Annotated in this window: 51 protein-coding genes, 1 other RNA gene and 1 riboswitch (1 of these 53 running past the window's edge); of the genes, 29 read left to right on the plus strand and 23 right to left on the minus strand. The window is 45.3% G+C overall.

All coding sequences use genetic code 11. The features are described 5' to 3' along the window. The 22 genes from AC06L3_RS05615 to AC06L3_RS05720 all read left to right on the plus strand — a co-directional run. Positions 1 to 282 (plus strand): YebC/PmpR family DNA-binding transcriptional regulator (locus AC06L3_RS05615; RefSeq protein ID WP_475669643.1); only part of this gene is annotated, 282 nt, incomplete at its 5' end. A gap of 35 nt (positions 283 to 317) precedes the next feature. Further along, positions 318 to 731 carry a methylmalonyl-CoA epimerase gene (gene mce, locus AC06L3_RS05620; protein WP_475669644.1) on the plus strand — a complete coding sequence of 138 codons (414 nt, stop codon included), beginning with the start codon at positions 318 to 320 and terminating at the stop codon, positions 729 to 731. Between the two features lie 31 nt (positions 732 to 762). Next, on the plus strand, positions 763 to 2,316 hold the full coding sequence (locus AC06L3_RS05625) for an acyl-CoA carboxylase subunit beta (protein WP_475669645.1): 1,554 nt from the start codon (positions 763 to 765) through the stop codon (positions 2,314 to 2,316). Between the two features lie 10 nt (positions 2,317 to 2,326). Further along, complete coding sequence (locus tag AC06L3_RS05630; RefSeq protein WP_475669646.1) at positions 2,327 to 3,289, plus strand: OadG family transporter subunit; 963 nt, start codon at positions 2,327 to 2,329, stop codon at positions 3,287 to 3,289. 58 nt (positions 3,290 to 3,347) lie between these two features. Beyond that, positions 3,348 to 3,725: a biotin/lipoyl-containing protein gene (locus AC06L3_RS05635; protein ID WP_475669647.1), complete on the plus strand. Its 378-nt coding sequence runs from the start codon at positions 3,348 to 3,350 to the stop codon at positions 3,723 to 3,725. 4 nt (positions 3,726 to 3,729) lie between these two features. Further along, positions 3,730 to 4,896: a sodium ion-translocating decarboxylase subunit beta gene (locus tag AC06L3_RS05640; protein WP_475669648.1), complete on the plus strand. Its 1,167-nt coding sequence runs from the start codon at positions 3,730 to 3,732 to the stop codon at positions 4,894 to 4,896. Positions 4,897 to 5,079: 183 nt separating this feature from the next. Then, on the plus strand, positions 5,080 to 5,694 hold the full coding sequence (locus AC06L3_RS05645; RefSeq protein WP_475669649.1) for a hypothetical protein: 615 nt from the start codon (positions 5,080 to 5,082) through the stop codon (positions 5,692 to 5,694). Between the two features lie 19 nt (positions 5,695 to 5,713). Beyond that, the gene (locus AC06L3_RS05650; RefSeq protein WP_475669650.1) at positions 5,714 to 6,331 is read left to right on the plus strand and encodes a DUF2764 family protein; all 618 of its coding nucleotides are present in this window, start codon (positions 5,714 to 5,716) and stop codon (positions 6,329 to 6,331) included. A 43-nt stretch (positions 6,332 to 6,374) separates the two neighbouring features. Then, the gene (locus AC06L3_RS05655; RefSeq protein ID WP_475669651.1) at positions 6,375 to 8,123 is read left to right on the plus strand and encodes a V-type ATP synthase subunit A; all 1,749 of its coding nucleotides are present in this window, start codon (positions 6,375 to 6,377) and stop codon (positions 8,121 to 8,123) included. A gap of 11 nt (positions 8,124 to 8,134) precedes the next feature. Continuing rightward, positions 8,135 to 9,457, plus strand: coding sequence for a V-type ATP synthase subunit B (locus AC06L3_RS05660; RefSeq protein ID WP_475669652.1), 1,323 nt, complete (start codon positions 8,135 to 8,137; stop codon positions 9,455 to 9,457). Between the two features lie 19 nt (positions 9,458 to 9,476). Beyond that, positions 9,477 to 10,082, plus strand: a complete 606-nt coding sequence (locus tag AC06L3_RS05665; protein WP_475669653.1) for a V-type ATP synthase subunit D — start codon at positions 9,477 to 9,479, stop codon at positions 10,080 to 10,082. An 8-nt stretch (positions 10,083 to 10,090) separates the two neighbouring features. After that, positions 10,091 to 11,881 carry a V-type ATP synthase subunit I gene (locus tag AC06L3_RS05670; RefSeq protein WP_475669654.1) on the plus strand — a complete coding sequence of 597 codons (1,791 nt, stop codon included), beginning with the start codon at positions 10,091 to 10,093 and terminating at the stop codon, positions 11,879 to 11,881. Positions 11,882 to 11,902: 21 nt separating this feature from the next. Then, positions 11,903 to 12,346 (plus strand): V-type ATP synthase subunit K, encoded by a 444-nt coding sequence (locus AC06L3_RS05675; protein ID WP_475669655.1) that lies wholly within the window; start codon positions 11,903 to 11,905, stop codon positions 12,344 to 12,346. A gap of 28 nt (positions 12,347 to 12,374) precedes the next feature. After that, positions 12,375 to 13,769: a phosphoglucosamine mutase gene (glmM, locus tag AC06L3_RS05680; protein WP_475669656.1), complete on the plus strand. Its 1,395-nt coding sequence runs from the start codon at positions 12,375 to 12,377 to the stop codon at positions 13,767 to 13,769. After that, a complete protein-coding gene (locus AC06L3_RS05685) occupies positions 13,769 to 14,884 on the plus strand; it encodes an exo-beta-N-acetylmuramidase NamZ domain-containing protein (RefSeq protein WP_475669657.1) in 1,116 nt (371 codons plus the stop codon). Before glmM ends, AC06L3_RS05685 begins: the two co-directional genes overlap by 1 nt. A gap of 27 nt (positions 14,885 to 14,911) precedes the next feature. Continuing rightward, on the plus strand, positions 14,912 to 15,676 hold the full coding sequence (locus tag AC06L3_RS05690) for a Bax inhibitor-1/YccA family protein (protein WP_475669658.1): 765 nt from the start codon (positions 14,912 to 14,914) through the stop codon (positions 15,674 to 15,676). 58 nt (positions 15,677 to 15,734) lie between these two features. Further along, positions 15,735 to 15,983, plus strand: coding sequence for a type B 50S ribosomal protein L31 (locus AC06L3_RS05695; RefSeq protein WP_475669659.1), 249 nt, complete (start codon positions 15,735 to 15,737; stop codon positions 15,981 to 15,983). A gap of 89 nt (positions 15,984 to 16,072) precedes the next feature. Then, positions 16,073 to 16,885 (plus strand): TIGR02757 family protein, encoded by an 813-nt coding sequence (locus tag AC06L3_RS05700; protein WP_475669660.1) that lies wholly within the window; start codon positions 16,073 to 16,075, stop codon positions 16,883 to 16,885. Between the two features lies 1 nt (position 16,886). Continuing rightward, complete coding sequence (locus AC06L3_RS05705; protein WP_475669661.1) at positions 16,887 to 18,515, plus strand: M14 family zinc carboxypeptidase; 1,629 nt, start codon at positions 16,887 to 16,889, stop codon at positions 18,513 to 18,515. A 5-nt stretch (positions 18,516 to 18,520) separates the two neighbouring features. Beyond that, entirely contained in the window at positions 18,521 to 19,963 is a 1,443-nt protein-coding gene (locus tag AC06L3_RS05710) for a TldD/PmbA family protein (protein ID WP_475669662.1), read from the plus strand. A 21-nt stretch (positions 19,964 to 19,984) separates the two neighbouring features. Continuing rightward, positions 19,985 to 21,280: a TldD/PmbA family protein gene (locus tag AC06L3_RS05715; protein ID WP_475669663.1), complete on the plus strand. Its 1,296-nt coding sequence runs from the start codon at positions 19,985 to 19,987 to the stop codon at positions 21,278 to 21,280. Between the two features lie 27 nt (positions 21,281 to 21,307). Beyond that, positions 21,308 to 22,819, plus strand: coding sequence for a Na+/H+ antiporter NhaC family protein (locus tag AC06L3_RS05720; protein ID WP_475669664.1), 1,512 nt, complete (start codon positions 21,308 to 21,310; stop codon positions 22,817 to 22,819). Here the strand turns inward: AC06L3_RS05720 and mtaB are convergent, their stop codons facing one another. The 3 genes from mtaB to AC06L3_RS05735 form a co-directional block, all read right to left on the minus strand. Further along, a complete protein-coding gene (gene mtaB / locus AC06L3_RS05725) occupies positions 22,820 to 24,139 on the minus strand; it encodes a tRNA (N(6)-L-threonylcarbamoyladenosine(37)-C(2))-methylthiotransferase MtaB (RefSeq protein ID WP_475669665.1) in 1,320 nt (439 codons plus the stop codon). Between the two features lie 50 nt (positions 24,140 to 24,189). Next, positions 24,190 to 24,540 carry a dihydroneopterin aldolase gene (folB, locus tag AC06L3_RS05730; protein ID WP_475669666.1) on the minus strand — a complete coding sequence of 117 codons (351 nt, stop codon included), beginning with the start codon at positions 24,538 to 24,540 and terminating at the stop codon, positions 24,190 to 24,192. A 117-nt stretch (positions 24,541 to 24,657) separates the two neighbouring features. After that, positions 24,658 to 25,383, minus strand: a complete 726-nt coding sequence (locus AC06L3_RS05735) for an SAM-dependent methyltransferase (RefSeq protein ID WP_475669667.1) — start codon at positions 25,381 to 25,383, stop codon at positions 24,658 to 24,660. A 137-nt stretch (positions 25,384 to 25,520) separates the two neighbouring features. Here AC06L3_RS05735 and AC06L3_RS05740 point away from each other — a divergent pair, with 137 nt between their 5' ends. The 3 genes from AC06L3_RS05740 to AC06L3_RS05750 are packed head-to-tail and all read left to right on the plus strand — an operon-like array spanning position 25,521 to position 27,263. After that, complete coding sequence (locus AC06L3_RS05740) at positions 25,521 to 25,808, plus strand: hypothetical protein (protein WP_475669668.1); 288 nt, start codon at positions 25,521 to 25,523, stop codon at positions 25,806 to 25,808. Further along, entirely contained in the window at positions 25,805 to 26,425 is a 621-nt protein-coding gene (locus AC06L3_RS05745; RefSeq protein WP_475669669.1) for an ATPase, read from the plus strand. Before AC06L3_RS05740 ends, AC06L3_RS05745 begins: the two co-directional genes overlap by 4 nt. After that, positions 26,412 to 27,263 (plus strand): MBL fold metallo-hydrolase, encoded by an 852-nt coding sequence (locus AC06L3_RS05750; protein ID WP_475669670.1) that lies wholly within the window; start codon positions 26,412 to 26,414, stop codon positions 27,261 to 27,263. The genes AC06L3_RS05745 and AC06L3_RS05750 overlap by 14 nt, the downstream gene beginning before the upstream one ends. Positions 27,264 to 27,336: 73 nt before the next feature. On the opposite strand, the gene AC06L3_RS05755 is transcribed toward AC06L3_RS05750, so the two are convergent. The 3 genes from AC06L3_RS05755 to tsaD form a co-directional block, all read right to left on the minus strand. Then, a complete protein-coding gene (locus AC06L3_RS05755; protein WP_475669671.1) occupies positions 27,337 to 27,909 on the minus strand; it encodes an FKBP-type peptidyl-prolyl cis-trans isomerase in 573 nt (190 codons plus the stop codon). A gap of 154 nt (positions 27,910 to 28,063) precedes the next feature. Then, positions 28,064 to 29,635 carry an NAD(P)/FAD-dependent oxidoreductase gene (locus tag AC06L3_RS05760; protein ID WP_475669672.1) on the minus strand — a complete coding sequence of 524 codons (1,572 nt, stop codon included), beginning with the start codon at positions 29,633 to 29,635 and terminating at the stop codon, positions 28,064 to 28,066. A 48-nt stretch (positions 29,636 to 29,683) separates the two neighbouring features. Further along, a complete protein-coding gene (tsaD, locus tag AC06L3_RS05765) occupies positions 29,684 to 30,709 on the minus strand; it encodes a tRNA (adenosine(37)-N6)-threonylcarbamoyltransferase complex transferase subunit TsaD (protein ID WP_475669673.1) in 1,026 nt (341 codons plus the stop codon). Between the two features lie 93 nt (positions 30,710 to 30,802). Between tsaD and AC06L3_RS05770 the strand changes: the two genes are divergently transcribed. After that, positions 30,803 to 35,422 carry a translocation/assembly module TamB domain-containing protein gene (locus AC06L3_RS05770; RefSeq protein ID WP_475669674.1) on the plus strand — a complete coding sequence of 1,540 codons (4,620 nt, stop codon included), beginning with the start codon at positions 30,803 to 30,805 and terminating at the stop codon, positions 35,420 to 35,422. Positions 35,423 to 35,424: 2 nt separating this feature from the next. Here AC06L3_RS05770 and mnmA read toward each other — a convergent pair whose 3' ends face one another. Beyond that, positions 35,425 to 36,675: a tRNA 2-thiouridine(34) synthase MnmA gene (gene mnmA / locus AC06L3_RS05775; RefSeq protein ID WP_475669675.1), complete on the minus strand. Its 1,251-nt coding sequence runs from the start codon at positions 36,673 to 36,675 to the stop codon at positions 35,425 to 35,427. A 30-nt stretch (positions 36,676 to 36,705) separates the two neighbouring features. On the opposite strand from mnmA, the gene ffs reads away from it, so the two are divergent. After that, positions 36,706 to 36,804, plus strand: an RNA gene (gene ffs, locus AC06L3_RS05780) — signal recognition particle sRNA small type. A gap of 31 nt (positions 36,805 to 36,835) precedes the next feature. Here ffs and AC06L3_RS05785 read toward each other — a convergent pair. After that, a complete protein-coding gene (locus AC06L3_RS05785; RefSeq protein ID WP_475669676.1) occupies positions 36,836 to 37,315 on the minus strand; it encodes a cytidine deaminase in 480 nt (159 codons plus the stop codon). A 117-nt stretch (positions 37,316 to 37,432) separates the two neighbouring features. Between AC06L3_RS05785 and mltG the strand changes: the two genes are divergently transcribed. Then, positions 37,433 to 38,509 carry an endolytic transglycosylase MltG gene (gene mltG / locus AC06L3_RS05790; RefSeq protein WP_475669677.1) on the plus strand — a complete coding sequence of 359 codons (1,077 nt, stop codon included), beginning with the start codon at positions 37,433 to 37,435 and terminating at the stop codon, positions 38,507 to 38,509. On the opposite strand, the gene AC06L3_RS05795 is transcribed toward mltG, so the two are convergent. Together AC06L3_RS05795 and rpsA are read right to left on the minus strand one after the other, a co-directional pair. Continuing rightward, complete coding sequence (locus tag AC06L3_RS05795) at positions 38,495 to 39,439, minus strand: ribonuclease Z (RefSeq protein ID WP_475669678.1); 945 nt, start codon at positions 39,437 to 39,439, stop codon at positions 38,495 to 38,497. The genes mltG and AC06L3_RS05795 overlap by 15 nt on opposite strands. After that, complete coding sequence (gene rpsA, locus AC06L3_RS05800; protein WP_475669694.1) at positions 39,439 to 41,229, minus strand: 30S ribosomal protein S1; 1,791 nt, start codon at positions 41,227 to 41,229, stop codon at positions 39,439 to 39,441. The genes AC06L3_RS05795 and rpsA overlap by 1 nt, the downstream gene beginning before the upstream one ends. 306 nt (positions 41,230 to 41,535) lie before the next feature. Between rpsA and AC06L3_RS05805 the strand changes: the two genes are divergently transcribed. Next, positions 41,536 to 42,483 carry a CorA family divalent cation transporter gene (locus AC06L3_RS05805; protein ID WP_475669679.1) on the plus strand — a complete coding sequence of 316 codons (948 nt, stop codon included), beginning with the start codon at positions 41,536 to 41,538 and terminating at the stop codon, positions 42,481 to 42,483. Positions 42,484 to 42,524: 41 nt separating this feature from the next. Here the strand turns inward: AC06L3_RS05805 and AC06L3_RS05810 are convergent, their stop codons facing one another. The 13 genes from AC06L3_RS05810 to AC06L3_RS05870 all read right to left on the minus strand — a co-directional run. Next, positions 42,525 to 42,710, minus strand: coding sequence for a hypothetical protein (locus tag AC06L3_RS05810; protein ID WP_475669680.1), 186 nt, complete (start codon positions 42,708 to 42,710; stop codon positions 42,525 to 42,527). Between the two features lie 292 nt (positions 42,711 to 43,002). Beyond that, positions 43,003 to 46,317 carry a S41 family peptidase gene (locus AC06L3_RS05815; RefSeq protein WP_475669681.1) on the minus strand — a complete coding sequence of 1,105 codons (3,315 nt, stop codon included), beginning with the start codon at positions 46,315 to 46,317 and terminating at the stop codon, positions 43,003 to 43,005. Positions 46,318 to 46,355: 38 nt separating this feature from the next. Further along, positions 46,356 to 47,006 (minus strand): manganese efflux pump MntP, encoded by a 651-nt coding sequence (locus AC06L3_RS05820; RefSeq protein WP_475669682.1) that lies wholly within the window; start codon positions 47,004 to 47,006, stop codon positions 46,356 to 46,358. A gap of 1 nt (position 47,007) precedes the next feature. Next, positions 47,008 to 48,522, minus strand: coding sequence for a sodium:solute symporter (locus tag AC06L3_RS05825; protein ID WP_475669683.1), 1,515 nt, complete (start codon positions 48,520 to 48,522; stop codon positions 47,008 to 47,010). A gap of 29 nt (positions 48,523 to 48,551) precedes the next feature. Continuing rightward, complete coding sequence (gene recR / locus AC06L3_RS05830) at positions 48,552 to 49,166, minus strand: recombination mediator RecR (protein ID WP_475669684.1); 615 nt, start codon at positions 49,164 to 49,166, stop codon at positions 48,552 to 48,554. After that, a complete protein-coding gene (gene murQ, locus AC06L3_RS05835; RefSeq protein ID WP_475669685.1) occupies positions 49,166 to 49,978 on the minus strand; it encodes an N-acetylmuramic acid 6-phosphate etherase in 813 nt (270 codons plus the stop codon). The genes recR and murQ overlap by 1 nt, the downstream gene beginning before the upstream one ends. Positions 49,979 to 50,005: 27 nt before the next feature. Continuing rightward, the gene (locus AC06L3_RS05840; RefSeq protein ID WP_475669686.1) at positions 50,006 to 50,839 is read right to left on the minus strand and encodes an ATPase; all 834 of its coding nucleotides are present in this window, start codon (positions 50,837 to 50,839) and stop codon (positions 50,006 to 50,008) included. A gap of 22 nt (positions 50,840 to 50,861) precedes the next feature. Then, positions 50,862 to 52,895 carry a M13 family metallopeptidase gene (locus AC06L3_RS05845; RefSeq protein ID WP_475669687.1) on the minus strand — a complete coding sequence of 678 codons (2,034 nt, stop codon included), beginning with the start codon at positions 52,893 to 52,895 and terminating at the stop codon, positions 50,862 to 50,864. A gap of 273 nt (positions 52,896 to 53,168) precedes the next feature. Then, entirely contained in the window at positions 53,169 to 54,089 is a 921-nt protein-coding gene (gene thiD / locus AC06L3_RS05850; RefSeq protein WP_475669688.1) for a bifunctional hydroxymethylpyrimidine kinase/phosphomethylpyrimidine kinase, read from the minus strand. Between the two features lie 13 nt (positions 54,090 to 54,102). Continuing rightward, positions 54,103 to 55,305 (minus strand): thiamine-phosphate kinase, encoded by a 1,203-nt coding sequence (locus tag AC06L3_RS05855; protein WP_475669689.1) that lies wholly within the window; start codon positions 55,303 to 55,305, stop codon positions 54,103 to 54,105. 16 nt (positions 55,306 to 55,321) lie between these two features. Next, on the minus strand, positions 55,322 to 55,948 hold the full coding sequence (gene thiE / locus AC06L3_RS05860) for a thiamine phosphate synthase (protein WP_475669690.1): 627 nt from the start codon (positions 55,946 to 55,948) through the stop codon (positions 55,322 to 55,324). A gap of 13 nt (positions 55,949 to 55,961) precedes the next feature. After that, positions 55,962 to 56,855 (minus strand): hydroxyethylthiazole kinase, encoded by an 894-nt coding sequence (gene thiM / locus AC06L3_RS05865; RefSeq protein WP_475669691.1) that lies wholly within the window; start codon positions 56,853 to 56,855, stop codon positions 55,962 to 55,964. A gap of 84 nt (positions 56,856 to 56,939) precedes the next feature. Continuing rightward, positions 56,940 to 57,030: riboswitch (TPP riboswitch) on the minus strand. A gap of 61 nt (positions 57,031 to 57,091) precedes the next feature. Continuing rightward, a protein-coding gene (locus AC06L3_RS05870) for a glutaminyl-peptide cyclotransferase (RefSeq protein WP_475669692.1) crosses the window boundary here: on the minus strand, positions 57,092 to 57,671 show its 3' portion. Its footprint extends 245 nt past the window's final position; only the last 580 of its 825 coding nucleotides appear in the window; its start codon lies beyond the right edge, outside the window — the gene reads right to left on this strand; it ends in the stop codon at positions 57,092 to 57,094.

The raw sequence follows: 57,671 nt of genomic DNA on the forward strand, positions 1-57,671 counted from the left end.
ATTGATTTCGGAGCGGAGGAAGTTTTTGCAGACGAGATAGAGACAAAAGAGGGCGACACTCAGGAAATCATCAACATTTATGGCGGTTTTACAGCCTTCAACAGTATCCAGAAATTCAGCGAGGACAAGGGTTTCGAACTTCTTTCCGCATCATTCGACCGCTTCCCTAACGGGGAAGTGAAGCACCTTGAGGGAGCCGATCGCGAGGACATTGACAAACTCCTCGAAAAGCTTGAAGATGACGAAGACGTCCAGAACGTATTCCATAACCTTGCAGACTAACAAAAAAAGAAATTTAAATATTACCTATATTTATTATGAACCTTACACACATTGAACATCTCGGTATCGCAGTCAAATCACTTGAAACTGCAATCCCTTATTATGAGAACATTCTCGGACTCAAATGCTATGCAATTGAAGAAGTGGCTGACCAGAAGGTAAAGACAGCTTTCTTCAAGATTGGCCAGACAAAGCTTGAGCTCCTTGAGAGCACTGATCCTGAGGGAAACATAGCAAAATACATTGAGAAGAAAGGTGAGGGAATACACCATATCGCATTCGCAACAAACAGCGTACAGACCTGCCTTGATGAGCTTTCAGCAAAGGGTGTACGCCTTATTGACGAGCATCCAAGAAAAGGAGCGGAGGGTATGAACATTGCATTCCTTCATCCAAAATCAACATGCAGCGTTCTTACTGAGATCTGCGAGGACCCTAACAAGAAATAAAGTACAAATTATAATAAATCCATAACTTATAATGAGTAATCAGCTTGATCAAATTAAAGCGTTGCTTGCACTCAGAGAGAAGGCACGCTTGGGCGGTGGTCAGAAAAGAATTGACTCACAGCATGAAAAAGGCAAATATACAGCTCGTGAAAGAATCAACATGCTGCTTGATCCAGGCAGTTTCGAGGAGTTTGATATGTTTGTCACACACCGTTGCACAAACTTTGGAATGGAGAAGAACACATTCCTCGGTGATGGCGTTGTAACAGGTTTCGGTACCGTGGATGGAAGACTCGTTTACGTTTTCGCTCAGGATTTCACAGTATTCGGAGGTTCACTTTCAGAGTCATTGGCTTTGAAGATCTGCAAGGTTCAGGATGCAGCTCTCAAGAACGGTGCTCCTATCATCGGTTTGAACGATTCAGGTGGAGCACGTATTCAGGAAGGTGTTAACGCACTTGCAGGTTACACAGAGATTTTCCAGAGAAACATTCTTGCTTCAGGTGTAATTCCTCAGATTTCAGCAATCTTCGGTCCATGTGCAGGTGGTGCAGTTTATTCTCCGGCCCTCACAGACTTCAATATCATGAGAAAGGGAACCAGCTACATGTTCCTTACCGGTCCTACAGTAGTAAAATCAGTTCTTGGTGAGGTTATCTCTCAGGAGGATCTTGGAGGTGCAAGCGTACACGCTTCAAAGAGCGGTGTTGCACACTTTGCAGTTGACACTGAGGAAGAGGCCATCACAGTAATCAAGGAGCTCTTGAGCTACATGCCTCAGAACAACATGGAGGATTCTCCGGTTTACGAGTGCACAGACCCTATCGACAGACTTGAGGACTCACTCAACGACATAATTCCTGACAACCCTAACAAACCTTACGATGTTTACAAGGTTATCGAGGCTATCGTTGATAATGGCAAGTTCCTTGAAGTTCACGCAGATTATGCAAAGAACCTCGTAGTAGGTTTCGCAAGATTCAACGGAAAATCCGTTGGTATCGTTGCCAACCAGCCTAAGGTTCTCGCAGGTGTTCTTGACATCAGTTCATCAAGAAAGGGTGCAAGATTCGTAAGATTCTGCGATGCATTCAACATTCCTATCGTAACCCTGGTTGACGTTCCTGGATTCCTTCCTGGTTCACAGCAGGAGTACGGTGCTGTCATCCTTCACGGTGCAAAACTTCTCTATGCTTACGGTGAGGCTACAGTTCCAAAGATCACAGTTGTTCTCCGCAAGGCATACGGTGGAGCTTACTGCGTAATGAGTTCTAAACATTTGAGAGGCGATATCAACTACGCTTGGCCAGGTGCGGAGATTGCAGTTATGGGTCCTTCAGGCGCTATCGGAGTACTTTATGGAAAGGAAATGAAGACTGCTGAAGATCCTAAGGCATTTGCGGCAGAGAAGGAGAAAGAGTACAGAGATGCATTCGCAAATCCTTACAATGCAGCCAAGTATGGCTATATCGATGATGTTATTGAGCCAAGAAATACACGTTTCCGTATAATCAGGGCTTTGCAGCAGTCTGCTAACAAGAGACTTACAAATCCTGCGAAGAAACATGACAACCTTCCTCTGTAATATCACGCAAATGAGAAAGATTAGTTTATACATATTCACTTTCTGTTTGATTCTGTGTGCTTTTGCCGCCAACGGTCAGAACCTTACAGATATGCGTTTGAACGAGATTGTCGTTAAAAACACAAACGGATACCTTGATGACTATGGCAACAGAAGCGCATGGGTTGAATTGTTCAACACCTCTTATGGTACAGTTGATGTAGCGGGATGCTTCCTGACCGATGACCCGGACAACCTGAAGAAATACAAGATTCCTAAAGGTGACGTTCTTACAAAAATCAAGCCACGCCAGCACCTGCTGTTCTTTGCAGACAATGAACCGGACAAGGGTACTTTCCATCTTAACTTTACAATCGACAGCACAACAACTTACATTGCAATTGTAAACGCAGATGGAAAGCAGATACTTGATGAGTTGACATTCGAGGCGGACAAAGTTCCCGAGAATCTCTCGTATGGAAGAAAGGTTGACGGCATAGGTTTCACAAAACCTGCCGGATTCTTCAGCAGATCATGGCTCATTTCAAAATATGAGAAAGAAGCCAACGGTGACCCGGGCTGGACTGTCCTGAGCAAAGTAACACCTCAATCCGCAAATGTAATTGACAACAAGGAATCAAAGCTGATCAGGCTCAAGGAAAGAGATCCATACGGTGGAATCATGGCTGTAACAGCCATGAGCGTTGTATTCAGTGCTCTCATTATCCTCTACTTCCTTTTCAGATTGGTTGCCGCAAGAAACATTAAAATGGAAGAAGCTAAAAAGCAGAATGTGAATGTAACTGTCAACGCCGATCCTCAGGAATATACAGACGAAGAGATAGCCGCCGCAATTGTGATGGCCATTCACCTTGAGTCTGAAAACGAGCAGGTTCACGATGTTGAAAGCAACATTCTTACATTCAAACAAATTTATTCACCATGGGGGAACAAGGCTCTGATCATGAAGCAGACCCCTTCAATTAACAGATAAAAAAAACAATTCCTGAAAATATCAAGCTATTTTCAAGATTAACCAAATTCAAATAATCATGAAAGAATACAAGTTGAATATCAACGGAAAGGATTTCGTTGTAAAAGTAACCAGTGTTGACGGAAACGTTACAAATCTTGAGGTTAATGGAAAATCAGCATCCGCTGCCGCTCCTGCTGCTGCACCTGTTGCCGCTCCTAAGGCTGCCGCTCCTGCAGGTGCAGGCGTAACAGTCAATTCTCCACTTCCAGGCGTAATCCTCGAGGTAAGCGTTAAAGAAGGTGACGTTGTAAAGAAGGGCCAGAAAGTCATGTTGCTTGAGGCAATGAAGATGGAAAACGTAATTGAAGCCACAGCCGACGGTACTGTAACAAGCATCAAGGTCAACAAGGGTGATTCAATTCTTGAGGGCGCTCCACTTCTAACCATAGCATAAGTTTATGATTCTCCAATCTAACAACATATTCACACTTTTAGGAGAGAACTTGTCCCAGTTCATGACCTACACAGGCTTTGCGAACTGTTCAATAAGTCATATCATAATGATTCTCATTGGACTGCTTTTCATATACCTTGCGGTTACAAAGGACTGGGAGCCTATGTTGCTCGTTCCTATAGGTTTCGGTATTGTAATAGGTAACATTCCTCTTTTCCCTGGTTTGCAGGTGGGAGTTTATGAAGAGGGTTCGGTTCTTAACATTCTCTATCAGGGTGTAAGACAGGGCTTCTATCCTCCTCTGATTTTCCTTGGAATCGGTGCAATGACTGACTTCTCAGCACTTATTTCAAACCCTAAGCTCCTTCTGATCGGTGCAGCTGCACAATTCGGTATTTTCGGTGCATACGCAATTGCTCTTGCAATGGGATTTGCTCCGAATGAGGCCGGTGCAATCGGCATCATCGGTGGTGCAGACGGTCCTACCGCCATCTTCCTTTCTTCAAGACTCGCTCCTGACCTTATGGGTGCAATCGCAGTATCTGCATACTCATACATGGCTCTGGTTCCTGTTATCCAGCCTCCTATCATGAGGCTCATGACAACCAAGAAAGAGCGTCTTATCAGAATGAAGAAACCAAGACAGGTATCACAGACAGAGAAGAAGATCTTCCCTATTGTTGGATTCCTCCTCACCGCTTTCATCGTACCTTCAGGTCTTCCACTGCTTGGTATGCTCTTCTTCGGCAACCTGCTCAAGGAGAGTGGTGTAACAAGAAGACTTGCAAATACAGCCAGCGGTCCGCTGATTGATATTGTTACAATTCTCATTGGTATTACTGTAGGATGTTCAACCCAGGCTGACAAGTTCCTTCAGATCAAATCAATCGGAATCTTTTTACTTGGCGCATTCTCATTCGTGATTGCAACATTTGCAGGCGTTCTTTTCGTAAAGATTTTCAATCTTTTCCTCAAGGACGAGAACAAGATCAATCCGCTCATCGGAAACGCAGGTGTTTCAGCAGTTCCTGATTCAGCACGTGTTTCCAACAATGTGGGACTCGAATACGACAAGACAAACTATCTGCTCATGCATGCAATGGGACCTAACGTTGCAGGTGTGATTGGAAGTGCGGTTGCTGCCGGTATCCTCCTTGGATTCCTCTCATAATCAGCAATCATAATTTTGAAGCGAAGCCGTGGCAGAAAGTGCTGCGGCTTCGTTTTTTTTGTGTTTCAAATTTTGTAAGGACACTAAAAAATAGTAAATTTGCAAGGATATGTTTATTGGCGTAGTTTGTGCCAATTTAAAGGAAAATCAATAAATAAAATATCATATTAGGAAACAAACATTATGCAGAACAAATTGCAGGAACTTACAGACAAGCTCTACAATGAAGGTCTGACCAAAGGCAAAGCCCAGGCTGAAGAGCTCAAGGCCAAGGCCAGGACAGAAGCGGAGCAGATAATTGCACAGGCAAAGGAAGAGGCCCGGCAGATTATTTCTCAGGCAAAGAAAGATGCTCAGGATCTTAAATCCAAGACAGAAAGTGACATCAAGATGTCAGCCTCCAAGTCGTTGTCAGCAATCAGAAACGGTATTGAAACCATGCTCGTTTCAAAGATGCTGAAAACCAACGTTTCACAGGCAGCTTCAAACCCAAAGCTCATTGAGGAACTCATTTCAACAATTGCGTCTTCATTCAATTCACAAAGCGCACAGGCAGTTGAACTCAATGCAATACTTCCCGAGAAGATGCAACAGGAGATCAAGGAATATGTGAAGAACAGCTGTTCATCTCTTTTCAATTCAGGAATCGATTTCAAATTCTCAAAGGACATTGACGCCGGTTTCCAGATTGGTCCTAAAGGCGAGAACTACATGATATCATTCACCGACAAGGATCTTGAGAACGTCATTTCACAGTATCTGCGTCCAATCACAAAGAATATAATTTTCGGCAAATAACACATCACCTCAGGAATCTATGAACAATTATCATTACATAATTGCCGGTTTGCCTCAGATTACAATGGGAGCGGACAACAAAGGATTCACATACAAGGAGGTGAGAGATGAAATATACAATCTCTGCTCTAATAAGGACAGAAAGGTAATTGACTGGTTCGAGGCCGGTCTTGATGCTGAAAATCTCGGTTATCATTTTTACGAGGCGGTCCTGCATCATCCTAACACATTCCTTCGCCAATGGTTCAATATGGACCTGCAGCTGAGGAACATGAAGGTTGAAAGCTTTGCAAAGACCCAGGACGAGAAGAAAGCATCCGGTACCATGGAGAAATACAGAGTTGGCATTGAGGGTGAAACCGAAAAGGACCCTTCAGAAACCGCTCTTCTCAAAAAGATATTCGACAACAGGAACATTCTGGAGAAGGAACTCGAGCTCGACAGATACAAATGGAGGAAAATCAACGATTTCACTCTGTACAATTACTTTGACATGAATGTTATAATCGCCTACCTGGCCAAAGCTTCCATAATTGAAAGATGGAGGATACTTGACCAGGTAAAAGGCAAGGAAATGTTCAAACTTCTTGTAGATGAAGTCAGAGGCACATTCAAAGGCTTGAATTTCAACGCATGATTCTGCCAACAATAATGAATAGAAAATAAAACAAAGATAATATATGAACACCACAGGAACAGTTACAGGCATCATATCAAACCTTGTTACAGTAAAGGTTGACGGGCCTGTGGCTCAAAATGAAATTTGCTTCATCAGGATTGGTGAAACAAAACTGATGGCCGAGGTTATCAAAGTCAATGGTGCTTATGCATTCGTACAGGTTTATGAGAGCACACGCGGCCTCAAACCTGGAGACTCTGTAGAATTCAACGGTCACATGCTTGAGGTTCAGCTCGGACCGGGTTTGCTTTCCAGCAACTACGATGGTCTTCAGAACAACCTCGCAACAATGGAAGGAGTATTCCTCAAGAAAGGAGAATACACAGCTCCTCTCGATTCCGAAAAGGAATGGGAGTTCTCCCCTATTGCCAAGAGCGGCGACAAAGTCAAGGCTGCAAGCTGGCTTGCAGAAGTGAAGGAAGGCTGGCTTCCTCACAAGATAATGGTTCCTTTCTCTTTTGAGGGTGAATTCACCGTAAAGGAGGTCAAGGCAGCGGGCAAGTATAGAATCAATGACACCATCGCTGTGCTTGTGAATGAAAAAGGCGAGGAAGTGCCTGTTACAATGGTTCAGAAATGGCCTGTAAAAGTGGCTATCAGAGGTTATGTGGATAAGCCAAGGCCTTACAAGCTCATGGAAACCGGTGTCAGGATCATTGATACTCTCAACCCTATTGCAGAAGGTGGTACAGGCTTTATCCCTGGACCTTTCGGATGCGGCAAGACAGTGCTCCAGCATGCTCTCGCAAAGCAGGGAGAGGCTGATGTCATCATCATGGCCGCCTGCGGTGAGCGTGCGAACGAGGTTGTGGAGATCTTCAAGGAATTCCCTGAACTTGTTGACCCTAGGACAGGAAGAAGCCTTATGGAAAGGACAACCATCATCTGTAACACTTCAAACATGCCTGTTGCGGCACGTGAGGCATCAGTTTACACCGCGATGACCATAGGTGAGTACTACAGGGCAATGGGTCTGAGAGTCCTCCTGCTTGCTGACTCAACATCAAGATGGGCTCAGGCTCTGAGGGAGATGAGTAACCGTATGGAGGAACTTCCGGGTGCCGACGGCTTCCCTGTTGACCTTCCTGCAATCATTTCAAACTTCTATTCAAGAGCAGGTATCGTAACACTCACGAACGGACAGACTGGTTCAGTCACATTCATCGGAACGGTATCTCCTGCGGGCGGTAACCTCAAGGAGCCTGTTACTGAATCAACGAAGAAGGCTGCAAGATGCTTCTACGCATTGAACCAGAACCGTGCCGACAGGAAACGTTACCCTGCTGTTGACCCTATTGACTCATATTCAAAATACATTGAATATCCTGAAATCGTCAAATATCTCACCGAGAGGATAGGCGAAAGATGGGTTCCGAATGTAATGGAAGCAAAGAATCTGATTATCAGAGGTAAAGAGGCATTCGAGCAGATCAACATCCTTGGCGATGACGGTGTTCCTATGGAATATCACCTCAGATACTGGAAGTCGGAGCTGATTGACTTCATCATTCTCCAACAGGACGCTTTCGATGCAATAGATGCCAACACACCTCTTGAAAGACAGGAATTCATGCTGGACAAGGTTCTTGAAATCTGCAGACAGAACAGGGAGTTCGAGAACTTCGAGGAATGCAGTGCATACTATAAGAAACTCATTAACGTAATGAGACAGATGAACTACAGCAAATGGAAGAGCGATGAGTTCAACCAGTATCTGGAGAAGCTCAATACTTTGGTCAACAACAACTAAAAACGGGCAATATGACAAACAAAGCATTTCAAAGAATATATACTCACTTGGAGTCAATCACCAAAGCCACGGTTTCCCTTGTGGCAAAGGGTGTTACAAATGATGAGCTTGCCACTGTGGATGGTCGTCTGGCCCAGGTAGTTAAAATCAAGGGGGACCTTGTTACACTTCAGGTATTCGAAGGAACCGAAGGTATCCCTACCGATGCGGAGGTTCTTTTCTATGGTGAACCTCCTGTACTCAAGGTAAGCGACGAGCTCGCAGGAAGATTTTTCAATGCATACGGAGATCCTATTGACGGCGGCCCTGCCATCGAAGGTGAAAAGAGATATATAGGAGGTCCTTCCGTAAACCCTTACAAGAGAAGACAGCCTTCAGAGCTCATTCCAACCGGTATTGCAGGTATTGACCTTAACAACACACTGGTTTCCGGCCAGAAGATTCCTTTCTTTGCTAACCCTGACCAGCCTTACAACCAGGTTATGGCTCAGGTAGCCCTGAGAGCCGACGTTGACAAGATCATTCTTGGCGGTATGGGTCTTTCAAACGATGATTACCTCTACTTCAAGAACATGTTCGAAGGTGCGGGTGCGCTTGAGAAAATCATCAGTTTCGTGAACACAACCGAGCAGCCTCCTGTTGAGCGTCTGCTGGTGCCTGACATGGCTCTTACCGCAGCTGAGTATTTCGCTATTGACAAGAACCAGAAGGTACTTGTGCTCCTCACAGACATGACCCTTTACGCCGATGCTCTTTCAATCGTGAGCAACCGTATGGACCAGATTCCTTCAAAGGACTCAATGCCTGGTTCACTCTATTCAGATCTTGCAAAGATATATGAGAAAGCGGTACAGCTTCCTGACGGAGGATCAATCACAATCATAGCTGTGACAACATTGAACGACGGTGACATCACACACGCCATTCCTGACAACACAGGTTACATCACTGAGGGACAGCTCTTCCTCAGAACCGATACCGATACAGGAAAGGTGATTGTTGACCCGTTCCGTTCATTGAGCCGACTCAAACAGCTCGTTCAGGGAAAGAAGACCAGGGAGGACCACTCTCAGGTAATGAACACCGGTGTTCGTCTGTTCGCAGATGCTGCCAGTGCAAAGACAAAGCTTGAAAACGGCTTTGACCTCAGTGATTACGACAACAGATGCCTTGAATACGCAAAGGATTATTCCAACCAGCTTCTTGCAATCGACGTTAACATAAAGATAGACCAGATGCTCGACACAGCCTGGGCACTGTTTGCAAAATATTTCAAGAAAGAGGAATTGAACATCAAGCAATCCCTTGTTGACAAATACTGGAAAGGCAATTAATCATTTAATATTCAGTTAGATGGCAATTAAATTCCAATATAACAAGACGTCTCTCAACGAACTTGGCAAGCAGCTCAAGGTCAGAACCAACGCCCTCCCTACCCTCAAGAACAAGGAGAGCGCGCTGCGCGTTGAAGTCAAGAAAGCCAAGAAGAAGAGTGACGCCCTGAAGGAAGATTTGCAAACCTCGCTGAATTCGTACGATTATCTGTCCGCACTGTGGAATGAATTCGAAGGAGGACTTATTTCAGTCAAGGACGTTATCCTGTACACTGAGAAAGTTGCCGGAGTCAAGACTCCCGCATTGAAGGAAGTCATTTTCGACGTCAAGGAATTCGATGTTTTCAAGAAGCCTTTATGGTATCCTCTTGGAATAGAAATTCTGCAGCATCTGGCACAGATAGGAATAGAATCCGAGGTTTATCTTGAGAAGATGAGACTTCTCGATACATCCAGGAAGAGGACCACTCAGAAAGTGAATCTTTATGAGAAGGTTCAGATACCCGGATATCAGGAAGCAATCAGGAAGATCAAGAGATATATGGAAGACGAGGAGAACCTCTCCAAGGCTTCACAGAAGATAGTAAAGAACAGACACCAACAGGAAGAGGAGGAAGAACAATGATAAAGAAAATGGATAAATTCAACTTTGTGATATTTCACAAAGACGTTGACAGCTTCCTTGAGGAACTCTCAAAGGCGGGTCTGGTAGATATAACAAGAAGCAACCGTGCCATTGATTCCAATTCCAGGCAGAAGATGCAGGACATCAGGGATTACAACACTACAATAGGATGGCTGCAGAAATACAAGGCCGTTGCCGCCAAGGCAATTGATACTGAAAAGGCTGCAAAACAGGAACTTTCCTACGCAGATATCCTCAGTTACACAACAGCCCTCATCAAAGAGAAGAAGGAGATTGCCGGTCAGATAAGCCAGCTCGCAGCCGAAGCGGCATACGCTGAGCCTTGGGGCAGTTTCAATAATGGCGACCTTGAAAGGATTACTGAACTGGGGCTTACAGCACACTTCTATTCCTGCTCTCCAAAGGTTTTCAAGGAGGAGTGGAATCAGACATGGCCTCTTCACATTATTTCTGAAGGCGACCAGGTATGTTTCACAGTCCTTTCACAGGCAGGTGAAGAATTTGCCTTCCCTCTCACTGAAGTGCAGTTCCCTAAGAGAACCGCTGATGAGGTACGCAGGGAAATTGAATCTCTCACCGCTCATCAGAATGAGGTGGACTGCAAGCTTTATGCACTGTCTCTGCGTGCTCAGGAGTTTGAGAAACAGAGAGATATCATAAAGGACGAGCTCGATGTTTACCTTGCTGGCAAGGGAGCTGAAAAAGCTTCTGAAGAACTTCTTTCAGTATTTGAAGGATTTTCCACTGCCGATAGTTCAGAAAAAGTCACCGCACTGCTGGACACAATGCCGGTGTATTGGGAGAAACAGGAAGCTGTACTGGAGGACAATCCTCCTGTAGCGCTGAAGAACAATGCTTTCTCAAGACTTTTCGAGCCTATAGGCCAGATGTACCTTCTGCCGCACTACAACGCAGAGGATCTCACACCATATTTCTGCATATTCTATATGCTTTTCTTCGGACTCTGTCTGGGAGATATGGGATATGGTATCCTTCTTATGATATGCGGACTGTTCGCTGCTTTCAAGCTTCCTAAGTTTGCAAGCATAGGAAAGCTTGTGTTCCTTCTCGGACTTGGAAGTACAATAATGCCTCTGCTCAGCGGAACATTCTTCGGTGCAAAGCTCTATGAGCTTTTCCCAATGAGTGACAAGGCTGCCGGAATGTTCCTTGATGATATGGGAATGTTCTGGTTTGCAATTGCTTTCGGTATAGCACAGATAGTTTTCGGAAGAATATTGAACGGAATATTCACAATCAAGCATGAAGGCTTCCCTAACGGTCTGAATCATTTCGGATGGGCCATTGTGCTTGTATGGTTTGCATTTGCGTTCGATACAAAAACCAGCGGAATAAAGGAAATGCCTGAATGGAGCATGTTTACATTGTATGCAGGACTTGTAATGATACTCCTGTTCTCATCCAATTCAAGGAACATATTCGCAAGGCTTGGAAAAGGAACTTTCGCATTCTATGACGTGACAGGATTCTTCGGTGACATCCTGTCATATATCAGACTTTTCGGACTGGGAACCGCCGGCGGTATCCTTGGTCTTGTAGTCAACTCCATTTCAGGACAGTTGCTGAACATACCATACGCAGGCTGGCTGCTTTGCGCAATAATGCTTCTCATAGGGCATACAATGGTACTGTTCCTCTCCGCACTTGGAGCATTTGTACATCCTATGCGTCTTACATTTGTGGAATTCTACAAGAACGCAGGATTTGATGGAGGCGGCCGTCCTTTCAGACCATTGAAAAAAGAACAAAACAAATAATAATTAATAATTTAAAACACTATGTACACATTTTATTTAGCTTATGCCGGTATGGCAGTCATGTTGATATTCTCTTGTATTGGTAGTTCAATCGGTGTAACCATTGGCGGTAATGCAACCGTATCATCATTGAAGAAGAACCCTGATATTTTCGGACAGTCAATGATTCTCTGCGCTCTCCCATCTACACAGGGTCTTTATGGATTCGCCGGCTTCTTCCTCATGCTTAACAAAGTTAAGGCAGTTGAAGAGCTCACACTCAACAGCTCACTCGCACTTTGCGCAGCAGGTATCGCTCTTGGTATTGTAGGTTTGTATTCAGCTCTCAAGCAGTCACAGCTCGTTGCAAACGGTATCAATGAAATGGCTAACGGTCACGATGTATTCGGAAAGACCCTTATCCTCGCCGTATTCCCTGAGCTCTATGCAATTCTTGCTTTTGCAGCAGCATTCCTTGCACTTTAATTGAAGATAAATATAAATTCCATTTAACATGTCATTGATAAAATCAATATCCGGGATCAGAGGAACAATTGGAGGCGTACCGGGCGAAGGCTTGACTCCTGTTGATATTGTCAAGTTTACTTCCGCATACGCTGACCAGCTTAAGAAGAAATTTCCCGGGAAGGACTCTTATAAAGTTGTTGTAGGACGTGACGCAAGAATGAGCGGCGAAATGGTACGCTCAATTGTTTGCGGCACTCTCATAGCCTGTGGTGTAAACGTAGTTGATGCCGGACTTGCTTCCACACCAACTACTGAAATGGCTGTTATTTTCGAGCATGCCGACGGTGGCATTATCATAACAGCATCGCATAACCCGAAACACTGGAATGCTCTCAAACTCCTTAACGAAAGAGGCGAGTTCCTTCCTGATGTTGAAGGCAAGGCACTGCTTGCAGTAGCTGAAGCTGAAAAATTTGATTTCAACGAAGTAACTTCTCTTGGAACAATTGAGAACAAATGTTTCACCGATGCTCACATCAATGCTGTAATGAACAACAAACTGGTTGATTTAAAGGCAATCAAGAACGCAAAATTCAAAGTCGTTCTTGATGCCATCAACTCAGTTGGCGGTGTTACAATGCCTTTGCTTCTCAATAAGATGGGAGTTGAATGCATTGAACTCAACTGCAACCCAAGCGGAGATTTCGCCCACAATCCTGAGCCGCTTCCTGCCAATCTCGTTGATCTTTCAAACGCAGTGAAGGTTGCCGGAGCGGATCTGGGAATATCCGTTGACCCTGACGTTGACCGTCTGGCATTCATCTGCCAGGATGGAACACCGTTCGGAGAGGAATACACCCTGGTATCCGTTGCAGATTACGTATTGAGCTGCAAGAAAGGTCCTACAGTTTCCAACATGTCTTCAACAAGAGCCCTCAGGGACGTTACCGAAGGCTATGGTCAGAACTATTTCAGTGCTGCCGTAGGTGAAGTGAACGTAACAACAAAAATGAGGGAGGTAGGAGCAGTGATTGGAGGTGAAGGAAACGGTGGCGTTATTTTCCCTGAACTGCATTATGGCAGAGATGCCTATATGGGAGTTGCATTGTTCCTGAGCAACTTGGCTCACAAAGGAATGAAGGCAACCGAGCTCCGAGACAGCTACCCTCCTTATTTCATTTCAAAGAACAGGATAGAGATTTCCGACCAGTCTCTGATTAACAGGATACTAGAAGCTGTAAAGGCAAAGTATTCAAGCTTGGGCAGTGTGAATGACATTGACGGTGTGAAAGTCGATTTCAATGACAGGAAGGAATGGTTCCAGTTAAGGAAGTCGAACACCGAACCGATTATCAGAATTTACGCCGAAGCCGCTGACGAAGAACGTGCCAACGCTCTTGCAAAAGAAGTGAAAGCGGAAATAAGTAAAATCATTGCCTGATGTTTTCATTCAGAACAAGCTCCATATTCGAACAGGAAGACAAGCTCCTCCACAAGGGGAGCTTGGGTGTTTTATGCGACAACAGTGCCTGGTATCCATCATCAGGTGAGTATCTATGGGAGATTCTTCAGAAACGGGGGAACCTTGAAAAGATATTCAATCCTGAAGACGAGATTGAAGCGGAAGACCTTTCCAGCATAGATGCACTGATCATTGAACTTCAGGACAGCGGTGTACGTTACAGTCCGTATCCCAACCTTATCCTGAAGCTTTTCAGAACGTTCAAGGACAATTCCCTGGACATAGCGGTATATGTTGTGGACAAACAGAATCCTGCAGGACGCTGTGTTGAAGGCTCCATGCTCAGAGAGGGCTACAGGTCAGAAATCGGAGTGGCTGGAATACCACAGAAACACGGACTCACGATAGGTGAACTCGCCACATACTTCCATAACGAGGTGAATGCGAAATTCGCATTGCATATAATCTCTTACAAAGGCTCTGAAAGCTTCAATTTCATAATGCCTTGGAGCATACCTGTTGGAGAAGAGAACAGCGGACTGTTCACTGCCGCAATGTATAGCGGCACGGCATTGTGGGGAGCCACCAATGTAAGTTGCGGCAAAGGTACTTCACGCCCATACGAGCTGTTCGGAGCCCCTTGGTTCAGTGAACTTCTGCCCTATCTGAAGGAGCACGGCATTTCAGGCTGGAACAGCAAGGAAAGTCCTTTGTACGACGATGGTGCTTTTGTGAGAGTCACCGATTTCATCCCTGGACATGACATTTACGCAGATGAGTTATGCCTTGGTTTTCAGATTATTATGAACCCAAGTCTGCAATATTGTCCTTTGGCACACAATTTGAGAATGATACGTTTCGTAAAGGAGAATACGTCATCGTTCCTGTTCAATACTGATATCAAGGCCGGAATGGATTCAAACAAGACCATTCTGGAACTGATGCTCGGAGACAAGGAGCTTGCAGATTTCCTGTATGGTGAAAGTTCATATACAGACCTCAAGGAACATCTCAAGGTGGAGGAACAGAAATGGATAAGGAAGGCGAAGAAGTTCATTCTGTATGAAGATGACCAGATTTTCCGTGTAAAATGATTGTATAACAAATAACAAGAATCAATTATGGCAAATCCTACATTAAACCAGAGCATTTTCCAGAAATTGCGTACCGAAAGCTACAGTGAGTCAATGACCATCAAAGGTACAATGGCCAAATCCCTCCTGCTGCTTGTAATCATCATGCTGGCCGGAGGATATACCTGGAAAATGTTCTACGGCGCTGCAAATCCGAATGCAACAATGCCTTATCTCTGGGGAGGACTCATAGTAGGTTTCATACTTGCTATGATCATTTCATTCAAACCAAAGACAGCTCCATACCTTTCTCCAATATATGCAGCGGCGGAAGGACTCTCCCTGGGTGTTGTAAGCGCCATTTACAATTTCTCAATCAATCCTGAAGGAACATCCAGCCAGATGGGAATTGTTCTTCCAGCAGTGGCAATAACCCTTACCTGCGCATTCCTCATGTTCATTCTGTATAACACAAGAATAATCAAGGTCAACAACAAGTTCAGGAAAATAATAAATCTTGCATTGATAAGCATATTGGTATTCTATGCAGGAACAGCAATAGCATCATTGTTCGGTGCAAATGTTTCACTGCTTGTTGGGAACAGCCCTCTGAGCATTGGAATCAGCGTTGTAATATGTGCAGTAGCTGCTTTCTCCTTGCTCACGGACTACGATATGATAGAGCAGGGAGCAATGTACGGAGCTCCGAAATATATGGAATGGTACGGTGCGTTCGCTCTTATGGTTACCTTGGTATGGCTTTATCTTGAAATTCTGAAACTTCTTGCAAAAATTTCAGCAAGAGAAAGATAATTTTACTATATTTGCGCCTGCTTTTATAAAAGTTATTTATCACCAAAATTTCAAAGAAATGAAGAAAGGTATTCATCCCGAAAGTTACCGTCTTGTAGCTTTCAAGGATATGTCAAACGAGAACGTTTTCATTGTACGTTCATGCGTTAACACAAAAGAAACACTCGAAGTTAATGGTCAGACTTTCCCTTGCGTAAAGCTTGAGATTTCCAACACATCTCACCCATTCTACACAGGTAAGATGAAATTGGTTGACACAGCCGGTATGGTTGATAAGTTCTACCAGCGTTACAAGAAGAACAAATAATGTAACACCATTAACAAGGAATAAAAAAGCGGTTGAAACTTCAGCCGCTTTTTTATTTTTAACTGAAATTATCAGTAATTTTGTAGTATATGGAACAAAAGGCAAAAGACAGACTGATAGAACTTGCTGCGGCCTACAACAACACCAGATACTTCAGGAATGACCCTATAATCTTCCCGAAGCATTTTGCTGTTCTCTGCAGTGATTTCAACTGCAAATATGCTGAGCATGACCTTTCTCTGGTTAATGACAGCAGTTCCTGCAGCACCAGTGCAAGACAGGTTTGCAGGGAGGATGTGGAGATCAGTGCTATTCTTGCAGCACACCTGGCCTGGGGCAGACGTGATATGATTGTAAGGGACTGCAACAGAATGTTTGATGCAATGAACTGGAAACCGTTTGAGTATGTGATGAACGGCAACTGGAAAAGCAATGATTCATCACTGCACAGAACCATAAAATGGAGCGAGTTCGCATTTATTTGTTCCAACTTGCAGCGTTTCTTCAAGAATGGCGGTAAATCCCTTGAAGAGCTTGACCAGGCAGAAACAAGAACTGAAATATACGGCCAGAAAACAGACCCGAACGCCGCAAACAAGAAGATTAACATGATGCGCCGCTGGATGGTAAGGGATGATGGCATAGTAGATCTGGGGCTGTGGAAAAACACGTGCAAAAAAAGCCTGATAATACCTCTTGACGTTCACGTTCACAGAACTGCAATGGAACTCGGACTCACCAATCGTAATTCAGCCAACCTGAGAACTGCAATGGAAATAACGGAGGCGCTCAGGGAAGTATTTCCAGAAGACCCCTGCCTGGGAGATTTCGCACTTTTTGCCTGGTCCGTAAGCCAGCGTGAAAGCAAGGAGAACAAAAACCAGAAAACAAATACTTTATAAGATGAAAAGAATATATTCAGCAATCGTATTGATTCTAGTCTGTCTGTTTACAAGTACAAACAGCCATGCTCAGATCACTTTTTCGGCGGATTTTGAAAATGCATCATTGCAGAAAGCCGAACTCGTTGGAATGGATAACATCACATCCAACGGGCAGAGCAACGTCACTGTTTACAAGTACGAAATAGAAGCGCAGGTTGACCCGCTGAATCCAGTTGACACATCGCTCGCTCCAAGCAGCAGATGGTTCCACTTCCTCATAAAGAACTGCAAAGGTCAGACAATCAACCTCAAGTTCACCAATTCAGACCCTACAGGTGCCGTATATTCATACGATGGTGTGAAGTACATCCACTTCAATGAAGAGGAAAGAGTTGGCAGATTCAATGTTCAGAAGACATTCGAAAATGATTCCGTATACGTAGCATACTATGTTCCATACACCTACTCAAAGCTTATGAAAAGAGTTCACGAATGGAACAGGAACGAATGTGTGTTACTGAGCGGCATAGGTCAGAGCACCAGAGGCCTTGAAATGCCGCTGCTCATAATCACCGATGGAATAAAGGGAATCTCAAACAAATACAACGCAGGCAGCAGCGAAATCACAGAACAACTTCTGAAAAAGGCCTGCAAGGGAAAGAAGATAGTGTATATACACGGAAGAGTACATCCATCGGAGTCACCAGCAAGCTGGAACCTTGATGGTATCATAGACGGAATAACAGCTGACAGCCGGATGGCAAAGGAACTCAGGGAGAAGGCAGTATTCTTCATTCTTCCTTTCACTAACCCCGATGGCGTTGCTGGCGGCTGCTCTAGAAGCAATATGGAAGGAATCAACCTTGAAATCAACTGGGCAAGAGGAAATGACCAGACAGCTGTTGAGGTAAAGAACATGAAACGTTTCCTGAACTCACTCCTTTCAAAACACAGGATTGACCTCGTGCTCAACATGCACAGCCAGATTGACAACAGTGCTACATTCTGGGTACATTCAGCAGAATCAACCTCGGATGAATGTTTCCGCAAGCTTATGCTCATCTGCAGCACAACCACAAGCGGCAATCCATATTTCAACAACGACGAGCTCTCATACAGCGGCTGTGCGGAAAGATATATGGAAGGATGGTTCTGGAACCAGTTCAAGGAAAGGACTCCGGCCATTACATTTGAAACACCGTACGGATATTACCATCACGATTCAACCGGAGTATGGGTGACAACCGACAACCTCCGCAAAATGGGAATGGAAAACAATCTTGCATCAATTATGGACTATCTGCAGATAAGTACATCGGACAGAGTTCTGCTTCCGGCACCGAACAGCAAGAAAGGCCTGAAGGCTATAAGGACTGACCGCTACGTGACTTTCACCGGCAAGGTGATGGCAACAAGGGATAACGCCAGAAAGGCTGAAGCAAGCTATAAGATCAAGAATCTGAAGCCAGGCAGCTACAATGTATATGTGTGGGTCCCAGGCAAGGTCAACGACAAGGACGAGGCTGGCACCAACAGATGGAAACTGGTTGACAGCATCACCAATACATCTAACGGGGAATTCGTTTATAAATACGAACTGAAGGACATGTCCGAGAACCCGGACGCCTTGCTTCTCATCAGAAAATAGCATCAATGGATTATCGGGAATATCTTGAACTGTTTAAAATAAACACCAACGATGTGAATAAAGTTCTGCAGACCGCTCTCTCACAGGGAGCACGGTTTGCAGACCTTTATTTCGAGTACAGCGTTGCCAACTCCCTGACTCTCAAGGAGCATATTGTAGGGAACGCCGCAAGCCACCAGGACTATGGAGTAGGCATCAGGGCCGTAAAGGGTGAATGCACAGGTTATGCATACGCAGAAAGCACGGAACTCGAGGACATGCTCCGCGCCGCCAGGGTGGCAGCCAGCATTGCGGATTCAAACAAAAATCTTCCACTTGCGATAGGTATACAATCCAGATATGACTTCCAGCAGGTAGGCAGGCCGGCAGTTTCTCCCTATCACATTGAAAAGGGATGGGATGAATATACAGTAAAACAGAAAGTTCCTGTACTTCAAACACTTGAAAAATCAATATTCAGCAAGGGCGATGAGTTTGTAAAAGTGATATGTTCACTCAGGGATTCGCTCACTCATGTTCTATATTTCAACAGCGAATCCGAAACTTTCTTCGATACAATGCCCATGGTAACGCTGATTGCACAGTGCGTTGGTCAGAAAGACCGAAAGATTGAGAACGGTTCCTGCTCCAGAAGCTTCCGCTGCGGATTTGAGATGCTCACCGATGAACTGATTGAAGAAGTTGCCAGCCGGGCGGCCGCACAATGCAGCTTCATGTTCACTGCAAAGCAGCCCAAAGGGGGCGAAATGCCAGTTATTCTGGCATCAGGCGCTTCCGGAATACTCCTGCACGAAGCTGTTGGCCACGCATTTGAGGCTGATTTCATAAGAAAGGGAACATCCATATTCACTGATTCGCTTGGAAAACGGATATGCAACAAGGGAATCAATATTGTTGACAGCGGTCTTGTACAAATGAACAGAGGCTCGCTGAATTTTGACGATGAAGGCATTCCTTCACAGGAAACATATCTTGTAAGGGACGGCGTACTCGAATCATTCATGCATGACAGAATATCGGCGAACTATTTCGGTGTGAAAAGCACGGGCAACGGAAGGCGCGAGGATTTCCGCTTCCCTCCTATCCCAAGGATGAGATGCACATATATGGAAAGCGGAGACTGCGAGGAAAGCCAGGCCATCGCAAGTGTAAGGAATGGAATATATGTGGAAGATTTCTCTAACGGGCAGGTTCAGATTGGGGAAGGTGACTTCACTTTCTTTGTGAAGGCCGGTTATCTTATTGAAGACGGGCATCTGACACAGCCGGTAAAGGATATCAATATAATCGGCAACGGGCCGCAGGTTCTCAAGGATATTACAATGGTCTGCAACAATGCTGAAATTGCAAATTCATCCTGGGTTTGCGGCAAGGAACAGCAATGCGCCGTGAGCTGCGGAATGCCTACTGTATCCGTATCAAGATTGATAGTAGGAGGAGATTCTTAAAATATTTATGATAATCATTTAATGATGAAAGATATTGAAAAGGATATTGCAGGCTTAGCGCTGGAAAGTGCATTGAGAAATGGTGCGGACGCCTCAAGAATAGTCCTGAGCAATGGCATAAGCAATACGTTCGAAGTGTGCGACGGCAAGCTGGAGAAGATCATAGGTGCTGCGGACAGAAGTCTGGGCATAGAGATTTTCAGCAACGGACATTACGGAAGCTTCTCAACCAATATGCTTGATGAACAGAAATTGGAGGACTTCGTCAAGGAATGCATAAGTACTCTTGAATATGTTGAGAAGGACAGATTCAGAAAACTGCCTGAAAAGAGATACTATTTCAAGGGACAGAGCCAGGACTTTGGACTCAATGACAGTTCATTTGAGTTTACAGGCCCGGAAAGGAAAAAGGCAATTGCTTTCGCCATATTTGACGAAATGAAGGACAAGGAAGGTCTTGTTTCGGCAAGCTCCTCTTTCTCGGACCTTTATTATAGCGAATATATTCTTGATTCCCAAGGGTTCTCAGGTCTTTCCGAATACACAAGCAGTACGGTTTCAGCAGAATGCACCTTGAAGGATGGTGACAGGAGGCCGCAGTCATACTGGTTCGCTTCATCGCCTTTCTTCAAGAATCTGGAATGGCAGGGATGCGGTGAAAAGGCATATCGGAGGACAAAGGCAAAGACAGGTTCAAGAACTATCGCCAGTGGAAAATATAGAGTGAAGATTGATACTCTGGTGGCTCAGAATATGATAAAGCCGATGGCGGAGGCTCTCAGCGGGGCATATCTGGCGCAGAACAATTCATTTCTGCTCAACAGGCTCGGAAGCAAGGTTTTCAGCAGCAAGTTGAGCATTCTTGATCTGGCTGTGATGCAGGGCAGGACATCGTCAAGACTCTGGGACAGTGAGGGGCTGGAAGTAAGGGACTGCCTGATGATAGACAAAGGCGTGGTTGCAAAGGAATATCTGAGTACATACGAAGCAGCTCAGATGGGCAAGGAACCCACAGTGGATGAACCTACCATCCTTTCCATCAAGCCTTTCGGCAATGCCAACCTGGTCGATGGCATATTGATTACAGGCTTCAACGGGGGCAACTGCAATACAGCTACAGGTGATTTCTCATACGGCATTGAAGGATTCCTCATTGAAAACAATGAAGTCATAACAGCCGTTTCCGGTATGAATTTCAGCGGTAATTTGGTAACTTTGTTCAATAATATATGTGCAGCAGAAAACGATGCTCTGGAATTCAGGAGCTGGGATATACCATCTTTGGTTTTCGAGGACTGCAACATAAACGGAAACTGATTATAATCAATTGATTGGAAGAAAATTATGGCAACAGAAGACAACAATGGAAGTGTAAGGATGCCTTCGCTTGGCATTTCAATAATACCAATAGCCGTACTCATTCTGCTCATGGTGGTCTGCGCCCTGTGTTTCGGTGACAGCTTCACCGAGGGCCCTTCGCAGCTGAGCCTGCTCACTGCAACACTGGTTGGCGGTGTCATTGCAATGTTCAAGTACAAGGAGAAGTGGGAGACAATTGAAAACGGCATACTTGACAATATCTTCAAGATGGGAAGCACGCTGTTCATCATACTTATGATAGGTGCTCTCACTGCTTCGTGGATTCAGAGCGGCGTTGTTCCAACAATCATTTATTACGGTCTGAAAATAATAAGTCCAAAGATCTTCCTCTTTGTTGCCTTTCTTTTCACGGGTATCATTTCAATACTGATTGGAAGTTCCTGGACAACCGTTGGAACAATAGGTATTGCAATGCTCAGTGCAGGCCAGATTCTTGGATTCTCCGACGGATGGCTTGCAGGAGCAATCATTTCAGGTGCATATATGGGTGACAAACTCAGCCCGCTTTCAGATACAACCAATCTGTCGAGTTCAATTGCGGGCGTGAATCTGTATGACCATATCAAATACATGCTCTACACGGCTGTACCAACATTCATACTCAGCGCCATCATTTTCTTCATTGCCGGCACGCAGATAAGCGGAAGCAACAACGTTGATGTTGCGGCACAGTGCGAGGAAATAGCAAGTACATACAACATAAGTCTATGGCTGCTTATCATACCGGTAATCACAATAATCATGATATGCAAGAAGATAAGTCCTTTCATCACACTGCTTTCTTCAGCGCTCCTCGGAGGTGTTGCAATGGTGCTTTTCCAGCCTCAGATTTTTGTTCAGATTGCACCTGACGGACTTGCTTCACAACTTGGCGGTGGATTCCTCGGCGAACTTGGCTGCGGATTCTACGGCATTTTCAAGGTGCTCACCTGCCCTGTGGATGTCCAGGGACCCTCACAGATAATTGCCAAACTTACAAGCACTTCAGGCATGAGCGGAATGATGAATACAATATGGTTGGTTCTGAGCGTTTCTGCTTTCGGCGGAATGCTTGATGCAACAGGTTTCCTCAAATCAATCACAAGCAGGATGATGCAGCATTTGAAGACCGCACCTCAGCTGGTGGGTTCAACCTTGCTCAGCTGTATTGTCTGCAACTTCATAATTGCCGACCAGTACATTGCAATTCTTCTTCCTGGAAAGATGTACAGCAAGGCATACAAGGACCATGGTTTCAATCCGGAACTTCTGAGCCGTTCGCTCCAGGACAGCGCAACAGTGACATCCGTGTTCGTTCCGTGGAACACCTGCGGCATTTTCCAGTCAGCAACGCTTGGAATGTCACAGCTGGTATTCGTGCCTTACTGCTTCTTCAACATACTCTCCCCTATCATCTCCTACATTGTTGCAATCATAGGCTGGAAGATTACCAGGAACGGCAAGCCGGTGGGACTTATGGCAAGGAAGGCTGCGTGATTATAGCGTTACATCAACGATTGAACCTATGAGCCTGCGGTCGTAAGGGCGTTCAACCTTTATGTAATTACCTGTGTATCCGTACATCATGCCACCTTTCTTGGTGGATTCGAACAATACTTTCTGAGTTGTGCCCTTAAATCGTGCAACATATTCAGCATAGAGTCTGTCACACAGCTCAAGCAAGCGATGTGTACGTCTGGTTTTTATGCAGTCCTGTACTTGAGGCATAAGTGCGGCAGGGGTGTCTGCACGCATTGAATATGGAAATACGTGAATGAAAGCCGGTTGGATCCTTTCTGCAAGGAAATTGTAGCATTCCTCAAAACATTCGTCGGTTTCGGCAGGGAAGCCTGCAATCACGTCAATTCCAAAGAACACATCGCCCATTATCTCACGTATCATATCAATCTTTGAGGCAAACATTGTTGTGTTATAACGCCTGCGCATTTTTGCAAGAACAGCATCGGAACCGCATTGTAAAGGTATATGGAAATGCGGCTGGAACTTTGTGCCGGAAGCAATCCATTCAATGATCCCGCGTGTAAGCAGGTTAGGTTCTATGGATGAAATCCTGTATCTTTCAATGCCTTCTATATCATTCAAAGCTTTCAGAAGGTCAAGAAGGCTCTCTCCTGTGGTTCTGCCGAAATCTCCTGTGTTCACTCCGGTAAGAACTATCTCCTTCACACCTTTTGCGGCAATTTCCTTTCCCTGCTTCACCAGCAGTTCTATTGGCAGATTCCTGCTTGCGCCACGTGCAAAAGGAATTGTACAATAGGAACACCTGTAATCACATCCGTCCTGAATCTTCAGGAAAGACCTGGTCCTCTCGCCCTGGGAATAAGCAGGAAAAACGCTGTTTACGTCTGTGATATTGCAGCTGAATATCTGCTTATGAACAGCAATATCATTATCTCTTTGTGATTCTGTAAAAGTTGAAGTGTTGCAAATGCTGTTAAATTTGCCATTTGAATCAAAATATTTGTGAACAATACTGTAGATTTCTCCCTTATGCTCGATTCCAACAACAATGTTCACCCCCTCAATCTCACTCACTTCCTTGCTTTTCAATTGTGCAAAGCATCCTGTAACAACGATAACTGCCTCGGGGTTGATTCTGTGCAGCTGCCTTATGTGCTGGCGGCATTTCTTGTCTGCATGCTCCGTTACGGAACAGCTGTTCACTATATACAGATCAGCCGCTTTTGTATATGCTGTGCGGATGTATCCGTGCGATTCGAACTCTCTGGCAATGGTTGAACTTTCACTGAAATTCAACTTGCAGCCCAAGGTTATTATTGCAAAACTCCTGCTCATTTTCAATGCTCAATTTTCTCTGGTATCGGTGCGGATCATGATTAAGAAAATCACAAGCTACAGGTGAAGGATGAAGAATCAACGACACCTGGAAGCGGTGGATTCAACTTGGTAAGCTTTATGCAGACATGCTTGAACTCAGGCATTTCCTTCTTTATTCCACTTGCGATGGTTTGACATAGGCACTCAAGCAGATTCTTTCTCTCCGACATACATTTCGCAATTATTGAATAAACTTTTGAATAGTCAACGGCATCTTTCAAATCATCACTGAACTCCGCCTTGCTGCTGTCATATTCCCCGCTGAAATCCACAATATATCTTCCTCCAGCAAGCTTCTCGGTATCACAGCAACCGTGATACCCGTAAAATTTCATTCCGTTAAGTTCAATCTTTCCCATAAATCAATATTTCGAGACACATTTTCGGCCACATTTTTGGCGATTTTGTGGCCAAAAACACCATTTTCATGCTTCCAGGCCACATTTTCAGTGATTTTGTGGCCAAAAACAAAATAATCAGGCGAGCAATAGAAAAACTGCGGGCATTTTGTCCAGAGGCTGCGCGCCATCCTTGATTGAGGACTTCCACTGCGCAACACTTTTGGTAACAATACTCTCCCTGTCACCGGTAATGTCAGAAGCAACGCATATCCTTGTGCGAGGATTGCATACCGATATAAGATCGTTGAACAACTGATTGTTCCTGTATGGTGTTTCTATTATTATCTGCGTCTGTTTCAGCGAAGCCGAGACCTTTTCTATCAACTTTATCTTATCACGCCTCTGTTCCGGTTTTGCAGGCAGATAGCCTGTGAAGGCGAAGCACTGTCCATTGAGACCGCTTGCCATCAGAGCCATCATCAGTGAAGAGGGACCTACCAGGGGAACTACCTTGATTCCGTTCCTGTGAGCGGCTGCAACAAGCAGCGCACCGGGATCGGCCACTGCGGGAAGTCCTGCTTCGGATATTACTCCGATATCATTCCCTTCCATCGCCAGTGTAATATATTCATCTGCCAGCTCAGGTTTTGAATGCTCGTTAAGTTCGTAGAAATTCAGAGTATCTATCTTCCCTTTAAGCCCTGCTGCCGAGAGGAATCTGCGAGCCGTACGTATTCCTTCAACAACAAAATGTTTGATATCAGGTATGATATCCATTACTCTGCGCGGCAGGACTTCATCAAGAGCTCTGTCAGAAAGTGGTGATGGAATGAGATATATGGTTCCTTTTGATTCAGACATATCTATGGTTATGAAACTACTCATCAAGTTAATCGCAAAAATAGTGAAAACTCTTCAATTTTTGTCGTTGCTTGAAATTTGAAAATACTCTTTGAAAGGATATATATAATTAGTAATTTTGTAAAAATAATATATATATGAAACGGAAGCTTATTGATATTCCAGAAGAGGTATTCTCCATCCTTTCACAAAAGGCAATGTCTCAGGGGACCAACCTTAAGAAGTTCATAGAACAATTACTTGCGCAGGAAGCTGAAAAATCGGAAGAATACTGCAAGCCATACCGTTTCAGCATGAAACGCGAACCTACCGATGCTGAATTGGCCCACGTTATGGAAGATGCTGCACGTAACGCCGTATTGGAAAATGAGAAAGCGGAAAAGCTGTATTTTGAAAGCTTTCAATTCAACCGGAAAAATATATGAACGATAGAAAACCAGTCCTGATAATAATTGCCGGCCCGAACGGTTCAGGGAAGACAACAATCACCAGACAGCTTCTTCGGCATGAGTGGGGCGAGGATTGCATTTATATAAATCCCGATGATGTAGCCAAGGACAGATATGGTGACTGGAATTCGAATGAAGCTGTGATGAAAGCGGCAAAATATGCAACTGAATTGCGATACTCTCTTCTGGAAAAAGGAGAAGATTTCGTATTTGAAACAGTTCTGTCGGCGGAAGAAAAAGTTGATTTCATAAGAAAGGCTAAAGAGCTAGGGTACTTCATAAGGGTGTTCTTCGTTTCCACTTCCTCCCCGAAAATCAATGCTGCCAGAATAGCCGGGCGATATATGGCAGGCGGTCACACAGTGCCCATTGACAAAATCGTGAGCCGGTATGCAAAATCCATAGAAAACTGTGCACGCATAGCCAGGATTGTGGACAGGATGTACATATACGATAATTCGGCGGAGAATATGCCGGCAAGATTAATGTTCAGGATAGCGGACGGCCGCTTACATAAACTTTATATAAAAGAGCTTCCAATCTGGTCAACAGGTATTAAGAACTGTGTAAAAGACAGAAATGAAAATGAATAAAGGAAAGATAACATTGCTGGGAACAGGAACATCGTCCGGTGTACCTATGATTGGCTGCGACTGTGAAGTGTGCAGGTCAAAGGACCCCAGGGACAGCAGGCTGAGATGTTCAGCATACGTTCAATATGCAGGTTTCAACATACTCATTGACTGCGGCCCGGATTTCAGGCAGCAGGTTCTCAACAACAATCTCAAGGAATTCGACTGCGTGCTTCTGACACATCAGCACAAGGACCATACAGGCGGCCTGGACGATGTACGTTCGCTGAATTATTTCACAAAGAAGCCGTTCAGCATATTCGCGGAGCCAAGGGTGCTTGAAGGTCTGAAGCTTGAATACTCATACGCATTTGCAAAGGAAAAATATCCCGGTGTGCCTGAATTCGACATTCATCTGATAGGCAGCAGACCCTTCACCCTGCACAAGACAATAAAGGCAGGAAAGGTCCTGCCAAATGGTGAAACAGCCGCTCAGGACACTGAAATCTCACTGGAAATCACACCCATAAGGGTATATCATTACAAGCTACCCATCCTGGGCTTCAGAATAGGCAATCTGGTGTATATCACCGATGCCAAGACAATTCCGGAGGAGGAGTTCATCAAGCTTGAAGGAGCCAGCGTGGCATTCCTGAACTGCATACGCTACACAGAGCATATCTCCCATCTTTCCCTTCCACAGGCGATAGATATTTTCAGAAGGATTGGTGCAAAGCGAAACATCCTGACACACCTCTCCCACCAGATAGGCACACACGCACAGCTCACATCATACCTGCAATCACTTCATGGCATAAGCATTGAAGCCGGCTATGACGGTCAAGTGATTGAATTTTAACACTTGGTATATAACTAAAAAGGACCGGCCAGAATTCTTTTTGGTCGGTCCTGTCTTTCTTTAAAGTCATATATCAGTTGCAGCCGCCGCATCCGCAGTCACCGCTGCTGCAGTCTCCACCGCCACAGCCGCCGCAGCTTCCGCAACCTCCACCACACTGACTTGATCTTTCACCGAAGAGTCCGTTTGCAAGCTCCTCGGATGTTGCCTCACGTATTGCTTCAACCTTGCCTGCAAAATGCAGTGACTCGCCTGCGAGAGGATGATTGAAGTTCATTACAACTGTATCTTTCTTTACCTCATCAATGGCTCCGTTGAGTCTGTTACCCTCTGAATCCTGCATAGGAAGTACATTGCCTACCTTGAGGACGTCCTCCTGAATCTTGCCGTCAACCTCAAATATGGATTTAGGAAGTTCAACAATAGCATCAGGAACAACCTCACCGTATGCATCCTTTGCGCAGAGAGTGAACTCGAATGTATCACCTACTGTCTTGTTCTTTATGTTCTCCTCGAATTTAGGGAGAAGATAACCGGTTCCAAAAATGAACTGCATTGGCCTTTCAGCAGTTACTGTTTCAATGATATCGCCATCAACTTCCAGGGTATATGAAAGTGACACTACCTTGTTAAGCTCAATTTTCATGTTTTTATTGCTAATTTTCAAATGGATTATGCAAAAATACGCTAAAATTGATTATGAGGCAAATTATATATTTCGAATGTAGCGGCAGGCACTGGAATATGAAAAAGCTTTGCCAAGGAAAGGCAAAGTTTTTCAGATGAAGTGACTGCCGCAATCAAGCGTAAAAATGAGCCTTGAGAGCTATCCTCTCGGCAACCGCTACACCGTCAAGAGCGGAAGAAACTATACCGCCGGAATACCCCGCCCCTTCTCCGCAAGGATAAAGTCCTGACAGGGAAACGTGCTCCATTGTTTCCGGATTGCGTGGAATCCTTACAGGTGAGGAGGTTCTTGACTCCACTCCAAGAAGGAGCGCCTCGTTTGTGGCATAACCGCGCATCTTGTTATTGAAATCCTTGAACGCCCTGCGCATTCTTGATGAAACGTGCTCCGGGAGGATTTTGTGCAAAGGAGCGCTCACGCATCCCGGATGATAGGAACTCTTTGGCAGGTCCCTTGAAATCTTTCCGTTCACGAAATCCATAAGCCTCTGCGCAGGAGCCTTTATTGAATTGGAAACATCGAACATTGATTTTTCAACGTCTTCCTGGAACTTAAGCAACTGCAGAGGTCCGTAGTTATTGTATGAAGGGATATCGCCAGGTTCTATTGAAACAACTATTCCGGAATTCGCCCAAGGGGAATTTCTTCGTGAGTTTGACATACCGTTAAGAACCTGTGTACCGGGTTTGGTAGCGGAAGGTACCAGAATACCGCCGGGGCACATGCAGAAGGAGAACACTCCCCTGCCGTTTGCCTGAGTTACAAGCTGATATTCCGCAGGCGGCAGTGTTGGATTGAATCTGCCTTTGTACTGTATGTCATTGATAAGCGACTGAGGATGTTCGGCCCGCACACCCAGTGCAAAGCCTTTTGCCTCAATGTCCCAGCCCTTGTCATAGAACATATTGTATATGTCAGATGAGCTGTGCCCCTGCGCAAGAATAAGATAAGGTGCCGTGAAGACCTTTGTGTCACCTGTGCTGAGCACATCAACCTTCACGCTCCAGTTGCCTTCTCCTTTGATAATATCTGTAACCCTGTGTTCGAAATGTACCTCACCGCCATGTGCTATGATGGCTTTGCGCATGTTCTCTATTATTCGCGGCAGCTTGTCGGAACCTATATGTGGATGAGCGTCAATTAGGATGGATTCGGATGCCCCGAATTCAACGAATCTGTACAGGATGCGCCTGATATCTCCTTTCTTTGTTGAACGTGTGAAGAGCTTGCCGTCTGAGAATGTTCCTGCGCCGCCTTCACCGAAACAGTAGTTGGAATCTTCATTCACAACGCCGCTTGTGCTGAGCAGAGCCATATCAACAGCCCTCGAATGAACATCCTTGCCTCTTTCCAGGATGATTGGTTTGATACCTTTTTCCAGTAGAGTCATTGCAGCATACAGACCTGCAGGTCCCATTCCCACTATTATCACGCACTGCGATGGATCCTTCACATCCTGCAGCTCTGCATTCCTGAAATGTTCCACAGGTTCCTCTCCATCAAGCCCCACCTGAAAACGATAGCGGTAAAGTATCTTTGGGCCGCGGGCGTCAAGAGAACGTTTGAGTATCTTGATCTCCTTTATTTCTGAAGGCTTGATGCCTATGATCTTTGAGGCGCGCTGCGCAAGGAAAGCCTCGTTGACTTCCTTTGAAGCGGGAATGCCAAGTTCAATTTCGCGCATTTTTCGAATCTGAGGAATTTATTGTTTTACTATCGCTGTGGAAAAATGTCAATGCATGTCAGCGGCACGGGAGATAGGTGCAGCATCAAGTGAGGTTCTGAAGCCAGCCTTGTATTTGAAAAGGCCGCTGATGGCTATCATTGCTGCATTGTCGGTTGTAAACTTGAATTCCGGAATGTATGTGTTCCATCCACGTTTGATACCTTCGGCAGCTATGCGTTCACGTAGTTCGGAGTTAGCTGAAACACCGCCTCCAATGCAGATTTCCTTGATTCCTGTCTGACGTACTGCCTTTACAAGTTTGTCAAGAAGAATGTCTATGAGAGCGCGCTGGAAAGATGCGCAAATGTCCTCCTTGTTCTGCTGAACAAAATCGGGATTATCCTTCAACTGATCACGCAGGAAATACAGCAGGGAAGTCTTGATGCCGCTGAAGCTGTAGTCAAGAGCCGGCATGTGAGGTTTGGCGAATGCGAATCTGTGAGGATTACCCTGATGGGCAAGCTTGTCAATAACAGGGCCGCCCGGATAGCCCAATTCAAGCATTTTTGCACATTTGTCAAATGCCTCTCCTACAGCATCATCAATTGTATGTCCGAGAATTTCAAAATTGAGATAATCGGTGACCTTGACTATCTGTGTGTGGCCTCCTGAAACAAGAAGAGCCAGGAAAGGAAATGACGGATGTCTGTTCTCCTTGCCTTCCTGCTTGATGAAATGGGAAAGAATATGTCCTTGAAGATGGTTGACTTCAACCAGTGGCTTGTTACAGGAAAGGGCAAGTCCTTTGGCAAATGATGTTCCAACAAGAAGGGAGCCAAGCAGACCCGGGCCACGGGTGAAAGCAATTGCATCTATCCGGTCCATTGTAATTCCGGCCGCTTTAAGAGCCCCGTCAACACAAGGGAGAATGTTTATCTGGTGGGCACGGGATGCGAGTTCAGGAATTACTCCTCCGTAGATTCTGTGAACCTCCTGACTGGCCATTGTGTTGCTTAGAAGATATTCATCCTTGATTACGGCAGCTGAAGTATCGTCACAGGATGATTCAATGCCAAGAATATATATACTCATAATAGTTTTCAATCCATTTATTTTGCAAAAATAAGCAGAAAAAAAGTAATTTTGTAAGATGTACAGGATAAGTTGAGCATCTTGGGTACCAAATTGAAACATATCATTGAGGAAGCGGCTAAAGTAATCACAGCAATTGTGCTCGGCGCAATGCTGCTTATGCTCATTGCTTCCGTTCTGATCCAGCTCCCCTTAATACAGAACAGAATCTGCCGGAGAGTTATAAACGAACTAAACAGCCAGATAGATGGACAGGCTAATCTGGAAAGAATATATTTTGTCTTGCCCAACAGAATAGTGGTCAAGAACATATCAATTGTATCACATTGCCCTGACTCCTTATTGTGCGATTCTATTCAGCAGGCAATGAATATGAGCGACACCCTTGTGGCATGCCATAAATTGTCAGTAGCGCTTTCCACACGAGACATATTGAAAGGTAAGCTTGGAGCAAACAGGCTTGAGCTGGACAATGGTGTTTTCAACCTGAACAGTGAAGAATTGAGAAGCACCAATCTTGAAAGAATCTTCAAGATGGAAAAGAAAGCAAAGGAGGAAAAAGAAAAATCGGGCCTTGCCCTTGCGCTGTCCAAACTTAAGCTGAGCAGGTTCAGATTCACTCTGAAAAATCCTTTCAAACCTCAGATTACGGCGGATTCCCTGATAGACTGGGCTGATTTGAGATTGAACAACATTGATGTTGATATTAAACATATAAGATTAGAGGATGAGGTCCTTACTGCAAGAATACTGAGAGTTAAATTCAGAGAAGCCAGCGGCTTTGAATGCCGGAGCCTGAGCGGGAAATTGACATTGGACTCGGAACTTGCCGCCATCAACGACATGCTGCTTTCAGATAACTGGTCAAGGTTGAAGATGGATTATTTCAGGCTCCGGTATAACAGTGCCCATGCGCTTGCAACTTTCACGGATTCCGTTTCCATTGAGGCAAAATTCAACGAAACGGTATTCTGTATGAGGACACTGAGAAAATTCTCCCCGAACCTTCCTTTTTGCTCCGGAACATATATATTGTACGGTGTAGCCGATGGACCTGTCAGACACATGAGAGGAAGGGATATGACAATAGAGAGCCTCGACGGCAACGTAGACATGAAGTTCTCGTATGAGATAAAAGGCTTACCGAAAATCAGAGAATCAGAGTTTGATATAAAGCTTGCCAATACCGGCATAACTGCGGAAGGCTTTGCAGAATTGCTTTCCAATTTTTCTGACAGCAAAGGGCTCTCTGCAATCGGACGGCTGACACCGGGAACAATGTATAAGGCCAATCTATACATGAAAGGTCCACTTGACAATTTCACTGCCGGAGGCACAATCAGTTCCGAGCTTGGAGATATTATCACGGATATCGCTGTAAAGAATCTTATAAGTGCTCCCAAATACGACATATCAGGAAAGGTTATTACCGACAGGCTGAACCTTGAAGCGTTTACAGGAAGCAAAATGCTTGGCATATGCAATGCGAGGGCATATTTCAATACGGAAATAGTAAAGCATTCACAGAACAAAATGCTTATTGGCATAGACAGCATATTCGTGTCACAGTTTGGATTGGGCGATTACACATATTCGGACATAATGGCAGCCGGTCTCTATAACGGAAACAGCTTTGACGGAAGAATCATCTGTCACGACCCCAACCTGAATCTCATGTGCCAGGGAGTGTTTGCACTCAACCCATTGAAATCCGGGACTGTCAACGGACAGATGTATGAATACAAGGCATATATGACCGTTCCATACGCCAACCTTGCTGAACTTCATATTATAAACAGGGATTCAATGGCCGTTGTATCATTCACAACGAATGCGGAAATCAGCGCAATGCCGGGCAGGTTCCTCTTTGGAAACATAAACATAAGCAAAGCCCGTTATGTCAATGAGCACGGAACACACAGGCTGGGAGATATTGAAATGAATTCTAACGCCGTAGGAGACAAATATACAGCCTCCATTAACTCCTCATTCGCAAAAGGCGGATATCAGGGCGATGTTGACATAGTTGAATTCATTCAGGGAATTATTGCAAAGAACCTGTACAGTGAGATACCTGACATTGGAGGCATCAAGGAGACAAGAGAAAAGCTTGCTATTGATTCTCTTATCAAAAAGGATATGAGTGGCACACTGACACTGGAATTCGGCGAAACAAGCAGCTTCTTTGCAACCGTCTGTCCGGAAATCAGGATGGAGAAAGGTGCCAGATTCTCCGCGGAAATAAATAGGGACGGTCTTTGCACCGCAAGCTTCAATGGAAAAGGCATCTCCTATGGACACAATATTCTGTATTATCCTTTGATAAAGCTGGACAACAAAGACGATAAAACCAGTCTGAATGTCATAACCAGCGAAATTCATACTCCTGTACTTAAAATGGAAAGAGCCAACGTAAATTTCATTGCGGACGAGAACCATATATATTCAACCTTCCGGTTCAGGAGCGATTCCACAAGCAACAATAGCGCATACATAAATGCAATTGCTTCATTCGAAGGGGAAAGGAAAAAGATAAATATAAACAAGGATTCATATATAACTCTCAAGGGCGGACGATGGAATTTCGGTGACTGTTCAATGTTGATACAAGACGGTACTTCATATCTGAACTCATTTTCCTTAACCAGCAATACGCAGTCCATAAATGCAGGAGGAGTACTTGGTAAAAAGATAGGTGCCGACGAAAAAAGGGATTCACTTTATGTTGAGATGAACAGGTTTGATCTGAACATTCTAAATTCATTACTTACAAGATCCATAGATTTCCAGGGCCTTGTTTCAGGCAGGGCGGAATATTCGGATATATCCGGCGAACCTGAAATGCTTCTGGACATTCATGCAGATTCACTCTCCATATACAGATATCCTATAGGGAAGATTGACATAAGCAGCAACTATCTGTCTGACAAGAACATTTATGCTCTGAGCCTTATCAACCATCTTGAAAGAAATACAAAGCTCAATATGAAAGGTACTTATGACCCCGCAAACAATTATCTGGATGTCGGTGGTGGAATGCATGAACTTTCAGCCTCATTGATAGAACCTTTCATATCGTCTCTTTTCTCGGACATCAAAGGAAACATAAGCGGAGAAATCTCCATCAAGGGTCCGGTAAAGAACCTGAAGGTTGAAAGCAGGAATTTCAGGATAAACGGTTTCAACGGACTGTTCAACTTCACTAATGCACGTTACACAATAGATGGCCCTGTAACAATCAATGAAAAGGAGATTAAGGCCAACAATCTCTCTATCAGCGATGGCTTGGGTGGAAGAGGAACGATAAATGGAGGAGCAAGGCACAATCTGTTCAGCAACGTTCAGCTTGACGCCAGAATAAAGCTTGAAAACATTCTCGGGCTTAATACAGGAATGTCTGACAATCCTCAGTATTACGGAAGAATCTTTGCCAATGCGGACATTGACATAACAGGAACCCTGGATAATATAAACCTCAATCTGAATGTAACGCCATCGTCACATTCATCTCTGCACATTCCTCTGGCAAGCAGTTCAAATGCCGTTTCAAGCAACCTTCTTACATTCAGGAAGGAAGAATTCGATGACAGTTCCGATGACATATTCTTCAATACGGTGGAGGTGAAGAAAAGAAATGAAAAGTCCAACATAAGCGTGAACCTCACGGCCAACGCCAACCAATTGGCCGATGTGTATATTGAAATCAACAAGGAAAGAGGAGACATTCTGCACGGAAATGGAGATGGTGTAATCAATATCAATGTGAACCCATCCAAGGACCAGTTCACCCTGCTTGGAAACTATACCATCAACGAGGGTGACTACAAGTTCGTGTTTGACAACATGGCCATTGCATCCAGAACCTTCAAATTGAAGCAGGGAGGAAGAATCAATTTCAACGGCGGAGTCAATGACATAAATCTTGACCTGGAAGCCGAATACAATACCAAGGCAGCTGTAAACACACTGATTTCAGATACTACAGGAATTGCGAGCAGAAGACCCGTGAACTGCGGAATAGGCATCAGAGGCTCATTGAGCAATCCTAACATCAAAGTCAGGATTGACATTCCCGACCTTGATCCTGCAACAAAAGTGAGAGTTGAAAGTGCGCTGAACACTGAAGGCAAGGTTCAGAAACAGTTTGCGGCACTTCTGATATCAGGAGGTTTCGTACCTGATGAAAGTTCAGGAATCACCAACAATTCAACCCTGCTCTATTCCAATGCTTCTGATATAGTAAGCAATCAATTGAACGGCATACTCAAGCAGCTGGGCATTCCGCTGGACCTTGGCCTGAATTACCAGCCGGACCAGAGAGGCACGAACATATTTGACGTTGCTGTATCAACTGCCTTGTTCAACAACAGGATTCTTATCAACGGTAATATAGGCAACACCAACCGTGCGGCTGATGACCGTGACGTGATTGGAAACATTGACGTTGAAGTCAAGCTTGATGAAAACGGTAAGATACGCCTCACATTATTCTCACATGCCGCCGACAGATATTCCAACTATCTTGACAACAAGCAGAGAACAGGAATAGGTTTCAGCTATCAGAAGGAGTTCAACAACAGACACGATTTCTTCACCAGGCGCACAAAGGAGCAGAAGGAACAGGCCAGACTCAGGAAAATCCGCGACAAGGAACGCCGCAGGCTTCTAAAGGAACAGAAGAAAGCCGCAAGGAAGAAAGCAAGTATTGAATAGTTCTACCGGCTGATCACACCGCTTCCGCACAATTCACCACCGGCGGTGTACCAGACAGCGAACTGACCCGGGGTAATGCTGCGCTGCGCATTTTCAAAGACAATGAACATACCCTCTGCACGTTTAAACAACCTTGCCTTCTGCAAAGGCTGTCTGTACCGTATCCTCACCAGATATTTGCGGCAATCACCGTCCTTCATCTCAAGATCCGGCCTCACCCAATGGATTTCCTCCGGAAGTATTCGCAAGGCCTTTCTGTACAGTCCCGGATGATCCTTGCCCTCGCCAACGTATATGATATTGTTCTCAATATCAATTGAAATAATGAAAATGGAGCCCTGATGTCCGCCTATGTTCAATCCGTGCCTCTGCCCTATCGTATAGAACTGCGCCCCGATATGCTTACCTATCACCTTTCCGTTTGATTTCCTGTAACTTACAGACTTAGCAAGCTGTTCCAACTCGTCTGTGGAATAAGAGTCTGAATATCCTATCGCTGTGTGAGAATTGTTGTATGGAAACTTATTCGCAAAAATCTCTACAACCTCGCCTTCCTTTGACTTGAGCTTCTGCTGCAGGAAAACAGGCAGGTCAACCTTTCCAACAAAACATATTCCCTGTGAATCCTTCTTCTCGGCACTTTGAAGACCTGCTTCCCTGGCAATCTTCCTTACCATAGGCTTTTCAAGATGACCTATCGGGAACAAAGCCCTGGAGAGCTGCTCCTGATTGAGCTGGCAGAGGAAATAACTCTGGTCCTTGTTGGAATCATCGCCGGCAAGCAGGGAGTAAACCTCCTTTCCTTCTTCATTTACAGCGATGGCTTTCTTACAGTAATGTCCAGTGGCAACATAGTCAACACCAAGATCCAGTGCACACTTGAGGAAGGCGTCGAACTTTATCTCGCGGTTGCAAAGCACATCGGGGTTAGGAGTGCGTCCTTTCTCATACTCTGAAAACATATAGTCCACCACCCTTTTCCTGTAAGTTTCACTCAAGTCAACGAAATGAAAAGGAATGCCTATCTTCTTTGCAACCATCTGCGCAAGAATCTTTTCCTCCTCCCACTGGCAGTCACCGTGAAGTGTTCCGGTAATGTCATGCCAGTTCTGCATATATATGGCAATAACGTTGTGACCGGCCAGTTTGAGCAGAAGTGCGGCCACACTTGAATCCACCCCTCCGGACAATCCAACAGCTATATTGAGCGGCTTTTCAGCCTTCTGTATCAAATAATCGAACGAAAATTCCATAATTAAATAAAAAGTTATATCTTTGTGCCCGGGTAAGTCATATACGACCAGCTCCTGCAGAACTCCCCCAGGGCCGGAAGGCAGCAAGGGTATGTGGTTGTAGCGGTGCGATATATGTAGCTTACCCTTTCTTTTTTCCCCTTAGCCATCCTCAATCGAATCATTCATTGAGATTGTCAAATGCAAATGGCATGAGTGCGTCTGCGGAATCAACTGCGAAAACCTTTGTGGCACTGCCTATTATAACCGCCATAGGCTTTCCTCCTCTTGTCTGGAACTCTTTCATGACCTGCCTGCAGGACCCGCAAGGGAAAGTTATCTCCTTTGTAAGTTCTCCATTCTTTTTTGCAGCGATGGCAAGAACCAGCATAGGGACACCGGGATATGTTGCGGAAGCATAGAACATTGCCGTTCTTTCAGCGCATAAGCCGGATGGATACGCAGCATTCTCCTGATTGGAACCTTTGACAATGACACCGTTGCCGAGTTTGATTGCCGCACCTACGCTGAAACCGGAATATGGTGAGTACGAACTGTCTGCTGCTGAAATAGCCGCTTCAAGAACCTGTCTGTACTCTTCCGGTAGTTCTATGATAGAATCGTAGATTTTGTATTCACAAACGACCTGTTTCTTTTCCATTTGAACGAATATTAAACAATCAATAACAAAAATACGCTTTTTATGACAATTAAATGGTATTATGGCATGGCAATTTCTTACTTTTGCACTATAAGAACCTGCATAGAGGAATAAAAGATGTTCAAACAAATATATAACAAGGCAAAATCCGGCTGGCGGTCACAGAAAAAGAAAGAGAAGGACTGTTCAATAACTGTCATAATATTATCAGCCATTGCACTGGCACTTGCGCTATATGAGTTATCAGAAGTGATGATAGACCGAAGTCCCAATCTACAGGAAAACGTTGAGATTTACATCAGCGGAACAAGCGGGTACAATCAGGTAATTGACAGGATAGTTCCAAACCTCAAGTGGAAGAATTCATTCAAAAGAAAGGCGCAGGAACGCAGGCTAGAGAGCAATCTGCACACAGGGCACTATTATTTTGAGAAAGGCTTGAGCACCAACTATCTGCTTGCAGCACTGAAAAACGGATGGCAAAGCCCTGTGAAACTTACTATCGCAGGTACAATACGCACCAAAGGAGAGCTTGCCGGCATTATTTCATGGAAACTCATGACGGATTCACTTGAAGTGGCGGACAATATAAGCAATATATATGAAGTGCTTCCAAACACTTATCAGGTCTATTGGGACCAGAGCGCAGAATCACTGATTCAAATGCTTCACGAAGAATGGGACAGGTTCTGGAAAAGCGAGCCTGATTTCATCAAGGGAATAAGCAGAGACAGCATAGCCGCTCAAATGGGCCTCAGCAGGAAGGACATTGCTACAATAGCCTCCATTGTGAATCAGGAAAGCAATCATACCCCGGAATATGAGCGGATAGCAGGTGTATATGTGAACCGTCTGAAATGCGGTATACCGCTGCAGGCGGATCCAACGATAAAGTTCGCAATCGGTGATTTCACTCTCACAAGAATACTCAATGAACATTTGCTTACAGATTCACCTTACAATACGTACAAGTATCCGGGACTTCCTCCAGGGCCAATTTGCATTCCAAGCATAAAGGCCATTGACGCAGTTCTGAATTACAGCAAGGAGCCATATCTGTATTTCTGTGCCGATCCTGAATTCAACGGGACACACAGATTTGCCAGGACATTGTCCGAGCATTCCCGCAACGCCGCAGCTTACAGGCAGGCGCTGGGCAGACTTGAAAGAGAAAAAAGGTTAAAGAAGTCTTGATACCGGGATGTCAAAGACATTGCCCTCTTTTGCGCAATAAGTTTCTGGGAAAATTGCTCTGGCGTCTTCCAGAATTTTGTCGGTATTCCTGTACCTCGATGAATAATGTCCAAGGACCAGTTTTCCTGCATTGCACTTAAGTGCACAGTTTGCAGCATCTACAGCTGTTGAATGGAAATGTTTCTTTGCAAGTTCCTTGTCGGAAGCATCGTATGTGGCCTCGTGGTAAAGAAGATCGAGTTTTCTGTATTGACTCAGTTCACGTAGCCATGGCGCCAGTTTAGCAAAAGGCATGGTGTCAGAGCAGTATGCAAAGCATCTGGGCTCGTATGGCTTGTATGTCAGTTCCTCAACTTCAAGGACACAGTCTTCTCTCACAACATCCTGCCCCTCCTTCAGACGGGCCATCTCAAAATATGTCAGATTGTATGTTTCAATCTTTTCCTTGCGTATGTTCAAGGCCGGTTCCTTCTCCCTGAAAAAGTAACCGTAAGTCTCTATCTTGTGTCTGAGCGGAAAAACGAATATTTCAACATTATTGAATTCTACAAGCATCAGAGGTTCCTTGCAGGATACAGGGGTGAAGTTGACAGGGAATGCTATGCCATCGCCAAGGTATGAAAGGAAGAAATCAAGATAAGGCTTGAAAGCGGAAGGAGCATATATGAAAACCGGTGCAGTCCTTCCCATAAGGGACATGGTTGAAAGAAGCCCGGGGAGACCAAAGATATGGTCTCCATGCACGTGGGAAATGAATATGTTGTCTATTCTGGTGAAAGATATTCCTGCACGCTTGAGCTGCATCTGTGTCCCCTCTCCGCAATCTATCAAGAAAAAGCGCTCACGAACCGTGAGGATGTGAGCGCTTGGATATCTTTCAACAGTGGGAAGCGCCGAAGCGGTTCCCAGAGTTGTAAAGCTGAAATTCATTAGTTCTTAGCTGATTTTTCCATCTCGTCCTTGAGAGCTGCAAGTGAGCTGATGTCACCGAGAGTGGTCTTCTCAATGTTGGCCTTGATCTTCTTCACAACCTTCTGCATTGAATCAGCCTCTGCGTTTCTCTCCTTGTACTCCTTGGCCTCAGCCTCTCTCTTCTTGTCATCTGCTATTCTTGAGTGAGAAAGGATGATCTTCTTGCTGCCCTTGTTGAACTCGATAACCTTGAAGTCAATCTTCTCCTCAACCTTTGCAGTGGTGTTGTCTTCCTTTACAAGAGTCTTTGCAGGAGCGAAACCCTCTACACCATACTCGAGAACTACAGTAGCACCCTTCTCGTTGATGTTGGTGATTGTACCCTCATGGATGCTGCCAACCTTGAAGATGCCCTCGTAAACGTCCCAAGGATTCTCCTCGAGCTGCTTGTGACCGAGACTGAGTCTTCTGTTCTCCTGGTCAATTTCAAGAACAACAACCTCAAGTTTCTCACCGATTGCTGTGAACTCTGATGGATGTTTAACCTTCTTTGTCCATGAAAGATCTGAAATGTGAACAAGACCGTCAACACCTTCCTCAAGCTCTACGAATACACCGAAGTTGGTGAAGTTGCGAACGATTGCCGCATGTTTTGAACCAACAGGGTATTTCTCAAGGATAGATGCCCAAGGATCCTCTTTGAGCTGCTTGATACCAAGAGACATCTTGCGCTCCTCGCGGTCAAGTGTAAGAATCTGAGCCTCTACCTCGTCGCCTACCTTCAGGAAGTCCTGAGCGCTGCGAAGGTGTGAAGACCAGCTCATCTCTGAAACGTGGATGAGACCTTCTACGCCTGGCTGAATCTCAATGAATGCGCCGTAGTCTGCAATGACAACAACCTTACCCTTGACTGTATCACCAATCTTGAGATCAGGATTGAGAGCATCCCATGGATGAGGAGTAAGCTGCTTGAGACCAAGAGCGATTCTCTTCTTTGAATCATCGAAGTCAAGAATAACAACGTTGATCTTGTCATCAAGTTTGACAACCTCCTCAGGATGGTTGATTCTGCCCCATGAAAGATCTGTGATGTGGATGAGACCGTCAACACCGCCGAGGTCAACGAATACGCCGTAAGAAGTGATGTTCTTGACGATACCTTCTGAAATCTGACCTTTCTGAAGTTTGGCGATGATGTCTGCCTTCTGAGCCTCAAGCTCGGCCTCGATGAGAGCCTTGTGAGAAACAACAACGTTTCTGTATTCGTTATTTATCTTCACAATCTTGAACTCCATTGTCTTGTTTACGAATATATCGTAGTCACGTATAGGTTTTACGTCAATCTGTGAACCTGGGAGGAATGCCTCAATGCCAAATACATCTACAATCATACCGCCCTTTGTTCTGCACTTGATATAACCCTTTACAATCTCGTCTTTCTCGAATGCCTCGTTTACTCTGTCCCAAGAACGGAATGAACGTGCCTTCTTGTGTGAAAGAATGAGCTGACCTTTCTTGTCCTCTGCATTTTCCACGAAAACTTCAACAACGTCTCCAACTGCGAGTTCAGGATTGTAACGGAATTCGTTAACTGAAATAACGCCTTCTGACTTGTAACCTATGTTAACGAGAACCTCTCTCTTTGTGATTGCTACAACTGTTCCGTCAACAACCTCGTTCTCAATAACCTTTGACAGTGTGTTACCGTAAAGTTTCTCGTCTTCCTCCTTTGAATAACCTTCGGTTGAATCAGACTCAAAAGCTTCCCAATCGAACTTGTCATTAGCAATGGAAGCATTGCTTTTCATTTTCTTTTTTTCGAAAACCAGCTCTTCAGCAGCTGATTCTACTGGAGCAACCTGCTCCTCAATTTGATTTTCTGTACTCATTTCAATAAAATTTTAAACGAACAAGTAGTTAAACATTATTTATAATGCCCTGAAAAAGGCGGTGCAAATATAGCCATTATCATTTGATTTTCAAAGCTTGACAAGAATAAAAAATTGTCATTTTCTGAAAACTTATTATTAACTTTGCAGAGTTTTCTTTTTGCAAAACCTTGGAGGCGATGATTACCGGTGCATCGTCTTTGAAAAAGATAGGAGGTCAGGTAAATGATTGAAATCTTCTACAAGTCAAAGGGCAGCATTCTTTGCACCCAGGAGCTCAAGGAACTTGAGAATTTTGGTTTTGACGATATCATCTGGATAGATTTGTTCAATCCTGGCGGTGATGAGAAACGCGCAGTTGAGGAATTCCTTGACACCACCCTCCAGTCAAGGGCACAGGCCGAGGAGATCGAGAGTTCTTCCCGCTATTCAGAAACTGACACCACAATATTCGCCAACACCAACTTCATGATTCCAGGACCTGACGACTACTCACTGGAAACGGTTTCATTCATAATATCCGAAGGTATTCTTGTAACTATAAGACAGGTACCGTTAAGAACCTTCACCGATATGCAGCGCAAGCTTTCATTCGCACCAAAACAGTTCCCAACAGGTTACCACATCCTTGTTTCAATACTTGAGAACAGAATTGACCTCGATGCCGATATGATTGAGCTTATGAGCAAGGAGATTGCGCAGTTCAGCAAGAGGGTTGGTGAAGGCGAGGACGTGAACGAGGATTTCCTTCTGGATATCAACCAGCTTCAGGAGAACACAATGCTCGTCCGCGAGAACATCATTGACAAACAGAGGATGATTTCATCAATTCTCAAGAGCGACAAGTTCCCGCGTGACATTCATACAAAGCTGAACGTGCTGATCAAGGATATCTCATCACTTCTCAACCACATCAATTTCAGCTTCGAGAGGCTTGAGTACATGCAGAATACAGTTCTTGGTCTTATCAACCTTGATCAGAACAAAATCATGAAGGTCCTTGCTTTTGTGAGCCTTCTTTTCATGCCTCCTACCCTTATAAGCGGAATTTTCGGAATGAACGTGAAACTCCCTATGATTGACAGGGGAGTATCGGATTTCATCATAATTATGGTCATTATGCTGATGACCGTAATAGCCGCTTCCTATCTGTTCAAGAAGCGCGACAAATAAAACCTATTTATTCCCCAGTGCAATTTAACTCATGATCTTTACTACATCGAATTCATAGGGAATGTTGCTTCCTTTATCTGTTCAGCGGACAAACCCATTAGTTTGAGCTTCTCAGCTATCTCGCGTTTGCTTTTTGCTACACCTTCTTTTATACCTTCCTTTTTCCCATCTTTTCTGCCTCTTTCTTTGAAATCGTAAAGAGTTGCTTCATAATCGAGCTCGTTCATAACCGGTCATGGTTTTGAGCAAAAACGTGACTGAATGAAGCGGCAGGTCACGAAAAAGGCCGCATCAGCGGCCTAGCGGAGGGCGCGAACTTGCTGGAAGGCGAATACTTGCGAAAAGATTGCGAAGAGTTGCGGAAAGCAGCAAGTTCGGTATAGCCCGGGAGCGGTGCAGCAGGGTTTGGGACGGAGTCCCAATAAAAAGCAATGACTGCCGCAATCAAGCGAATGGCCTGAAGCAGAAGAAGGGCCTCATCAACGGACAAGCGAAGTGAACAGGTCGTCAGAACTTCGTTCAGTTCTTGACCGGCGCGGCAGGTGTTCCCGGAAGTTCAGGCCAATTCTTCAGTTCCTCAAGCAAAACTTCCACAGCCTTGTTCAACTGAGCGTCGGTTCCGAGATAGTCTTCGAACGGATTGATATCCACCTCTATATCAGGATCAACTCCATGACCCTCAATAATCCACTTGCCATCAAGACCGTATGAGGTGAAGAAAGGTGTTCTCATATCCTGTCCGTCAACGAAAGGCTTCGAGCCGGAGATGCCAACTATACCGCCCCATGAGCGTTTGCCAATAACCTTGCCGAGTTTGAGAGACTGGAAACCCCAAGGAAAGAGGTCACCGTCGGATGAAGAATATTTGTCTATCAGGCATACCTTAGGTCCGTAATGAGCCTGGTTAGGAACAGGTTCGTTGGCGCCGTTGCGATACATGCTCATTCTATATACAACCCTTTGCAGTCTTTCCATAATGATAGGACTCACATTTCCACCACCATTCATACGGTCATCAATAATGAGGGCCTTCTTGTCCAGCTGTGAATAGAACAGCTTGGTAAACTGATCAAGACCTACAGTTGACATATCAGGAATGTGGATATATCCGATTTTTCCACCAGAAAGTTTCTCAACCTTGGCAATATTGCCCTGAACCCATTCGTAATAAGCAAGTCCGGACTCATCAGCAACCGGTTTGACTATTACGGTTCTGGCATCCTTACCATCGCCGGTGGAAGAAATCTGAAGCTCTACAGGAACGCCGGCCTTGCCTGTGAGTGCCTGGTAAATGTTTGCATATTGTGCAGCAGGTACTCTGTTGATTGAAATCACGTACTCGCCTGCCTTTGCATTCACTCCTGCCTCTGTGAGAGGTGAGCGGAGTTTCTCGCTCCAGTTCTCGCCCTTGAAAATCTTTTCAATCCTGAATGCACCGGATTTGTGACGACTGAATTGCGCACCGAGAAGACCTGTCCTGACACGTTTAACAGCCGGGACATTACCGGAAGTAATGTATGCGTGGCCAACATTAAGTTCGCCAAGCATCTCACCTATTATGTAAGTAAGATCGTGTCTGTGGTTTACATACGGCACGAGCTGAGAATATTTCTCGTAAATATGGTTCCAGTCGGCACCATGCATGTTCTCCACATAGAATCCGTCTCGGGTTATTCTCCAGCTCTCGTCAAAGATCTGCTTCCACTCGGCCTTGTGGTCTATGGTCATCTCAAGTTCTGATTCAGGAACTTCCTTGCCATTTGCAGGCGAACCAAAATTGGTAACGTACAATTTTCCCTTGCTTCGTACGAGCGCCTTCTTGCCATCAGCAGCGAAGCACATTACGGAATAATCCTGACCCTTGTCAATCTTCTTTGTCTTGAGGTCCAGAACCTTCATGCCGGCCTCACCGCGTCCGAAACCGCCGAAACCTCCGAATGCATTGTAATACAGCTTGCCGTCGGCGGCCTTGACCAGGCGGTACATCGACGGTGAAAGTTCATTGATAGGATATATGCGCTGACCTATACCATCTATGTCAACCTTTGTTGCAGCTGCCTTCTTTGCAGGAGCATTGGCAGTGCCTTTAGCCTTCGGAGCATCATTGGCAGGAGCAGGAGCGGCAGCATCGTAATCATCATTGCTGAATGCGGTTGGGTTAGGTGTATCCTTTGCAAGAGAGACTACGAAAACATTGCTGCTTACTCTGTAACTTGTGTTCCACTCAACCTGTGAATACTGTGAACTGAAATTGGTTGCTGAAGTGAAGAAGAGATATTTTCCATCATCACTGAAAAGAGGATTCGAGCAATCGTACCATTTGTCGGTCACCTGATAAGACTTGCCACTTGCAATGTTATAAAGGAAGATAGCGCTGACATCATTGTCCAGGCCCTGCGAATATGCTGCCCAGGAACCATCACTGCTGAGGACAAAGCCACGGATTGCCTTGCCGTTTGTCTTTGGATTGTTCTTTGGGTTAGCGGAAAGAATGACTTTAACGCCTGCACTTGCAAGATCTAGTGCAAAAACGTCTCTCTCTTCATTTGAGAAATAAAGAGTCCTGCTGTCAGGGCTCCACCGCAGTCCCCTTGGATATCCGTTCTTGAAAGATGTGAGTTTCCTCGGACTTGAAATCTTTTCGTATGATGCGGCATATACATTATACTCGCCATCTGTATCTGAGAACCAGGCAACTGTCTTGCCGTCCGGTGACCAGCATACCTCCCTTTCGTGTGACTGCGGTGAATTGGTCAGATTATAAACGGCTCCGTTCTGTGCGGGCATTGAGAAAATGTCACCGCGATAAACTGCCAGGATTCTTTTTGAATCAGGTGAAAGTGTATATGCAAAGCCGCGGCCAACGGAACCGAGCTCGCTTCTGGACCAGATATTATCTGAATTCAGATAAATGTTCAGTTTCTCGAGTTCCCCGCTTGAAACGGTATATTTGTAAATGTAACCTCCGTTCTCAAACACAATCTTTCCATCATTAGCAGAAGGGAACTTGCAGTCATACTCTGTAAAGTTCGTAACCTTCTGTGTCTGCTTTGTCTTTGTATCATAAACGAAAAGGTTCATTGTCCTGTCCCTGTCGGAGAGATAGAAGATTCTGTCACCAACCCACATAGGGAAAATGTCCTGAGCATCGTTGTCAGTTATCTTCTCAAGCTTTGTAGTTCCCAGTTTATGAATGTAAATGTCATCTGCCTGACCGCCCCTGTAGTACTTCCAGGTCCTGAATTCCCTGAACATCCTGTTCATTGCCAGATACTTCCCATCGGGTGAGAAGGAGCAGAAACCACCTTCTGTAGCTGGCAGCATTTCAGGCATGCCTCCTTTTGCATCAACGGTGAATAGCCTTCCCCTGAGTCCGCTGAAGGTATACCAGCGGCTGCGGTAAATCACCTTTTTCCCGTCAGGAGTCCAGCCCATCACAATGTTGTTAGGGCCCATTCTGTCTCCTATGTCATCCCTGTCGAGAGTAGCTGAGAAGCTTATTCTTTCAGGTTCTCCACCGGCGATAGGCATGGAATAAAGTTCTGTATTGCCATCGTACTGGCCGGTGAACATTATGGTCTTGCCGTCAGGAGAAATCTTTGCGAACATTTCGTATCCAACGTGGTTGGTGAGCTTGCTGGCAACACCGCCATTTTCATCAACGCTGTAAAGGTCACCGGCGTATGTGAATACAACTTTTCCACCGCCGATGGACGGGAATCTTAGAAGCCTTGCCTCGGAATTTTCCGCCGCAGCAGGAGCGGCTGAAAGTTGCAAGGAAACGAGTGCCGCCGCTATTGTCAGCGCACAGACTAATAAACGATTTGCTTTCATATACGATGTTTATAAGAAAAAATAATAATTTGCTATGGTTAATAAAGCAGATGTTCCAGAATGATTTTGATGCCGATGAGAATCAGGACTGTTCCGCCAATGAGAAAGGCTTTGCTGCCGAATGATTTGCCGAGAACCTTGCCGAACCTAATTCCAATATAGCAGGCCACGCCTGTTGCTAGTCCGGTTACAAACACTGCATAAATCAGCTTGATACCGGCAATGTAAGTGGCGGCGAAACTTATACCTACAGCCGCGGCATCTATGCTGGTTGCCACTCCGAGCTTTAAATCATTCGAAATCATGTTAAGATTGCACTCATCGCTCACTGCTTTATCCTTATTCCCAGCGAATTCTTTAACCGGTCCATTGTCCGAGCAATATTTGCAGGGTGTGTCTGAAGATGATTTGGCAGTTGCTCTGAAAGAGTCGATAAGCATTTTGCCTCCGATGTACAGAAGAAGCGCAAAGGCAAGCCAATGGTCCCATCTTGATATAAGACTCATGAAACTCGAGCCGAGAAGCCATCCAAGTAAAAGAAATGAAGCCTGAACAGCTCCGAATATGAGCATAGGCTTCAATTTCTTTTTCAAGGAGTCAAGACTGCTGACCATACCTCCTGCAACTGAAACGGCAAGGGTATCAAAACAGAGGCTGACAGCAATTATTAGAATCTCAAGGTAAGTCAAACTAATTCTTCTTTCTGAAAAGGTAAAGTCCGATTACTGTAAGCAGTGCATTGACTATCAGGAGTGTGAAGCCAAGATCAAAGCCGAATAGCGACATACATACTTTGTTGATAATCAGACAAAGTACAGGTGCTGCAACTGCAATGTATGGAGACGCTCCGTCCTTCACTTTCAGTTTTGTGAAAATGCCGAAGAAGAACATACCGAGCAGAGGTCCGTAAGTATATGAAGCGAGTTTGTAAACAAGGTTCACAACGGCATCGTTGCTCAATACATAAAGGGCAACGATTATTATCACGAACAATGCCGCAAAGATTGCATGTATCTTGTTCTTGTAAACGAATTTCTGAGAATCGCTGAGGTCAGTTCTGGTAGTGAAGTGTGCGAAATCAACGCAGAACGAAGTGGTGAGTGCTGTAAGGGCATTGCCCGCACTTGGATATGATGCAGAAATAAGTCCTATCAGGAAGAATATTCCCACTACAAGACCAAGGTTCTGGCTTGCAATTATAGGGAAAATCTCATCGGTCTTCTGAGCTCCGATTGCAGCCATTCCGCCGAGTTCCTGAAGGTAAAGGCAGAGAAGCGCACCCAGAAGAAGGAAGAAGAAGTTTGCCACAACAATGATTACACTGGTTGTGTACATATTCTTCTGCGCTGCGTTTATATTCTTGCAGGCAAGTGATTTCTGTATCATTCCCTGGTCAACTCCGGTCATTGCAACGGTCATGAAGACTCCGGCAATTATCTGTTTCACGGCATTTGTACCGTTGGCCCAGTTCCAGTCGAACATTGAATAGAACTTGGTTCCTGGAATCGAACTGTTCTCAGCACCGGCAACAGAGCCTACCATATCTGAAAAACTCCAGCCCATTTGCTTGCAGATGAAATAAATGGTAAGGAATACCGCTAAAAGCATGAAAGTGGTCTGCAGAACGTCTGTCCAGATAATGGTCTTCACTCCGCCCTTGAACGTGTAGAAGTAAAGGATTATCATGAAGATGAGAGTTACAAGTGCGAACAGTGCAATGTCAGCGAAACTGTGAGCCTCCCAGCCTGCCGCCTTGGGTATGAATGCATAAAGCACCAATGTTACGACATATACCCTTACTGCGGCTCCTAAAAGTCTTGAAACCATGAATACGGATGAGCCTGTCTTATAGGTTTTCATTCCGAATCTATCGCCCAGGTAGGTATAGATTGAGGTCAGGTTCATCTTGTAATAGAGCGGCAGGAGTATCTTTGCTATTACAATGTAGCCGCCAACGAATCCGAGCACAAGCGGCATGTAGTAGAAGTTCTGAGCCATTACGTTGCCTGGAACCGACACGAAGGTTACTCCTGATATAGAAGTTCCTATCATTCCGTAGGCTACCATGAACCAAGGGGCCTTCCTGTCACCTGAGAAGAACGAGTTGCCGCCCATCTTCCTGGAGGTGAGCCAGGATACGAAAAACATCAGGGCTGTATATACCGCAAAAGACAGTATGAAAAGCCATAAAGGGAATTGTTGCATAACTTATTTTTTGGATTATGTGTTAATTTTTAAATCTTGAACGCCTGGCGGTTCTCTATTGCACGGCCGAGCGTAAGTTCATCGGCATATTCCAGGTCATCTCCGAATCCTACTCCACGGGCGATGGTGGAAATCCTCACCCCCGTGCTTTCCAGTTTCCTGAAGATGTAGAATGAAGTTGTCTCGCCCTCAATGCCTGTGCTGAGTGCAAGCACCACCTCCTCTATGCCGCCAGCATTAACCCGTTCAATGAGCTCATTGATTGTAAGATCGTCCGGACCTATTCCTTCCATAGGTGAGATTATCCCTCCCAGGACATGATAAAGGCCGGAGTACTGCTCAGTGTTCTCTATGCTCATCACATCCCTCACGCTCTCAACCACGCAGATGATTGAATGATTGCGCATCCTGTTGGAGCAGATGGGACACACCGGCGTATCGGACAGCATGTAGCAGTTGCTGCAGTACTTGATGCCGCTTTTAAGTGCAAGAAAGGAGGATGCGAATTTCTCCACATTCTCCTTTGGCTGTTTGAGTGTATGCAAAGCCATACGCAAAGCGCTTTTCCTTCCAACGCCCGGAAGCGAGGCGAACTGGTCCACAGCCTCCTCAAGCAGCTTTGATGTATAGCTTTTTGAGTACATTAATTGTTTGCCTTGTAATAGTCAACTGCATCACGTACGGAGCCTTTCTCAAGAAGAAGTTTCTTTGCCTGCTCGTAATCCGTAATGCCTGTCTCGTCCATTATCATTCGTGTGCCGCGGTCAACAAGTTTCTTGTTGGTCAGCTGCATGTCAACCATCTTGTTTCCCTTGACGTGGCCGAGTTTGATCATCACTGAAGTGGAAATCATATTGAGCACAAGCTTCTGCGCGGTGCCAGATTTCATTCTTGTGGAACCAGTCACGAACTCAGGACCAACCACTGCAACTACAGGAATCTCAGCCTCGTCGGCAACAGGAGCGCCAGGATTGCAGGTGATGCATCCGGTGAGCATGCCTCTCTTCCTAGCTTCCTTTATTGCACCTATAACGTAAGGTGTAGTACCTGATGCTGCAATGCCTATGACCGTGTCCTTGATTGTAGGATTGAACTGCTCAACATCCTTCCAGCCCTGCATAGGGTCATCCTCCGCATTCTCGACAGCCTTTCTGATAGCACCGTCGCCACCGGCAATAAGACCGATGATGAGATCGAACGGAGCGCCGTATGTAGGAGGAATCTCCGATGCGTCAAGAATGCCAAGCCTTCCGCTTGTACCTGCGCCGAGATAGAAAAGTCTTCCACCGTCGGCCATTCTTTCAGCAATGCCGTCAACAAGTTTTTCAATCTGAGGGATGCACTGCTCAACAGCCAATGCCACTTTCTTGTCCTCATTGTTCATATTTACCAGCAGGTCCCTGGTTGGCATCTGATCCAGATTAGTATAGTTTGAAGCCTGTTCTGTTACTTTCATATCATTATCTTTTACAGCGATAGTTCATTAGCATTTATGGTACTCTATGAGACCCTCGATAGGAGCCTTGAGAATCTTGCCGACCTTCACTCCAAGACCTTCTGCCACTTCCTTGAGGATATCCTGATAGTAATATGCTATGGAGCCCACGAAGTTGACTTCAAGGTTCTTGTAATCATAATGGTAAACGTTCCTGGTTATGAACTGTGAGAAGCTGTCAATCAGGAGAGCGTGAATGTGCGGATCGTCCTTGAACTCGAAGATGAATGGTGAGAAGCTTGCAAGGAAGCGGCTTGGAACCGGCTCCCTGTAAACTTTGGCCACAATCTTTGGATAGTCAAGGTCGTATCGTTTCACGAATTCCTCCTCGATATGCTTTGGAAGAAGGCCCTTGATGAAATCTGAAACAAGCCTCTTGCCCAGATATCCGCCTGAAGCCTCGTCACCGAGGATGAAGCCGCCTGCCTTGACATTCTTTGCTATGTCCTTGCCATCATAGAGACAGCTGTTGGAGCCTGTGCCAATGATGCAGGCCACGCCCGGTTTGTGACCGCAAAGTGCACGGGCGGCAGCGAGAACGTCGGATGCACAGAAGCAATGTGATTTTGGGAAAACAGCCTTGAAGCACTCGTCAAGAGTGTTGATGATATCGTCGCCAACCACTCCTGCTCCGTAGAAATAAACCTCGTCAACTCCGTTACCGATTACCGGAACAAGCTCGTTGCGGAATATCTCAATTATTTTGTCCTTTGCAACGAAAACAGGGTTTACGCCAACTGTATTGATTGCAACTACTGTTCCGTCGTCCTTGATGGCTCTCCAGTCAACCTTGGTAGAGCCGCTGTCTGCAAGTAAAATCATAAGTATTATTGTTGTTATATTATTACCAAATTATTACACGTTCCTCTTCAGGTCTGTACATTGCGTCTCCCTCCTTGATTCCGAAAGCCTCGAAGAAATCGGCAATGTTGCGCAATGTTGCGTTAACTCTGTGCTCGCCTATCGAGTGGACATCTGTGAGTGTACGGCGCTGAATCTCCTCCTTTGTAATATTCTGTGCCCAAACGAATGCATAGCCTAGGTAGAAGCGCTGCTCAGCGGTGAATCCGTCAACCGGTGCAGGATGGTTGCCTGCGAATGAGTTCTGCATTGCTGTGTATGCAATTCTCAAACCGCCCTGGTCCGCAATGTTCTCTCCCAGGGTTGCAGCACCGTTGGCATAAACGCCCGGCAGTACTTCAACCTGATTGAACTGCTCAACGAGCCTGGCTGTCTTTGCCTTGAATGCCTGTGCATCCTCCTCGGTCCACCAGTTGTTCATATTGCCATCCTTGTCGAACAGGCGTCCCTGATCATCGAAGCCGTGAGTCATTTCGTGGCTGATGACCACACCTATCGCACCGTAGTTCACTGCATCGTCGGCATCAGGATTGTAGAAAGGTGGCTGGAGAATACCTGCAGGGAAGCATATCTCATTGGTTGTAGGATTGTAATATGCATTGACTGTCTGAGGACTCATGTGCCACTCCTCCCTGTCAACAGGCTTGCCAAGTTTTGAAAGGTTATCGAGAGTGTACCATTTGGATGCTTCGCGGAGGTTATCGAAATAGCTCTTTGAAGGATCTATCGCCAGTGTGGAATAATCCTTCCATTTGTCCGGGTAGCCTATCTTGATGGTGAAGCTGTCGAGCTTCTCGTGAGCCTTTGCCTTTGTGGCCTCGCTCATCCAGTCAAGGGAATCGATGTGCTCGCCAAGAGCTTTCTGGATATTCTTGACAATACCAAGCATCCTTACCTTGTCCTCCTCAGGGAAATATTTTGCTACATACATTTCACCTACCGCCTCACCAAGGAGATAGTTAGGAACGTTCATCGCCCTCTTCCATCTTGGTTTCTCCTCCTGGATACCGGCCATCTGCTTTGAGAAGAACTCGAACTGAGCTGTGTAGAATTCATCGCTGATTGATCCGCAGGCGTCAGTGAGTACTTTTGCCTGAAGGAAATGTTTCAACTGTGCAGCTGTGAATGTCTTGAAAAGATTGTTCAAAGCCTCGAAATAAGAAAGCTGCTCAACAACCATTTTCTCCTGCGGCTCAACGCCAAGTGATTTGAAATATTCATCGAGATGCAGTTCAGGATAGCTCTCGAACACTTTCTGGCTTGACATTGGATTGTATTGTGCCTCAACATCCCTCTGCTGAACCATTGACCAGAAAGGCTCTGCAATAGCCATCTCAACATCGTATGCATCCTGTGCCCTGAGCTCTGCGTCCTCATATCCTGCGAGTGTGAACAGCTTGTGCAGGAAATTCCTGAAACCTTCCCTTATTACCTGGTGCTCAGGAAGAAGATAATAATCGCGGTTCCTCATTGAAAGGCCGCTCTGACTCAGATAAAGCACATTGGCGTTGCTGTTGACCATATCTGACGATACATAAGTTCCGTAAAGTCCGCCGGCGCCATTGAGGTCACAAAGACCGGCAACACGTGCGTATGATGCAGCGTCTGTGATCTCATTCTCAATCTGCTCCAGGACTGGTTTTACCGGAGCACATCCTTCATTGTTCAGACGGACTGAATCAAGGCCCATGAGGTAAAGGTCAGCGATTTTCTGCTCAACTGTGCCCTTCTCTGTCTTAAGGTAGGCAAGACCTTTGAAAAGGTCGTTCAATCTGATTTCATTGTTCTCTGCAAGAACGTCAAATGAACCGAAACGTGAATACTCAGGTTTCAGAGGATTGTTCTTCTGCCAACCGCCGGTTGCATACTGATAGAAATCATCCGCCGCACGCACGGTGGTGTCCATATTTGCCGGATCGATTGCCGGAACTGTTTGCTTTTCTGAATTGTTGCAGGAACAGACTGCTCCACAAATCACTGCGCTGAGGAAAAGCCCCATTACATTAGTTTTTTTCATAGTCAATATTACTCTTCTCAAGTTTCGCAATCATTAATTAATATATTTCTTTTCAAGAACTTACTGAACGCTCGCAAAACTACTCACCACCGAACTTTCCAGGTGGTCTATTTAACCGACAAAAATAAGAATAATTACCCATAAAACCTATTACAACGACTAATTTACATAGACCATGCTCAATACCTTTAAACCATGGGTATTGAGCATGGTCCATTTTGTAACTTACTGATATTCAATAGCTAATTTTTAGCAGCCATGCTCAATACCCCCTTAATTGAGTGCATTGAGCATACCCCAGAAATGATTAACCGGGCCATGGCCGTGGCCGATTTCGTATTCCGCACCGCACTTTATGGCATTGGCAATATAGACCTTTCCCCTTCCCACGGCATTCTCCAGACTCTCTCCCTGAGCCAGATATGAAGCTATTGCAGAGGACAGAGTGCAGCCTGTACCATGAGTATTCCTTGTATTTATGTACAGCGATGGTAATTCTGATAACTTACCATCCTCGGCATTGTAGAAAATATCGGTGAGTATAGGCTGGAAGTCAGATGCATCTGCGGAATCCACTTTGACATGCCCCGCCTTCATCAGTACGGATACTTTGCCGCAGCTATTGCTTGCAATGTCGGACGATTTGATGTTCGGACCTATCGCAGTAAAAGAAGATTGGGCAGAGAAGATGTTGGAAAGATCAATGGCAGCCTGCATGAGTTCTTCCTGTGAACTTATGCTTCGGCCAAGCAGTATTTCAGCTTCCGGGATATTTGGAGTTATGATTCTGGCCATGGGAATGAGTTCGTCAATCAGGACCTGTACTGCACCTTCTTCCAGAAGACGGTGGCCGCTGGTGGAAACCATTACAGGATCAAGGACTATATTTGTGATATTGAACTTCTTGAGAGAGTGCTTGACTCCACGTATCAATTCTGCGCTGTGAAGCATACCTATCTTGACCACGTCGGCACCTATATCACTCAGGACGCTGTTTATCTGTGCTTCAACAATCTCCGGCGGCACAGGATGAACCGCTTCCACACCCAACGTATTCTGAACTGTCACCGCAGTAATGGCCGTTGCAGCGTATGAACCGGTTGCGCTGATTGCCTTGATGTCTGCCTGAATGCCGGCGCCTCCCACTGAATCACTGCCGGCTATGCTTAAAACTATAGGATATCTTTTGCTCATAATCTTATCTGTGTTAAAAATGATTGAAGCCGCTGAAGTTTCTGTCAGTACCTTTCCAAATAATGTCTTCACGGCCATTGCTTTGCTCAATGATTTCGCCAATAACGTAATGCTCAACAGGTATTTGCGCATCGGGACGGCAGGTGAACAGAAGCTCATAATCCTCTCCCCCGCCAACAGCAAGTTCAACCGGGTCCCAACCATTCTCTGCACATGCCTGCTTCATATAATCTGACATAGGTAATTTGTTTATATCAACAACGGCCGCAAGTTTCCGCCCTTCAGAGCATTTGTCAACATTCAGCTGTGAATCGCAAGTTGCACACGATTGATTGCTCTCATCCAGAATATGTTCAAGGTCAGAGGCAATGCCGTCCGAAATGTCCATCATGGCGCCAATGCCTTGGACCTTGGCCAATGCTATGCCTTCCTTGACTCTAGGCTCGGGCATATGATGTTTGTGTAGCAAACGCTCTTTATTATCACTGGCATGTAATGGATTGACTTTTACATTTGTGCACTGAATTGTCTCTGTTCTGGCACACAGGGCAATGTTACTCAGCAATAACTTAAGACCCGCTGCGCTGTCGCCGAGATTGCCGGTCACGCAGATAAGGTCACCTGCCTGTGCCGCACTTCTCCTTACGGCCTTACCATGCCCGCACTCTCCAAGAACGGTTATATTTATACAAAGTTTGTCCAGCGAGCTTGTTGTATCACCGCCAAGCAACGCAACGCCAAATTTGCTTGATATGGCCTTGTAACCACGAAAGAACTCTTCCAACCACGGAACATCCGTTTCGTCTTCATTATTGTAACTGACCTCCGGATTTCCTTTGCAGGAATCAACACAAGTTTCGGGAACCGGGAAGCGGCGGACAGACATTGTGCGGATTCGTTCCGGTAAGGCAATGGAAAGAAATGTTGCCACAGGCTTGCCACCCATACCAGCTATATCACTGATATTCACTGCCGCGCTTTTCCATCCGAGTTCGTATGCAGAAATGCCAGAAGCAGCCGCTTGCACATCCGGCAATATGAAATGAACGCCTTCCACAAGCAAATCCGCACTGACAAGTGTGTCCTTGCCGCTATTTTGTGGAATGATTGCGCAATCATCACCTATTCCTACAACGCCGCCCCCTTTCACGAGCTCCGAGAACCCGCTTTTTATCTTATCAATCAAAGAGAACTCACTGAAAATAACTTCCTTCATAATTTCGGTGTACAACTCAATCAAACAATTTCTTCAAAGCTGCTGCTGCGTTACGAGGTTCAGGTGAAGCCACTATCGCACTCACAACGGCAATTCCGTCAACGCCGCAACTCAGGACCTCAGGCGCAGTGAACACATTTATACCTCCTATCGCCACAGTTGGGTGTTCTGATAGGGAAACCGCCTTGCGCAGGCCTTCAATACCGAATGCGGGTGCGGTATCGGTCTTGGTTGGGGTGGAAAACACCGGGGATATCCCCACATAGTCCACATCAAGCTGATTCGCCTGCTCCAGCTGCTCCAAGCTCTCAACTGACAGACCTATTATCTTGTTATCACCCAGTAACTTGCGTGCTATTTCATAGGGCATGTCACTCTGCCCTATGTGAACTCCGTCGGCATCAATGGCAAGTGCAACGTCCACCCTGTCGTTCACAATAAGAGGAACTCCTGTGCCCGCCAGAGCGGATTTCAGGCGCATGCCCAGTTCAACGAATTCACGTGTACATACATTTTTCTCGCGCAGCTGTACCATGGTAACGCCTCCGGCAACAGCTTCAAGAACCATTTCCTCCAATGAATGTGACTTGTGAAGCAAGCCGCGGTCGGTCACGAGATACAATTTCAAATCTTCACGATTCATAACAAACCTACTTTTATTGTTTTTCGAAATCTTCCTTGACCCGGCCGGCAAGTTCTGCCGCATCAAAGCCGGAAAGCATATCCAGGAAGTTAACAAAGAAAGAACCAGTACCAGCAGTGGAACTCCGGTCACACAATTCGTGAGCCTTTTCACCAGCAACGCCCATAAGCGCCATGGCATTCACAGCCGCTTGTAAATAATCTGTGCAACCAGTCTCTTCTGAATAACAGGCAACGGAAAGGAATGCCGCAGTAACGGCCGATGCTATACAACCCATAGCAGTGACTCTCGGCATCAAAGGACTTCCGTTCGAAAGTGAAACAATTTTTACTCCGTCTGTTATATAATCCACCTCTCCGCTCAGCGAAACAATTGAGCCTGTGAATTTTGCAAGATTCTTTGCGTACTCCAGGGCTGATTTGCTATCCATTGATGAATCAACTCCTTTTGAAACCAAATCAACTTCCTGCATTGCCTTTGTTTCGTGGTCATCAATAAGAGCAGAAGCCAAAGCAGCGATTTCCGAGGCATTTGCACGGATTACCGCAGGCTTGAATTTCCTGATAAGTTGCAATGCAGTATCGGTCCTGAGCCAGCTCATTCCAACCCCGGCAGGATCCAGAACCCAGGGAATATCAAGGTCACTGGCACGTGCGGCCGCCAGCTTCATCACTTCAATCTGATTGCTTTCCAGACAACCTATGTTAAGCACCAGAGCCGCGGATTTTTCAACTATTTCCTCCACTTCCGATGGTTCCAAAACCATTATAGGCGAAGCTCCTATTGCCAGCAGCGCATTTGCGCTCGGAGACATTGCCACATAATTGGTTACATTCACAAGCAGGGGCCTCCGCTCCTTTATGCAATCGCAGGCGATTCTGAAATCCCCGGTATTGAACATACTCATAGCAAACAATAATATTTACATTTCAACAAAACTTCAACAGAAGTGGCTTGAAAGAACAGGCACCTCTATCAAAAACTAAAAAAAATGCATTGGGGAGGCTTTCCCTACGGCGGCATTATCCGCATCAGGTTTCGGGGTATGATCTCAGCCGGAACAGGCACCCCCAAGCATCATTGAATTACTTCACAAATTTAGCACAGCGATGGCTAAAAGCAAAAATAAATTGTTGCTTTGAATCAGTCAACCAGCTCCACTTTGAAAAGCAGAGGCCAGTTCTTGCCGGTAAGATAAAGGGAATTGTCCTTTGGATTGAATGCTATGCCGTTGAGAACATCGGTTTCCGGCTTACGTAGTTTGCTGTCCAATAATCCTGAACAATCAATTCGAGCTTCAACGAAACCGTTTTCAGGATTGATAATTACAATATTATCGGTGGTATATACATTGGCCCAGATTCTTCCATTTATGAATTCAAGTTCATTCAAGTACTTCACAGGCTTGCCGCTGGCTGTGACCATAATGGAAGAAATGGTGCGGAACGTGTTCGGATCCAGTTTATACAATGTTGCGCTGCCGTCTGTTAGGTAGAGATAAGTCCCATCGGTAGTAAGGCCCCAGCCCTGGTAAGGATTGTAGAACTCCCCTGTCTTTTCAAGAGTTTTTGCATCAAGTACAAAGACCTTGTGCTCCATCCAGGTGAGAATGTAGATTTTGCCATTCAGCAGCACGGAACCTTCGGCAAAATACCTTCGTGCGAACTTTAGTTTCCTGTACGGCTTGCCGTTCTTCAAATTGAGTTTGTAGAAAGCTGAGCGG

This window comes from Candidatus Egerieousia sp., assembly GCF_056211015.1.

Coding starts and splice junctions, on each gene's coding strand:
- mce (WP_475669644.1), top strand. CDS start 318: ATGAACCTTACACACATTGAACATCTCGGTATCGCAGTCAAATCACTT.
- AC06L3_RS05625 (WP_475669645.1), top strand. CDS start 763: ATGAGTAATCAGCTTGATCAAATTAAAGCGTTGCTTGCACTCAGAGAG.
- AC06L3_RS05630 (WP_475669646.1), top strand. CDS start 2,327: ATGAGAAAGATTAGTTTATACATATTCACTTTCTGTTTGATTCTGTGT.
- AC06L3_RS05635 (WP_475669647.1), top strand. CDS start 3,348: ATGAAAGAATACAAGTTGAATATCAACGGAAAGGATTTCGTTGTAAAA.
- AC06L3_RS05640 (WP_475669648.1), top strand. CDS start 3,730: ATGATTCTCCAATCTAACAACATATTCACACTTTTAGGAGAGAACTTG.
- AC06L3_RS05645 (WP_475669649.1), top strand. CDS start 5,080: ATGCAGAACAAATTGCAGGAACTTACAGACAAGCTCTACAATGAAGGT.
- AC06L3_RS05650 (WP_475669650.1), top strand. CDS start 5,714: ATGAACAATTATCATTACATAATTGCCGGTTTGCCTCAGATTACAATG.
- AC06L3_RS05655 (WP_475669651.1), top strand. CDS start 6,375: ATGAACACCACAGGAACAGTTACAGGCATCATATCAAACCTTGTTACA.
- AC06L3_RS05660 (WP_475669652.1), top strand. CDS start 8,135: ATGACAAACAAAGCATTTCAAAGAATATATACTCACTTGGAGTCAATC.
- AC06L3_RS05665 (WP_475669653.1), top strand. CDS start 9,477: ATGGCAATTAAATTCCAATATAACAAGACGTCTCTCAACGAACTTGGC.
- AC06L3_RS05670 (WP_475669654.1), top strand. CDS start 10,091: ATGGATAAATTCAACTTTGTGATATTTCACAAAGACGTTGACAGCTTC.
- AC06L3_RS05675 (WP_475669655.1), top strand. CDS start 11,903: ATGTACACATTTTATTTAGCTTATGCCGGTATGGCAGTCATGTTGATA.
- glmM (WP_475669656.1), top strand. CDS start 12,375: ATGTCATTGATAAAATCAATATCCGGGATCAGAGGAACAATTGGAGGC.
- AC06L3_RS05685 (WP_475669657.1), top strand. CDS start 13,769: ATGTTTTCATTCAGAACAAGCTCCATATTCGAACAGGAAGACAAGCTC.
- AC06L3_RS05690 (WP_475669658.1), top strand. CDS start 14,912: ATGGCAAATCCTACATTAAACCAGAGCATTTTCCAGAAATTGCGTACC.
- AC06L3_RS05695 (WP_475669659.1), top strand. CDS start 15,735: ATGAAGAAAGGTATTCATCCCGAAAGTTACCGTCTTGTAGCTTTCAAG.
- AC06L3_RS05700 (WP_475669660.1), top strand. CDS start 16,073: ATGGAACAAAAGGCAAAAGACAGACTGATAGAACTTGCTGCGGCCTAC.
- AC06L3_RS05705 (WP_475669661.1), top strand. CDS start 16,887: ATGAAAAGAATATATTCAGCAATCGTATTGATTCTAGTCTGTCTGTTT.
- AC06L3_RS05710 (WP_475669662.1), top strand. CDS start 18,521: ATGGATTATCGGGAATATCTTGAACTGTTTAAAATAAACACCAACGAT.
- AC06L3_RS05715 (WP_475669663.1), top strand. CDS start 19,985: ATGATGAAAGATATTGAAAAGGATATTGCAGGCTTAGCGCTGGAAAGT.
- AC06L3_RS05720 (WP_475669664.1), top strand. CDS start 21,308: ATGGCAACAGAAGACAACAATGGAAGTGTAAGGATGCCTTCGCTTGGC.
- mtaB (WP_475669665.1), bottom strand. CDS start 24,139: ATGAGCAGGAGTTTTGCAATAATAACCTTGGGCTGCAAGTTGAATTTC.
- folB (WP_475669666.1), bottom strand. CDS start 24,540: ATGGGAAAGATTGAACTTAACGGAATGAAATTTTACGGGTATCACGGT.
- AC06L3_RS05735 (WP_475669667.1), bottom strand. CDS start 25,383: ATGTCTGAATCAAAAGGAACCATATATCTCATTCCATCACCACTTTCT.
- AC06L3_RS05740 (WP_475669668.1), top strand. CDS start 25,521: ATGAAACGGAAGCTTATTGATATTCCAGAAGAGGTATTCTCCATCCTT.
- AC06L3_RS05745 (WP_475669669.1), top strand. CDS start 25,805: ATGAACGATAGAAAACCAGTCCTGATAATAATTGCCGGCCCGAACGGT.
- AC06L3_RS05750 (WP_475669670.1), top strand. CDS start 26,412: ATGAAAATGAATAAAGGAAAGATAACATTGCTGGGAACAGGAACATCG.
- AC06L3_RS05755 (WP_475669671.1), bottom strand. CDS start 27,909: ATGAAAATTGAGCTTAACAAGGTAGTGTCACTTTCATATACCCTGGAA.
- AC06L3_RS05760 (WP_475669672.1), bottom strand. CDS start 29,635: ATGCGCGAAATTGAACTTGGCATTCCCGCTTCAAAGGAAGTCAACGAG.
- tsaD (WP_475669673.1), bottom strand. CDS start 30,709: ATGAGTATATATATTCTTGGCATTGAATCATCCTGTGACGATACTTCA.
- mnmA (WP_475669675.1), bottom strand. CDS start 36,675: ATGGAATTTTCGTTCGATTATTTGATACAGAAGGCTGAAAAGCCGCTC.
- AC06L3_RS05785 (WP_475669676.1), bottom strand. CDS start 37,315: ATGGAAAAGAAACAGGTCGTTTGTGAATACAAAATCTACGATTCTATC.
- mltG (WP_475669677.1), top strand. CDS start 37,433: ATGTTCAAACAAATATATAACAAGGCAAAATCCGGCTGGCGGTCACAG.
- AC06L3_RS05795 (WP_475669678.1), bottom strand. CDS start 39,439: ATGAATTTCAGCTTTACAACTCTGGGAACCGCTTCGGCGCTTCCCACT.
- rpsA (WP_475669694.1), bottom strand. CDS start 41,229: ATGAAAAGCAATGCTTCCATTGCTAATGACAAGTTCGATTGGGAAGCT.
- AC06L3_RS05805 (WP_475669679.1), top strand. CDS start 41,536: ATGATTGAAATCTTCTACAAGTCAAAGGGCAGCATTCTTTGCACCCAG.
- AC06L3_RS05810 (WP_475669680.1), bottom strand. CDS start 42,710: ATGAACGAGCTCGATTATGAAGCAACTCTTTACGATTTCAAAGAAAGA.
- AC06L3_RS05815 (WP_475669681.1), bottom strand. CDS start 46,317: ATGAAAGCAAATCGTTTATTAGTCTGTGCGCTGACAATAGCGGCGGCA.
- AC06L3_RS05825 (WP_475669683.1), bottom strand. CDS start 48,522: ATGCAACAATTCCCTTTATGGCTTTTCATACTGTCTTTTGCGGTATAT.
- recR (WP_475669684.1), bottom strand. CDS start 49,166: ATGTACTCAAAAAGCTATACATCAAAGCTGCTTGAGGAGGCTGTGGAC.
- murQ (WP_475669685.1), bottom strand. CDS start 49,978: ATGAAAGTAACAGAACAGGCTTCAAACTATACTAATCTGGATCAGATG.
- AC06L3_RS05840 (WP_475669686.1), bottom strand. CDS start 50,839: ATGATTTTACTTGCAGACAGCGGCTCTACCAAGGTTGACTGGAGAGCC.
- AC06L3_RS05845 (WP_475669687.1), bottom strand. CDS start 52,895: ATGAAAAAAACTAATGTAATGGGGCTTTTCCTCAGCGCAGTGATTTGT.
- thiD (WP_475669688.1), bottom strand. CDS start 54,089: ATGAGCAAAAGATATCCTATAGTTTTAAGCATAGCCGGCAGTGATTCA.
- AC06L3_RS05855 (WP_475669689.1), bottom strand. CDS start 55,305: ATGAAGGAAGTTATTTTCAGTGAGTTCTCTTTGATTGATAAGATAAAA.
- thiE (WP_475669690.1), bottom strand. CDS start 55,948: ATGAATCGTGAAGATTTGAAATTGTATCTCGTGACCGACCGCGGCTTG.
- thiM (WP_475669691.1), bottom strand. CDS start 56,855: ATGAGTATGTTCAATACCGGGGATTTCAGAATCGCCTGCGATTGCATA.